A 57,671-nucleotide genomic window follows, 5' to 3' on the forward strand; every position below is an offset into this window, starting at 1 on the left:
TACATGGGTTTGTTGCAGCGGGCAAGCTGCGGGCGCAACGATGGGGGCTTTCGAGGCGGCGGCAGCGTCGAGAATGGCGGGATGGGTCATGGGCGTTGCCTTTGACTGGCCCAACGCTGCGCCACATCAACGGCCAGCGCGACACGCTCGCCCGGTGATTGCAGCGATGGCGTATGGAGCAAGTGGTGGATTTGCGGGTGTTGGGCGATATCGCGGCTGTCGAGCAACGCCAACAGGTTGGCGAAGTTGAACAGCTCGGATCGGCTGCTCAGGCCAAGCGCGCTGGCCTGGGTTTCCATTTGCTGCAGCGTTGGCCAGCGCTGGGTCAGGGTTTCGCCGACATGAAATCGGGAAAAGTGCTTCAACAGATGCGTATCCAGATCCAGCAACGCTCGGCGCCGATCAACCTGATCCAGCGCCGCGTTCTGTTCAGGGTTCAGGCAATAAGGAACAGGAAGCTCCGGACATTCAGCCTGCCGAGGCCGATGGATGTGCCAGGCATCGTTGACGCAGTCCGCCGTCACCACACAGGTCAAAGGCCCGAACAAACGCTGATCGCCACTGGCATACAGCGCATGCACCACCCCGGCATCGGCCAGCCGCAACAGCGCCGATTGCCCGGCCGGCAATTCGACACTCAGCAGTTTGCGCAAATGCTCGCCAACGCTGTGCATCGGCGCGCAGCTGAACAACAGCACGCCCCACTCTTGCGCCGCGTGTTGCAGGAAGAACCGTGCCAATGGCTCGTCAGCCCGCTCGATGGCCACGAGCAGAGGCGACAGATCGCGCAGTGCCGCGAAGGGTGGCTGGTCGTACAGAGCCAATGTGCTGACCGAAGGGCTGATCTGCCTCAACCGCGTTGGCAGATCACTGATCGTCGCCCCGTCCAGCAGCAAAAAAGCCTGTTGTCGGGTCCATGGCAAATCGTCAGGCAAATCAGTCAAAAGGCTCACGCGCTGGCAGCCTCGCAGATCAGGCAACGCGAGGCGCGCGCAGACACCAGGGCGTGGCGTTGCCGAATCGGATCAAATGCCACTTTCAACAACGGCAACGCCCCAGGCACCAACGGTTCCGCCGCCATTCCCGGCGCAGGTGCGCCGCCCTGCAGAATCGGCACGCTGCTGCAAATGCCTTCGGGCCCCAGCGTCAACCAATGCCCGCCGGCCTTGATCGTCACATGGGTGCCGCCGTCGATGACCACTTGCTGACCGGCCCCGAGGTGGATTTGCTGGCCGGCGCTGAGCCGTTGGCTGGCGACACGAACGTGGCGGTCGCCATGCACCCACAGGTGATCTTCCTGTTTGAGTTCAGTCAGGCGATTGCCATGGGTCAGATGGTGTTCGTCGCTGTGCAGCTCATGACTGGCAATGCCGCCAACGACCACGGTGCGTTGATTGTCGACCTGGACTCGCTGGTCATTGAGCACAAGCTGGACAAAGTCACGTTGCGCGCGGATGGCGATCTCTTCGGCGCCTTTTTTGTCCTCGATGCGCAGCTCGTTGTAACCGCCACCACCGGGGGTGCTCTGGCTGCGCCAGATACTGCGAGTCTGCTCTGCCGGCAGATCCAGCGGCACTGGCGTCACGGCGTTGGCTAAACAACCCAGCACGAACGGCTTGTCCGGGTCCCCCTCGGTGAACCCGACCAGCACTTCCATGCCGACGCGCGGAATCTGCACGCTGCCGTATTGGTCATGAGCCCAGCCTGTGGCTACGCGCAACCAGCAACTGGATTGTTCATTGAGTTGGCCTTCGCGGTCCCACAGCAGTTGGACTTTCACCCGGCCGTAGGCATCGCAGTAAATCTCTTCGCCGGGCGGCCCGGTCACCACGGCATGTTGGTTGCCGTTGATTCGGGGTTTACGGTGTTCGAGGGCGGGGCGAAAAATGACGTCCCAGGGCGTCGCGACGAAGTGGTTGCGATAGCCCTGAGTGAAGCCGTCTGCGGTAGCGAGGTCGGTCGTTGACTCTTCCAGCACTTGCGGTTGCCGGCCAAGATGATCGACGCTGGTCAGCAGCCATAATCCGTTGTAATCGTCGCGTGGGTGTTCCCTCATGTCGACGAAACTGCCACTGCGCAGCAGGCTCTGATCGCTGCGCCCCCGGGCTTGACGGTAATCGGCGCGATGCCGCTCAAGGGCACGCTGACTGAGATGTTTACCCCGGTCACGATGAATGAACTGACCCGGAAAGCGGTAATCCTCAAGCACTGGAAGCCGTGCCTCTTTGGCTTCGGCGTCCAGTTGCACGGTTGGCTTTTCGAAGTGGTAATCACGGCGGCTGACGTGTGTGGTGCGGGTTTCCAGGCGGACGTTGAAGCGGTCTATGACCGCCGCTTCGGCCACCATGCCGCTGCCTTGTGCATAGGCCGTCGGTGCAGCCGGCATAGGGAAGGCGCTCTGATCATCACCGAATACCAGCAGGTGCCCGTCGCGACTGTGCTGAAAATGAAAGTGCAGCCCCTCCTCCTCACACAAGCGCTGGATGAAGAACAAATCCGTCTCGTCAAATTGCACGCAATACAGGCGAGGCCGGTATTCGGCGCTGAGCTGGAAGCACCAGGCATCCGGCTGCATGCCATGGTCACTCAACACACGAGCGATGATTTGCGGCACGCTCTGATGCTGGAAAATGCGTTGGTTATGACGATGGGCGAGATAGGCCAGATGTGGCACCAGAACAATCTGGTAGCGGGTCAGGCGTGTGCCAGAGTCACCTTGGGCGACCCGATGGATCTGGCCGTGAATGCCAGAGCCGTCCGGGCAGAACGACAAAAAGGCTGGCTGGTGCAGCAGGGATTCGAGATCAAGGTCTCGGCGTTCGCTGACCAGCTCGAGTTCGACCTCGTAGGTCTGGTTGAGCGCTTCCCTGGCCCGGAATTCGAAGACCTGAAGGTCGTGGGGAAAACCCTCTATTTCGAGTGTGAATACAACGGGTGTGCTGGCGCCAAACATCCACATTTCCCTGTACCTTTTTCAGGCTCGGGACTTTGCGTGGGTCTACGGTTCGACGCAGTCAGGACAATCGTTTAATCGTGTAGGACATGTCCGTGATGCCATAAACAGGCCTGCAGTTTCAGCAACTTCCTACAGTAAGTTCCGAGTTCCGGTGAAGGCAACTGCCGCTGGCTGTGATCGGGCAAAAAAAGCCGCCCTTGCGGGCGGCTGAAGTGCTTCGCTCCTGAATCAGAACCCAAGGCTGAAGCTGATGGTCATCGCATGGTCGTTGCTCTCGTTCGACAGCTGCCCCGAATAGCCGATGCCAAGTTTGCCGGTCGGGCTGATCTGGAAGTCCACGCCTGCTTCGACCACTGCGCTGTCCTTGGCAATCGGCACGCCCTGGGTGTTGAACGAGGCGCCGCCGTCGATGAAGGTCAGGTCGGCGTCAGGCTTGGTGTCGCCGAAGGCATGCCGCCAGCCGAGCGCCGCACGCGGGGTGAATTGCCCGCCGTTGGCCAGGGTGATGACCTTGCCGGCGCGCACGCCCAGGGTCGAGAAGGTGATGTCCTGATCGGACTCGGCGCGCAGACGCCCTGCTCCGCCCTTCTCTTTGGCCTTGTCGCTGTCGTAGTTGACGTACGCCAGACCGGCGAACGGTTCCAGGGCAATTCCGGCCGCTTCGATGGCATAGCCGACTTCACCGAACACCTGAGCGCTGCGCGCGTCGTAATTGGCCTTCAACCGGTCGTTGTAGGCGCCGACGCTGACGTCGCGCTTGGTTTCGATGTCGTGCCAGCTGTACGCCGCGCCAAGACGCACTGCCAAAGCGTCGAATTGCGAGTTGAGGTACGCCGCCAGGTGGTAGCTTTCGACCGTGGCATCCGAGCGACGGTCATGGGCATCCAGATCGCTGCGGGTGTAACCGGCGGCCATGCCGACGCGCCACTGGTCGTCGAGCTGCTTGTCAGTGCCGAGCATGAAGCCGCTCAGGTTGCGATCCAGTTTCGCACTGTTGCTGTCGCCGTCCGACTCGCCCCAGGCGCCGAGGGCACGGGCCCAACCGACCATTTCGCCGTGGCAGCCGTTGCTGCTCAGCTGGTTGTCGCTTGGGGCCAGGGCGCGGCGTGGATCGTCCGGCGCGCTGCACGATGGCTGGCGCATACGGTCGTTGACCGCGTCGCGCACGTAGCGCGAATCCTCGAGCATGGCGCTGGCGGTGCTGGCATGAATTTCCCCCGACAGGCTGTCGAAGGCGTTGCGTGCCCCGGCCACGCTGAGGTTGACGATTTCGCCCTGCAACGCACTGCCCGCCGCGCCGTTGCGCATCAACGCCGAAGCGGTGTTGCGCTGGTTGCGGGTGGCGGCGACGTCGACGAACGAGTTGCCGTTGCGGCTGACCACCAGATTCACCGCGTTGGCGTCGTACACCAGCGCAGTATTCAGGAACGCGTATTGCGGCAGATCGGCGGCGCTGAAGGTGCCGGTCACCCCGCCACCGGCGGTGATCAGCGAGTACACGGTATTGCCGGTGAACGGTGCCAGACTGTTGACCTGCAGACCGCCGCCCAGGGTGGCACTACCACCGACCGCCAGCGGTGTGGCGGTCGGCGAGCTGACGGTCAGGGCCAGCACACCGTCGGCGGCGTTGCTCAGGTTGCCGGCGACACTCAAGGTGCCGTCCTCGCCACCGGAAGCCACCACGCCATGGTTGACCACCGAACCGACGCTGCCATTCCCGCTCAGGCCTGCGCCATTGGCCACGGTGACCTGCCCGGCGAGAGAGGCTCGCGCCGCGCGGCTGCCGACTTGCAGCACGCCTTGATCCACCGCCACGGTGCCGCTGAAGGGTTGATTACCGGTCAACAGCAAGCGTGCCGCACCGCGTTTGGCCATGGTTCCGACACCGCTCAGGCGTCCGTTGAACTGACCATTGGCGTTCTGCTGGAACACCAGCGAGGCGTTGTTGAGGATGTTGCCTTGCAGGCTGAGGGTATTACCGATCAGCGTACCGCCGCTGACGGTGGTGCCGCCGCTGTAGGTGTTGGCCCCGCTGAGAACCAGAGTGCCGGAATCGAGCTTCTCGATGCCGCCACTGCCCACCAGCGGTACGGAGATTTCCGTGCTGCCACCGGCATTCACTCGCACCGGCGCGAGGCTGCCGCCCGGACCGTTGACCGGGGTCAGCGTACCGCCAGCACCTGGAACCAGGTTGTAACCGCTGGCGAGGAACTGCAACCCGGTGAAGTTCTGATTGCCTTGCACGGTGACCGTCCCGCTCTGCCCGCCGAACACGGCGAACTGACCGTTCGACGCCAGCGCCTGAGTACCGCTCGGATCGGTCCAGTTGGTGCCCGGGCCCCACACGCCACTTCCGCCCCCGATGCTGCCATCCGGGTTGGTGGTGCCGCCGTTCCAGAACTGCACTTCACCCGGCGTGTTCTGCACCAGCAGGTTGACCTGATTGGCCAGCGCGGTCTGCAGGGTCAGGTTGGCCGCCGACACCGGCAGGCTGCCGTAGACCAGACCGTTGTCGGTCAGGCTGCCGCCGTAGCTGAACAGTTGATAGACCCCGGTGCCGAAACCGCCGGCGTTGCTGATATTCAGCGTGCCGTCGAGAGTCAGGTTGCCGGCGACGTTGACCACCGTGGTGGAACTCGCAGCCGAGCCCAGGGAGAAGTCCAGGTTGGTGCCCGACGACAACACCAGCGAACCGACCGACAACGGCGTTGCAGTGCCGCCGCCCGTCAGCGTCGCACCGTTGGCCAGTTGTACGGCGCCTGCGAATACGCCGCTGCCGCCGATTTTCGCCCCGCTGGCGACATTGACGTTGGCACTGTTGAGCACACCGTTGACGTTCAGCGAACCGGCCTGCACCGATGTGTTGCCGGTGAAGGTGTTGTTGCCGGTCAGCAGCAAGGCGCCGGTACCGGTTTTATTGAGTGTGCCGGCGCCCGTCAGATTGCCGGTGTAGCTGCCGTCACTGTTCTGCTCGAAGGTCAGCGTCGCGTTGTTGACGATGGCGCCTTGCAGGCTGCTGGTGTCGCCACGGGTGCTGCCGCCGTTCAGCGTCGTACCGCCGCTGTAGGTGTTGGCGCCGCTGAGGACGAGGTCGCCACTGCCGTTTTTCACCAGACTGCCGCTGCCGGTGATCGCGCCGATCAGCGTGGTGTCCTGGTTGCCGGCCAGGGTCAGTTGCGCCCCCAGGTTGATGGCGTTGGCCAGTTGCAGTGCAGAGGTGCTGTCCAGGGTGCCGTTGCCCAGCACGCTGAGGGCGCCGCTGCTGATCGCACTGTTGTTGCCCAGAATCAGCGAGCCGCCGGACAGTTGAGTACCGCCGCTGTAAGTGTTGCTGCCGTTGAGGGTCAGGCTCGATGCGCCGGTCTTGATCAGACTGCCGCTGCCGCTGACCACACCGCCGAGGGTCAATGCGTTGGAGCCGGCGACGGTGAGTCCGCCGTTGAGCACCACGGCGTTGGCCAGGCTGACCGCTGTGTTGCTGTCCAGCGCCGTGCCGTTGGCGGCGGTCAATACGCCGGTGCCAAGGGCCGAGTTATTGCCGACCACGATCTTGCCGCCGTTGAGCGCGGTGCCGCCGGTGTAACCGTTGGCCGCGTTGAGCACCAGGGTGCCGGTGTCGTACTTGCCCAGTGTGCCGGCGCCGTTGAGCGCCACGCCCACGGTGGCGGTGACGTTCGGGTCGACCCGCACGGTCGCGTTACCCAGCGATCCGTTGACCAGATTCAGCGAACCGGCCGCGCCGTTCTGCAGGCTGTAGCCATCGGTGACGAACTGCATGCCGGTGATGGTTTGCGCACCGTTCACCGTGACGGTGCCCGCCGTCCCCTGGAACACCGCGAAGCTGTTGCTCCAGGCCTGATTGGTGGTGCCGTTGACGTCGGTCCAGTTGGTGGTGCCGGTGCCCCAGGTGCCGCTGCCGCCATCCACCGAACCGTTGGCGACGAGTTGGTTGCCGTCCCAGAACTGCACGGTAACGCCCGGTGCGGTAACCAGCAGGTTGATCTGGTTGGCCAGCGCGGTTTGCAGGGTCAGGTCGCCCGGCGTGACGCTGCCCGGCACGGTGCCGATCAGCATGCCGTTGTCGGTCAGACCGCCGGTGTAGTTGATCAGGCGATACACGCCGCTGCCGAATCCGCCGATATCGCTGACGTTGAGGGTACCGTCGAGGGTCAGGTTGCCGCCGACGTTGACCAACGCGTTGCCGCCACCGGAAACCGGTGTGCCGAGGCCGACATCGAAGTTGGAGTTGGCGTTGAACACCAGCGAATTCACCGACAGCGTGCTGCCGGTAGCGCCGGCCAGATGGCCGCCGTCCGCCACGGTCACGGCCCCGCCGAGCGAGCCGCCGCCGGTCAGGGTGCCGCCGCTGTTGACCAGCACATTGGCGCTGTCCAGCGAACCGCTGACGTTCAAAGTACCGGCGTTGACCGTGGTGTTGCCGGTCAGGCTGTTGAGGCCGGTCAGGGTCAGCGTGCCGGTGCCGAGTTTGCTCAGTTCGCCGGTGCCGGTGAGCACGCCGTCGAAAATACTGCTGGCGTTGTTACCGCCGATGCTCAGTGTATTGCCGCCGCCGATCAGTGCGGTGCCGCTGCCGGTCAGGCTGGCGAGGCTGCCGGAGCCGCCGAGGTTGAGAGTCGCCGCAGCGCCGAGATTGACCCCGGCGTTGCTGCCCAGCGCCGAGTTGCCCAAGGTGGTGAGGCTGCCGGCCTGCACGTCGAAGGTACCGCTGAAGGTGTTGTTGCCGGTCAGCGTCAGGTCGGCCAGACCGTTCTTGGTCAGTGTGCCCGCGCCGGCGATCACGCCACCGAGCGTCAGGTTGTTGTTGCCGGCCACGCTCAGGTTGGCATTGACGTTAAGGTTGTTGGCCAGCACCAGCGGGGCCGTGCTGTCGAGAGTCGAGGCGCCCGCCACGGTCACCGCGCCGGAACCCAGGCCCGCCGAGGTGCCGAGGGTCACGGTGCCGGCGTTCAGCGTGGTGCCGCCGCTGTAGGTGTTGATGCCGTTGAGGGTCAGGTTGGAGGCCCCGTTTTTGATCAGTGCCCCGCTGCCGCTGACCACACCGCCGAGAGTCACGTCGCTGCTGCCGGTGTTGGTCAGATTGGCGTTGAGCACCACGTTGTTGCCCAGCGACACCGAGGTGTTGCTGTCCAGCGCCGAGGCACCGGCCACGGTCAGGTTGCCCAGACCGAGGGCGCCGTTGCTGCCGGCGGTCAGGGTGCCGGCATTGAGGGTGATGCCACCGAGGAAGTTGTTGGCACCGCTGAGGATCAGATTGGCTGCGCCGTTCTTGGTCAGGCTGCCGGCGCCATTGATGGCTCCGCTGAGTGTCAGATCGTTGCTGCCGACCACGCCAAGGTTGCCTGCCAGGTTGATCGCATTACCCGCCGTGACGGCGCCGCTGGCATCCAGGGTGGTACCGTTCGCCGCGTTCAGGGTGGCAGAGCCCAGCGCCGCGTTCGACGCCAGGATCAGACCGCCCGCATTCAGTGCCACCGGGCCGAGGAAAGCGTTGTTGCCGCCGAGCGTCAGACTGGCCGATCCGTTCTTGATCAAGCCACCGGTACCGGAAATGACACCGTTGAGGGTCAGCGCATTGCTGCCCAGCACGGTGAGGTTACCGTTCAGCGTGGTCGCATTAGTCAGGGTCACGGCGGTGTTGCTGTCGAGTTGCGTGCCGGCGTTGGCGATCAGCGCGCCGCTGCCCAGTGCGGTATTGCTGCCGACCACCAGGGTGCCGCCATCGAGTTGCGTGCCGCCGGTGTAGCTGTTGGCGCCGTTGAACACCAGGGTGCCGCTGTCGAGCTTGTTGAGAATCCCGCTGCCGTCAATGTTCACGCCGACCGTGGCAGTCACGCCCGGATCGACCCGCATCGCCGTGGTGCCACCGCTGCCGTTGACGGCGGTCAGCAGTCCCGACGTACCGTTGACCACGTTGTAGCCGTCCGTGAGGAACTGCATCCCGGTGAACAGCTGCGTGCCGTTGACCGACACCGTGCCCGCCGTGCCCTGGAACACCGCGAAGTCGCCGGCCCAGGTCTGGTTGAGCGTCCCGTTGACGTTGGTCCAGTTGGTGTTGACGGCATCCCATGCTCCGCTGCCGCCATCGACCGTACCGTTCGGGATCGTCTGGCTGCCGTCCCAGAAGCGAATATTGGCGTTCGGCGCGGACACCAACAGGTTGATCTGGTTACCGACCGAGGTCTGCACCACCAGATCGCCCAGGCCAAACCCCACAGGTACACCGGCCACGGTCAGGCCGTTGTCGGTCAGTGCCCCCGTGTAGTTGAACAAGCGATAGACCCCGACGCCGAATCCGCCGGCATCGGTAACGTTGAGATTGCCGTCGAGGGTCAGGTTGCCGCCGATGTTCATCAGCGAGGTGGTCGATGGCGTCGCGAGGTTCGCATCGATATTGCTGTTGGCAGCCAGAACCAGTGACGCGGCAGACAGGGTATTGCCCGAAGACAACGCCAGGTGGCCGCCATTGTTGACGTTGAGGGTTCCGAGGATCGAACCGCTGCCGGTGACGCTCGCGCCGGTATTGACGCTGACCTGGGCGCTGGCCAGCGAACCGCTGAGGTTCAGGGTGCCGCCGTTGACGGCAGTGTTGCCGACGAGGCCATTGATCCCGGTCAGGTTCAGTGTGCCGGTGCCGACTTTGGTCAAACCGCCATTGCCGCTGAGATCGCCGTCGAAGGTGCTGGTGCTGCTGACCCCGCCCACGGTCAAAGTGTTACCGCCACCGATCTGCACGCCGCCACTGCCGCTCAGGCCATTGAGGCTGGCGTTGCTGCCGAGGTTGAGGCTGGCGCCGGCGCTGACATTGGCGCCGGAGGTATTGCCGAGTGCGCCGCTGGTCAGGGTGCTGACGCTGCCGGAGAGGATGTTCAGCGCACCGGTGAAGGTGTTGGTGCCGCTGAGGGCGAGGTCATCCAGGCCGGTTTTGATCAGGTTGCCCGCACCGTCGATCACCCCGCTGAGGTTCAGACCGTTGTTGCCGGCCACGGTCAGGTCGGCATTGAGCGTGATGTTGTTGCCGACGCTGAGCGCACTGCTGTTATCCAGCGATGCTGCGCCACCGACGGTCAGGCCGCCACTGCCCAGGGCACCGGCCGAGCCCAGCGTCAGCGTGCCCGCATTGAGCGTGGTGCCGCCGCCGAAGGTGTTGCTGCCATTGAGCGTCAGGTTGGCCGCGCCGTTCTTGATCAACTGGCCGGCGCCGCTGACGACACCGCCGAGGGCCAGGTTCTGGGTACCGCCGACACTGAGCGCTGCGTTAAGGACAACCGCGTTGGCCAGGCTGGCCAGCGAGGAACTGCTGTCGAGCGTGGCGGCACCGCCGACGGTCAAGGCCCCCGTGCCCAGTGCCGAGCTGTTGCCGACGGTCACGCTACCGGCATTCAAGGTAGTGCCGCCGATGTAGGTATTGGTGCCGTTCAGATTCAGGTTGGCCGCACCGTTTTTCACCAGACTGCCGGCCCCGGCAACGGTGCCCGTGAGGGTCAGATCGGCGCTGCCACCGACATTCAGCGCGCCGGCAAGGTTGACCTGGTTGCCCAGGCTGACGGTGGCATTGGTATCCAGCGTAGTGCCGGCGGCCGCATTCAGCGCACCACTGCCCAGCGCGGTGTTGCTGCCGACGATCAGTTTGCCGACGTTCAACGCAGTGTTGCCGAAGTAGGTGTTGGCGCCGTTGAGGACCAGATCGGCCGGACCGTTTTTGATCAGGCCGCCGACACCGGCGACGACACCGTTGAGCGTCAGGGCATTGCTGCCGCCGAGGGTCACGTTGCCGCCGAGGTTGACGTTGTTCGCCAGGCTGGTCGCGGTGCTGGCGTCCAGCGTGGTGTTGTTGCCGGCGTTGAGGATGCCGGTGCCGAGGGCGGTGTTGGAGCCGACGATCAGTGTCCCGGCGTTCAGCGACGTAGAGCCGGTGTAGGTGTTGTTGCCGGTCAGGCTCAGCGTCGAGGCGCCGGTCTTGATCAGGTTGCTGCCGCCACTGATGACGCCGCCGAGGGTCAGCGGGTTGGCGCCACCGGCCGTGAGGCTGGCGTTGAGGGCAATCGCATTGTTCAGCGTGACGTTGGCGCTGCTGTTGAGCGAGCCGCCCGAGCCACCGACGGTGAGCGTGCCGGTGCCGAGAGCCGCCGCGTTGCCGACGGTCAGGCTGCCGGCGTTGAGCGCCGTGCCACCGGTGAAGGTGTTGACGCCGTTGAGGGTCAGGTTGGCGGTGCCGTTCTTGATCAGTTGACTGGCGCCGCTGATGACACCGCCCAAGGTCAGGCCATTGCTGCCGCCGATGCTCAGATTGCCGTTGAGCGCTACGTCGTTGCCCAGGCTGACGGCGGCGCTGCTGTCCAGGGTCGCCGCGCCGGCGACGGTCAGGCTGCCGCTGCCCAGTGCGCCGACATTGCCGACAGTCAGGGTGCCGGCATTCAACGTGGTGCCGCCGAGGAAGGTGTTGGCGCCGCTGAGAATCAGGTTGGCCGCGCCATTCTTGGTCAGCCCGCCGTTGCCGCTGACCACTCCACCCAGGGTCAGGTTGGCGTTGCCGGCAATGTTCAGATTGCCGCCGAGCGCGACGGCATTGCCCAGCGCCACGGTGGTGCTGGCATCGAGCGTAGTGCCCGCCGCCGTGGTCAGTGCGCCCGTGCCCAGCGCGGTATTGGAACCGACAATCAGCGTCCCGGCATTCAGCGTCGTACCGCCGGAAAACGTGTTATTGCCGCTGAGGGTCAGGTTCGCGGTGCCGTTCTTGATCAGGTTGCCGGCACCGCTGATGACCCCGCTCAGGCCCAGTGCCTGTGTTCCGCCGATGGTCAGGTCCGCCGCCAGCGCCACCGCGTTGGCCAGGGTCACCGCCGTGGTCGCATCCAGCGTGGTACCCGCCGCCGCATTCAGCGCGCCGGTGCCCAGGGCGGTGTTGCTGCCGACCAGCAAGGTACCGCCGTTGAGCGCGGTGGTGCCGCTGTTGGTGTTGTTGCCGGTCAGGGTCAGGCTGGCCGTGCCACTCTTGGTAATCGCGCCGGTGCCGGAGAGAATGCCGGACAGGGTCAGGGCATTGCTGCCGAGCACGTTCAACGCGCCAGTGATGCCGATGTTGTTGGCCAACGTCACGTTGGCGGTGCTGTCCAGGCTGGTGCCGGTGGCGGTGTTGAGCACCCCGGTGCCCAAGGCATTGTTGTTGCCGACGCGCAAGGTGCCGGCACTCAAGGTCGTGGTGCCGCTGTAACCGGTGTTGGCGCCGCTGAGCGTCAGGCTGCCGCTGCCGGTCTTGGTCAGGCCGCTGGCGCCGCTGATCAGCCCGCCCAGGGTCAGGGCCCCGGTGCCGGTCGCCGTCAGTGTGCTGTTGAGGGTGAGCGCGTTGTTCAACGAAATCGGGCCGGAGGCCGAAATGCTCGACGCGCCGCCAACGGTAATGCCGCCGGTACTGAAGGCCTGATTGTTCCCCACCTGCACCACGCCACCATTGAGCACGGTACTGCCGGTGTAGGTATTGACCCCGGTGAGGTTGAGCTGGCCGCTGCCGATCTTGGTCAGGCCGCCGCTGCCGGACAGCACGCCGCTGAGCGTTGTGGCGTTGGTCCCCTGCACCGTCAGGCCGCCGGCACCCAGCGAGATCAGGTTGCTGATGTTCAGTCCGGCATTGCTGGCCTGCAGGATGCCGCCATTGGACGTCAATACACCGCTGCCGAACGCGCCATTGTCATTGAACAGCGCGACACCGCCATTGAGGGTCGTCGCCCCGCTGACCAACGGTCCCTGCAGGGTCCAGGTGCCGCTGTTGAGGGTCAGGTTGTTGAAGTTGACATAGGTGGCACTGGACGCCGTGCCTGAACCGGTGGTGCCGCCGCCGACACCGATGGGGTTTTGCAGAATCAGGGTATTGGTGCCACCTGCACCGCCATCGATCGTACCGGTCGGGGCGAAGGTCAGGTTGATGCCGATCAGGCCGCCAAGGCCGACGGTAACTTGCACGCCGTCACCGACGTTTACGCTCGAACCGGTGATCGCGTAGAACGTGTTGGTGCTGCCCGCCCCCATCGACACGCTGCCGGTGATGTTACCGGCGTTGGTGAAGGTATTGCCCGCCGCCGATGTCTCGAAGGCCACCCGGCCGTTGATCGTGCCGGTGCTGCTGTTGGTCATGACGACCTGGGAACCGCCATACACACCCACCACCGGCGTATCGGCCAGGGTGATCCCGCCCACCGACAGACCGGTCGAGGTGATCGTCCCGTTGTTGGTGATGGTGGTGGTGCCGGCCGCCGCATTGTTGACCCCTATCCCCAGGCCATCGATGCTGGTCAGGTTGAGGCCGAGCAGCATGCCGGTGCCACGAATGAGGCCGCTGGCGTTGTTGAGCACGCTGACCGTGCTGGAGGCGCCCGTTCCGATGAACGCGCCGCCGCTGAGCACGGACACCAGGCCCAGCAATGCAGGGTCGATGGTGCCGGAGTTGTTCAGGCTGATGTTGACGCCCGTCAGGTTGAGCACCTTGCCGCCGAGCGTCGCGTTCATCTGCGCGCCCGAGTTGACGTTGACCGTCAGGCCGTTGCTGGCACTGCTGAAGTCATTGAGAAACAGCGGCAGACTCGGCACCCCGGTGCAGGTCACCGTGGATCCGGCAGTGGAACAGGTTGCAAGCGCCGGTGCACTGACACCGCCGAACAGAAATCCGGCAACGCTCAGGTGCACAGCAAGGGAAAGCGGGGAAAAACGCGAAACGAGGGCGACACCAAACCTTGCTTCCACGGGATACTCCTTTCGTGGTCAATTTCATCCTTGAAAGCGCGCAACGGCAGGCAAATCGAACACGCGCATCAAGAGCGCGACGGTCTTCCAACCGTCTCATTCCCCAAAGACGCTAGTTGATGCCCTGCAATGGAACATTGGTTAAATGGCATTAATACTTTTGTGATAGAGCCTTCAGGAATAAGGATCCATCAGGTGCGCGCGCAAAACTGGTATGACTTGTGCAAACGTTTGCGAAGCGTCAATCCCGACACTTTGCCTCCACAATCGCACCACCCCGCCGTTACGGGGCCGATCCACAAAAAGGACTTTGAATGCACATTTCTTCCAGCCACCGCCGTCGCGGTATGCGTACCTTTGCTGTTTCCCTCCTACTGGCCGGCGTTACCGGAGTTCTCAGCCAGACAGCACTGGCACAACCTGCCTTGCCCGAAGAATCCGCCCAGGGCGAAGCCCTCAGCCCCGAAGTCAGCCCACCGAAAAAAGGCGAATACCTGTCGGACTGGTACAACCAGGACCTGACCCTGATCGGCAGCAAGGACATCAGCTTCGGCCCGCAACCGGCCGACGACATCTACCTGGAATACGAGTATTTCGGGCGCAAGGGCCCGTTCGAGCTGTACGGCTACATCGACATCCCGAAAATCTTCAACATCGGCAACAGCCACGACAAAGGTGTGTGGGACCACGGTTCGCCGGTGTTCATGGAGCACGAACCGCGCATCTCCATTGACTACCTCGCCGGCCGCAGCCTGGCCATCGGCCCGTTCAAGGAATGGTACGTGGCGTTCGACTGGATCTACGATCACGGCAGCCGCAAAGAGAATCGCGCCAACACGCTGTACAGCGGTTTCGGCACCGACATCGACACCCATTCGCGGGTCAATCTGTCGGCCAACCTGTACGGGCGCTACCAGTGGGAAAACTACGGCGCCAGCAATGAATACTCGTGGGACGGCTACCGCGCACAGCTCAAGTACATCGTGCCGATCGACAAATTCAGCAACGGTGCGTCGCTGACCTACATCGGCTTTACCAACTTCGATTTCGGCTCGGACCTGCACAAGGACAACCCGGCGCGCACCGCCAATGCCACGGTGGCGACCAACGTGTTGCTGTACTCGTTCACCCACTTGCGCTTCACCCTGGTCGGCCGTTACTTCCACAACGGCGGCAACTGGGAGGACGGCAGCGAGCTGAACTTCGGCGACGGCAACTTCCGCGCACGTTCCAATGGCTGGGGTTATTACGCCGGCATCGGTTATCAGTTCTGAATCAAGGAGCAAACATGAAAGCAATGACGCGTGTATCACTGGCCGCTGCCACCCTGCTCTCGTCCCCCGCGTGGGCGACCGAGGCACCGATTCAACCGAAAGTGGTGCTGATCACCATGTTCGCCCCGGAGGCACAGCACTGGATCGATCGCCTCGAACTCAAGCAGGAAATCCGCGTACCGGGCCTGTCGGCCGAGTACCCGACCGTTCGCTGCAACACGCAGCAGGTGTGCCTGATGACGACCGGCATGGGCCAGACCAACGCCGCCGCCTCAACCCTGGCACTGGCGCTGTCGCCGAAATTCGACCTGCGCAAAAGCTACTTCCTGATTGCCGGGATTGCCGGCATCAGCCCGAAACACGGGACCATCGGTACCGCTGCGTGGGCGCATTATCTGGTCGAATTCGGCACCCAGTGGGAACTGGACTCGCGCGATGCACCCTCGAGCTGGCCGACCGGTTACCTCGGCATCAACACCAAAGGCCCGAACGAAAAACCACCGCTGGACTACAAGACCGAAGTCTTCGAACTCAACCCGAAACTGCAAGCCAAGGCCTTCGCCCTGAGCCACAAGGTCGAACTGAGCGAAAGCAAGGAGTCGGCCGAATGGCGCCTGAAATACCCGGCAGCACCGGCCAATCAGCCGCCGGTGGTCACCCGTTGCGACACGCTGGCGGGCAACACCTGGTTCTCCGGCACACGCCTGAGCGAACGCGCCGAGGTCTGGACCAAACTGCTGACCGACAACCAGGGCGAATACTGCACCACCCAACAGGAAGACAACTCCACCTACGAAGCCTTGCTGCGTGCCAGTCGCGAGGGCCTGGTGGACGTGCAGCGCCTCGCCGTGGTGCGCGCCGGCTCCGACTTCGACCGCCCGGCGCCGGGCGGCAGCGAAGTGGACAACCTGCTCAAGTACGCCGATCAGGGCGGATTTGTGCCGGCCCTGGAAAACCTCTATCGCACGGGTAATCCGCTGGTGCAGGACATCCTGAAAAACTGGTCGGCGTGGGAGAACGGCGTCCCGCAGTCCTGAAACCCACAAAGCCCTGTGGGTGCGAACGTGCTCCCACAGGGCTGTGTGATGACATGAACAACAGCGACGATCAGGGGATAAGAATCACTTTGTCACCGCTGCCCTGATTCACATCCGCATAGCGCGCGAGCCCTTCGACCAGAGGCGCTTCGACCAGCCCTTGCGGCAGTGGCAGCAGGTCTTCGTCGAAGAACCGGCCGAACTGCTCGAGCATCGCCGCGCAGGCTTCAACGCCGTACAGCAACGAGTTGATACCGACTACCGAACCGCCCTTGCGATACAGCGCCAGTGCCGGCAGTTGCACATGCCCGTCCACCGGCGCAGCGATGATCGCGATCCGCCCGAAGGGCGCCAATGCCGCGACAGAGGCCGGCAGCCAGAAACCGGTGGTGTCGAAGATCACATCGGCGCCACCGCGATACACCGCGTTGACCTGTGCACCCAGATCCTCGGGTTTATCCAGCTGAATCGTCTGATAACCCTGAGCCTGCAAGTCCTTGACCTGCTCCGGACGCCGCGCTGCCGCCAGCAACTGCGCGCCGCGCACCTTGGCCAACGCCAGCGCCGCCGTCGCCACCGCCCCGCCGCCAATCACCAGCAAACGGGTTTCGGCACTGACCAGACTGCGCTCCAGCGCATCCCACGCCGTGGTGTAAGGCACGCCGAGGCTGGCAGCCTGGGTGAAGCTCAAATGCGAAGGCTTGTGCGCCACGCCATTGGCCGGCAGTTTGACGAACTGCGCATGGGAGCCATCGGCAAAAAAGCCCAGCTCACGCCCGGTGCCCCAGACTTCCTGACCGATCAACGCCTGCGGCCCTTCGACCACCACACCGGCAAAGTCCCGACCGGGAATACGTGGCAGCGTGGTGTACGGGAAGCGCCCGAGCACGTTTTTCACGTCGCTGGGATTGAGGCCCGCCGCCTTGATCTGCACCAGCACATCGTCAGCCCCCGGCACCGGCGTCGGCACCTCGACGAAGCGCAGGGACGACAGCTCGCCGGTTTTATCGAATTGCAGTGCTTTCATGGAAATCTCCACCGAAGGAAAAAGACAGGATTCAGGACAGCCAGCCACTGACCAGTTGCCGGCCCATCGGCCACAACTGCTCGCCCGCCAGCATGCCCAGCAGGCCCACCAGCGCGATGGTCGGCGGCGCCGGAGAACGGACATCCAGCGCGCCATACAGCAGGCCGACACCCAGACCGACGCCCAGTGAAATCAGGTAATTCATGGGATCACTCCGCCACACAAAGGGAATGGGCAAAGTCTAGGGAAAGGCTGCGACCGGCATCGGCCAAGGACTTCTGAATTTCGGCCAAATCAGCCGGCGAGCGGCCCGCCATCGAACTGCGAAGGCGCGACACCCAGCTCCCGGCGGAACATGTCGCTGAAACTGCTCGGCGAATAACCCAGCTCACGGGCGATCGCGCTGACCGGCACGCCCTGGATCAACTCCGCCACCGCCGTCGCCAACTGCACCTGACGCCGCCACTCGGCGAAGCCCATGCCCAGCCCTTCCTTGAACAACCGCGCCAGGGTGCGCACGCTGGCCCCGGCGTTCTCGGCATGTTGCTCAAAAGGAATGTCCAGCGACGGCGCGGCCATCACCGCCTGACACAGACTCATCAACCGCCGGTCTGCATCGTCCGGCAACGGGATCTTCAGCTGTGAACGCCTTGCACGTTTCAGCTCCAGCAGCGCCAGCCCGACCAGCGCCTCGTAATACTCGGCATCTCCGCTGTCACCTTGCGCCACCAGCCCGACGATCAACTCGCGCAGCAAACCGCCGACCTCAATCACCTGCACCGTCTCATCCAGCGTCGCCGCCAGCGCCGGACGCAGATAGATATTGCGCATCTGCAAATCCGACACCACGCGAATCCCGTGCGGCACCCCCGGCGGCAACCACACCGCCCGCTGCGGCGGCACCACCAGCGCCTCGTGCGGCGTCTCGACCCACATCACCCCGCTCATCGCATACAGCAACTGGCCCCAGACATGCTCGTGCGGCTCGATGAACAACCCGCGCGGATAGGTGCGCGCCAGCGGCTGTACGGGCACATCGGTGTCAGTGAGGTCGGGAGGTGCGGCGAGGGCCATGTGGAACATTCATCGGGATTGGCGAAGGCGTCATGGTAACCAGTCAGCCCGGTCCCTCGCCATTGATAGATACCGTCGGACAATCCGAGTGAATTTTCCCGATGCCCAGCGATCCTTCTATTACCACAGGGAGGAAGACCGGCTTTATGAACAACGCAAAACTGTTTGTCATCGAATACACCCTTCACGGCGCGCCCAAGTCGTTCATTATCCGCTCGGACAGAATGGACAACACCGAGGCGTGGCACTGGGCAAGCTGCGACGCAGGGGTCGGCCGCATCCCGCGTTTCGGCCGGGAGAAAGTGCAAAAGACCAGCAAGCCGATGGCAGAAAAATTCGGCGTGGAAAACGTGACGTGGCGTCCGGCAAGCTAAGCTTGCGCGCAGCTGGGGATTATTTCGGGGGAACACACATGACAACCATCAACAGCCCGGCGCACCTGGACTATGGTCTGGACACGCTGTTTGGCCGCATGACCCGAAGCGTCGACTGTCCGGTGGGTCTGGAGCCCGTCGAAAATGATCCCTTCCGCTTCGCCCTGCGCGTGCCGGCGCCCTTGCCGCAAGACCTCGAAAAAGCCAAAACCGTCGTCGTCAGCGTTGAAGGCCGTCGGCTGCAAGGGACTGTCCGCCATATCGAACGGCTGGACGATGACAGCCTGAAACTGGAAGTGGAGCCTGACTAGGCTCCACGTTTTCATGGCTTGCGTTATTTAGGATGCGCGCAGTGGCATCCCTTGCCGGTACATGCTTCGCCGTCCTTATGGTGATGCGCGCAGGCTTCACAGCAATAGTGTTTACCGTGCGCCACATAAGCGTGGTCGCCTTCCTTGATCTTGCAATTACAGCCCGGGCAATCGCATTTTCTATCTGGCATGGGACAGACTCCTTCGGTGGTGGTTGTCTGAGACCTGAAGAACAGGTCGTACCACCAGTGTAGAAGCTGTCAGTCCGCCTGCCGCACACTGCTGCGATACATGAACACCAGCGCCAGCCCCAGGCAGACCATCGCCAGAATCCGCGCGCCCGACAGCTCCATGGCGGGGTTGCCCAGCCAACCGAAATTGTCGATCAACATCCCCATTCCCAACTGCCCGACAATCACCGCCACCGTCGCCACCGCAGTACCGATGCGCGGCACCGCACCCACCATGACCATCATGTACACCACGCCGAACAGTGCACCGCTGAGCTGCCATTTCGGTACGTCCAGCAGGCTGATCGCCTGGGCCGGTTCGAAAAACAGGATGAGCAGCCCCGTACTCACGGCGCCGACCGCAAACGTCAACAGGCTACTGCGCAGCACCCCAACGGTCTCCCCCAGCCGCCCGTTGATCGCCGCCTGCACACTCAACACCGCACCGGCCAACACCACCACCGCCAACAAAATAACCAGACTCATCACTCACCCCCGCGCAATCAAAACCAAAGCCGCCACAATCAACCCCAACGCCAGCCACCGTTCACCGTTGACCTTCTTGCGCGTAGCGCCAAACCAGCCGAAATGGTCGATCAGCACACTCTTGCCGACCTGCCCGGACAGAATCGCGATCATGGTCATGGCGATGCCGATATGCGGCGTGGCCAGCGTCAACACCACCACGTACATCGGCCCCAGAAACCCGCCGATCAACTGCCAGCGCGGCAGGTCGGTCAACGCCGGCCCCTTCTGTGGCCCCGCAAACAGCAACAGCAAAAACAGAATCGCCGACCCGACCCCGAAGATGCTCAAGGTCGCCCACAAATGCCCGACCTGCTCACCCAAGGGCCCGAGCAATCCGGCCTCCACCGACAAACCCATGCCGGCCATGATCACCAGCGGCAACAGCAACAAACGCAAACCAGGCCGGGCAACCGGGGCCGGCGCGGCACTCACTTCATCAAACGACTGCATCGGAAAACCTCTGAGGAAAACGATGGCGCGGATTATCGGCTGGCGCAGCTGTGCGATAAATGGGAGCATCCGGACAACACTTTTGCGCAACTCGCACAGCAGGACAGACGATGCACGGGCTCAACGAACTGGGATTCAAGGCGCTAAGGCTGTTTGTGGCGGTGCTCGACCACGGCAGTTTTTCCGAAGTCGCCCGCCGCGAGGGTGTGGCGCCCTCGTCGATTTCCCGGCAGATCCAGTTGATGGAACAGGCGCTGAACCAGCAATTGCTCTACCGTCACACCCGCGCGGTCACGCCGACCGAAGCCGGGCGCATGCTCGGCCATCACGCGCGGCTGGTGCTGGTGCAACTGGAGGAGGCCGAACAGGCCTTGCAGGAACAGCAAAGCGAACCGACCGGCCTGGTACGGATCAACGCCCCGGTGGTGTTCGGCCAGCGTCACCTCACGCCATGGCTCGGGCGATTGTGCGAGCGCTATCCGAAGCTGCAACTGGACATCCAGCAGACCGACCACTACATCGATCCGCTGCAGGAAGGCGCCGACCTGCTGTTCCGCATCGGCCCGCTGCACGACTCGAGCATGCAGGCGCGGATTTTGGCGCCGCACCGTTTTCAGGTCGCGGCCAGCCCGGCGTATCTCAAGCGTTTCGGCGCGCCCCGACATCCCGAAGACCTCGCCCGCCACCAGTGTCTGGCCTACAAGGGCGCGACCGGCCAGCAACGCTGGTTCTTCCGTCAGGATCAGGGCGAGTGGACGCCGTATGCAGTCAAGGGCCCGATCACCGGTAACCACGCGGACACGCTGACCCAGGCCGCTGTGCAAGGACTGGGGCTGGTGATGTTTCCGTCATGGCTGATCGGTGAAGCGGTGCGTGAGGGCACGCTGGTGCCGTTGCTGGGGGAGTATCAGGTGTCGAACAGCGTGGAGCCGCAGCAGATTGCGGTGCTGTGGCCGGGGAGCCGGCGGTTGTCGGTGAAGGTGCGGACGGTGATTGATTTCTTTGTTGAGTGTTTTGGCGAGGTGCCGTATTGGGACAGACCCTGATGATCTGTCCCGACAACGCCATCAGATACGGAACTGCCCCACCAACTTCCCAAGCCGCTGCCCCAACTCCGCCAGACTGCGCGAAGTCTGCGCCCCCAACTGTGTCTCATCCGCCACGTTATCCACCGCCACCGCAATCTGATGCACGCTGCGGTTGATCTCTTCCGCCACCGCCGTCTGCTCTTCAGCGGCGCTGGCAATCTGAGCATTCATCGAGTTGATCGTCGCAATCAGATCCGCCATCGCATCCAGCGACGCCCCCGCCTGATTGGCCTGGGCCGACGTACCGTCACCCGCCTCGCTGGAACGGCGCATCGCTTCAACCGCCGACTGCGTCCCCGCTTGCAAGCGATCGATCATCCCCTGGATTTCCTGAGTGCTGATCTGTGTGCGCGACGCCAGCGCCCGCACCTCGTCCGCCACCACCGCAAACCCGCGTCCGGCCTCACCGGCCCGGGCCGCTTCGATCGCGGCGTTGAGCGCCAGCAGGTTGGTCTGTTCGGCAATCGAGCGGATCACCCCGAGTACGCCGACAATCGACGACACGTCCTGTTGCAGGCTGTCGAGGGACACGCCGCTGCTGCGGATGTCGTCCACCAGCGCATGAATCTGTTTGATGCTGCCGGCCACCACGCGTTTGGCGGTCTGACCTTCTTCGTCGGTCTGCTGCGCGGCGACGGCAGCGTTCTGCGCGCTCTTGGCGACTTCCTGGGCGGCGGCGGACATTTCGTTGATCGCCGTGGCCACCTGATCGGTTTCGTGGCGTTGACGCTCCATGGCCTGATCGGAGCGCTGGGCCTGATCCGAGACTTGCGTCACCAGTCCGGTCAGTTGCGAGGTCATCTCGGTGATTTGACGCACCAGGCCGTGGATTTTGTCGACAAAGCGGTTGAACGAGCCGGCCAGTTCGCCGAGTTCGTCCTGGCTGGTGATGGTCAGGCGCCGCGTCAGGTCGCCCTCGCCCGCCGCGATGTCATCGAGGTTGGCTTTCATCAGGGTCAGCGGTCGCAGGATGGTATTGGCCAGCAGCATTCCCGCCGCCGCGATCACCAGCAGCACCACCACCGCCACGCCGACGATGCTCAGCACCACGCCCTGCATGCGTTCCTGCACCTTGGCCTCGACCACCGCCACTTGCGCTTCGATGCCATCGAGGTTGACCGACGTACCGACCGCCATGTCCCACTTCGCCAGGTATTCGGTGTAGCCGAGTTTCGGCACCAGTACTTGCGCGTTGCCCGGCAGCGGCGAGCTGTATTGCAGGTAGTGGGTGCCGTCCTTCGCGACTTTCACCAGGTCGCGATTGACGTAGACGCCGTTCGGGTCGCGGTTGTCCTTGAAGCTTTTGCCCACGCCTTCAGGATCGTTGGCCTTGAACAGGCGCACGGTCTCGGAGTCGTAGCCGAAAAAGTAGCCGTCCTTGCCGTACTTGATGCTCGACAGCAGTTTGATCGCTTGCGCCCGCGCCTCGGCGTCACCGGGAGCGGCAGCGTCGTACAACGGTTTGATGGTGGTCATGGCCACCGCGACATAGCTGGCCAGGGTGGCCTTGGCGTCGCCAAGCAGGCGTTCGCGAGTCTGTTCGACTTCCTTGCGCGCCTGTTCCTGGAGGATGAACAGCGTGGTCAGACTGATCACCAGCGCAAAGAGCAAGACCGGAAGGACGGCGAGGGACAGGACTTTAGCCTTGAGACTCAGGCGCATAGGGAACTCACTTTTTTGGTTTTGTTGGCGTGGTTACAGGCTATAACGGCACGCGAAACCAAAAGTTGAGCTGCAGCTTGAGATCGTTCCCACGCGGACGGCTCGACGCAGATCGTTCCCACGCTCTGCGTGGGAATGCCTCTTGTGACGCTCTGCGTCACGCTTTGGAACGCGGAGCGTCCCGGGCTGCATTCCCACGCGGACGGCTCGACGCCTCGACGTGGGAACGATCAACAATCAAGTCAGAGGACCATTGCGGCCACCCAGCCGAACGCCAGCAGCGGCAAGTTGTAGTGCAGGAAGGTCGGGACCACGGTGTCCCAGATGTGATGGTGCTGGCCGTCGATGTTCAGACCGGAGGTCGGGCCGAGGGTCGAGTCGGACGCGGGCGAACCGGCATCGCCCAAGGCACCGGCCGTGCCGACGATGCAAACGATGGCGATCGGACTGAAGCCCAGTTGCACGCACAGCGGCACGAAAATCGCCGCCAGGATCGGCACCGTCGAAAACGACGAGCCGATGCCCATGGTCACCAGCAGCCCGACCAGCAGCATCAGCAAGGCACCGATGCCCTTGCTGTGATTGATCCACGACGCCGAAGACTCGACCAGCGTCTGCACCTCGCCAGTGGCCTTCATCACTTCGGCGAATCCGGATGCGGCGATCATGATGAAGCCGATCATCGCCATCATCTTCATGCCTTCGGTGAACAGATCATCCGTCTCGCGCCATTTGACGATGCCCGACGCCGAAAAGATCAGGAAACCGGACAGCGCCCCGATAATCATCGAGTCCAGCAGCAGCTGAATAATGAAGGCCGCCGCAATGGCGACACCGGCGATCAACAGGCTTCGCGGGTTGTATTGCACCGCCACCTGCTCGACCTGCTCGATTTTTCCCAGGTCGTAGACGCGCTTCTTGCGATAGCTGATGAATGCCATGCCCAGGCCGGCCAGCATGCCCAGTGCCGGAATGCCCATGGCATGCGTGACGTTGATGCCGCTGATGTCCACGCCGCTGCGGGCAACGTTGGCCAACAGGATCTCGTTGAGAAAAATGTTGCCGAAGCCCACTGGCAAGAACATGTACGGCGTGATCAGGCCGAAAGTCATGACGCAGGCGATCAGCCGGCGATCCAGTTGCAACTTGGTCAGGACATAGAGAAGCGGCGGCACCAGCAGCGGAATGAACGCGATGTGAATCGGCAGGATGTTCTGCGAAGCGATCGCCACCACCCACAGCAGGCCGATCAGCAGCCATTTGACGCTGCCACCACCGCTCGCATGCTGGCGGTCGACCATCGCCAGGGCCTTGTCGGCCAGCGCATGGGCCAGGCCGGACTTGGCAATCGCCACGGCGAAAGCGCCGAGCAACGCGTAGGACAACGCCACCGTCGCCCCGCCACCCAGGCCACTGTTGAACGCCTTGAGCGTGGCGTCGATGCCCAGACCACCGGTCAGGCCACCGACCAGCGCACCGACGATCAACGCGATCACTACATGCACCCGGGACAGGCTGAGGATCAGCATGACGCCGACCGCAGCAATCACTGCATTCATTTCACTACCTCAAAAACACGACGGTGAAGCCATCCACCGCCAGACAGGATGAGTCCGGCCGGCAAGCCACGCGGCTCGCCAGCGGATTTGCATAGAGGGTCTTATTAGAAGGGCGCGCACTGTGCCGCAGAGCGGGCGCAGTGTCAAAGCGAGCGGTCGCGGCACTGTGTAACTTTCCATGATCAGACTGCTGAAGGTGGCATATCGGCCACAACATGCGTCAATTCGCCGTATTGCATTTACGCCATAAAGAAACTCGAAACGCGGCCGTTACAGTGCAAAGTCTCAGATATTTATCGAATAAGGACGTCTCCATGTCGCTCAGACAACTTTCCATCCAATGGAAAATCACCCTGCTCGCCGGGCTCTGCCTGGCCGGTATCGTGACCCTGTTGGTGGGTCTTTCGCTGTATCGCATGGAGCACAGTTCCGAACTGGTAAAGGCTTCGAGCATGGAAATGCTCACCGAGTCGGCCCAGGCCCGCATCGAATCCCAGGGCGAAGTCCAGGCGGCGGGCATTCGCCAGCAATTCATGGACGCCTATCAATATGGTCATGGTTTTTCGCGTCAGGTGCTGTTCCTGCGCGAACAGGCCGAGAAGCGCTTTCTGGACGCTTTCGACCTGCGTGAGGACATGACCCGTCAGGTGAAATCGGCGCTGCAGGCCAACCCGGATCTGCTCGGCCTGTCGCTGGTGTTCGAAGCCAACGCGCTGGACGGCAAAGACGAGCTATTTGCCGGGCAAGCTGAATTGGGCAGCAACGACAAGGGCCGCTTCGCCCTGTACTGGTCGCAACCGACACCGGGCAAAGTGACCTCCATGGCCCTGCCGGAAAGCGACATAGCCGACACCAGCACCGGCCCCAGCGGCCAGGCGGCCAACGCCTGGTTCACCTGCCCGCGCACCACGCTCAAGCCGTGCGTGATCGAACCCTACTTTTATGTGATCGACGGGCAAAAGGTGCTGATGACCAGCATCGTGTTCCCGCTGATGGTCAACGGCAAAGTCATCGCCTCGCTGTCGGTGGACATCAACCTCAACAGCCTGCAAGCAATCAGCCAGAGCGCGAGCAAAAAGCTCTACGACGGCCAGACTGCCGTGAGCATCATCAGCCCCGCCGGCCTGCTTGCCGGTTACAGCCCGGACGCCAACAAACTCAGCCAGCGTCTCGATGCCGTGGACACCGCCAGCGGCGCCGAACTGCTGCGTCTGCTTGCGTCGAGCCAAACCGTCAGCAGCCTGCACAGCAACGCGCAGTTGAAAGTGCTGTCGCCGTTCCAGCCGATTCCTGGCGGCCCGTCGTGGGGCGTGCTGCTCGATGTGCCGGAAAAAGTCTTGGTAGAACGCGCCGAAGCGCTCAAGCAACAACTGGATGCCAGCAACACCTCGGGCACCCTGATCGAACTGAGCCTGGGCGTACTCGCCGCGCTGATCGGCCTGTTGCTGGTGTGGCTGATGGCACGCAGCGTGACCAGGCCGATCCTTGGCGTAGCGCACATGCTGGAAGACATCGCCAGCGGTGAAGGCGACCTGACCCGGCGTCTGGCCTACGACAAGAAAGACGAACTCGGCCAGTTGGCCGGTTGGTTCAACCGCTTCCTCGACAAGCTGCAACCGATCATCGCCGAGGTGAAACGCTCGGTGCAGGATGCGCGCAACACCGCCGACCAGTCTTCGGCGATTGCGACCCAGACCAGCGCCGGCATGGAGCAGCAATACCGTCAGGTCGATCAGGTCGCCACCGCGTCCCACGAAATGAGCGCCACCGCCCAGGACGTGGCCCGCAGTGCGGCACAAGCCGCCGAAGCCGCCAAGGATGCCGACCGCGCCACGCGTCAGGGCCTGACCGTGATCGACCGCACCACCGCCAGCATCGACACCCTCGCCGCCGACATGAGCGCCGCCATGGTGCAGGTCGAAGGCCTGGCCGCCAACAGCGAGAAGATCGGCACGGTACTGGAAACCATCCGCGCCATTGCCGAGCAGACCAACCTGCTGGCCCTGAACGCCGCCATCGAAGCCGCCCGCGCCGGTGAAGCCGGCCGCGGTTTTGCGGTGGTCGCCGACGAAGTGCGCAACCTCGCCCGCCGCACCCAGGAATCGGTGGAAGAAACCCGCCAGGTCATCGAGCAATTGCAGAACGGTACCCAGGACGTGGTCGGTTCGATGGGCAACAGCCATCGTCAGGCCCAGGGCAGCGTCGAACAGGTCGGCCAGGCCGTCACCGCACTGCGCCAGATCGGCGATGCGGTGACAGTAATCAGCGACATGAACCTGCAGATCGCCAGCGCTGCCGAAGAGCAGAGCGCGGTGGCCGAAGAGATCAACAACAACGTGGCGACGATTCGTGATGTGACGGAGTCGCTGTCGGGGCAGGCGAATGAATCGGCTCGGGTGAGTCAGTCGCTCAATAGTCTGGCGAATCAGCAGCAGAGTTTGATGGATCAGTTTCGCGTGTGACGCTCAGGCCCGCTCACCACAAACCTTGTGGGGGCGGGCTCACCGCCGAGGCAACTGAATCTGCACCTTCAACCCGCCCCACTCGCTTTCGCCCAGCACCAGCACCCCGCCCCACGTTTCGACAATATCCCGCACAATCCCCAGCCCCAAGCCATGCCCATGGGTCTGCTCATCCAGCCGCGTCCCCCGGCTGAACACCTGGGCCCGCTGCGCCTCGGGAATCCCCGGCCCGTCATCTTCCACGCTCAACACAAAACCTTCAGCCGTCTCGACCACACTCAACCGCACCTCGGCATCCGCCCATTTGCAGGCGTTGTCCAGCAGGTTGCCCAGCAGTTCCAGCAAATCTTCACGATCCCACGGCAATTGCAGGCCCGAAGGAGCCACGTAACTCAAATCCAGATGTTCGCCATGAATCATGTTCAACGTCGACAGCAGCCCCGGCAGCTCGGCGTCGCAATCGAACAACGCCCCCGGCAGCGCATCGCCGGCCAGGCGCGCGCGGTTGAGCTCGCGATTCAGCCGTTGCTGAACCTGTTCCAGTTGTTCCTTGAGGATCTTGCGCAATTGCGGATGTGCATCGAGCTGTTCACTCGACGCCAGGCTGAGCAGCACCGCCAGCGGAGTTTTCAGCGCATGCCCAAGATTGCCCAAGGCATTGCGCGAACGCTTGAGGCTGTCTTCAGTGTGCGCCAGCAAATGGTTGATCTGCGCCACCAGGGGCTCCAGTTCCGCCGGCACTTGCTCATCGAGTTGTGAACGTTGGCCCTGCTGCAACTGGGCGATCTGTTCACGAGCCTTCTCCAGCGGCCGCAATGCGCGGCGCACGGTCAGGCGTTGCAACAGCAGAATCAGTAACAACCCGGCCAGCCCGAGGCCGAGACCGATCTGCCGCATGCGCTGGAAGCTCTCGCGCACCGGCGTGTAATCCTGGGCCACGCTGATGGAAATCGACTGACCGAGCCGTCGATAGTCCGAACGCAGCACCAATAATTGCTGACCGTCCGGCCCCAATTGCAGGTTGCTGTGCAGACCAGGGTGTTCAAGCATCGGCAGTTCCTGATCCCACAGCGAGCGGGAACGCCAGTGGCTGTCGGCGAAATCGATACGGAAGTAGTGCCCGGAAAACGGCCGCTGATACGCCGGCGACAAGTGCCGCTCATCCAGTTGCAGCCCCTGCGGGCCACGCACCAGCGCCACCAGCAGGTTTTCACTGTCGTTGCGCAGACCCGCTTCGAGGTAACGCTGCAAGCCCACTTCGAACAGCCACAGGCTGGTTTGCACCAGCACCAGGCCGACGATCACCATCACGCTGATCAGCCCCAGGCTCAAACGGCGCTGGATCGATCTCACGAAGCCTGTCCGCCAAACAGATAACCCTGACCACGACGGGTTTCGATCACGCTTTTGCCGAGTTTGCGCCGCAGGTGATTGACGTGGACTTCAAGCACGTTGGAATCGCGCTCGGTCTCACCGTCGTAGAGGTGTTCGGCGAGGTGGCTTTTGGAAAGAATCTGCTCGGGATGCAGCATGAAGTAGCGCAGCAGACGGAATTCGGCAGCGGTCAGCTGAATGTCGGCACCGTCGCGCACGACACACTGGCGGCCCTCGTCCAGGTGCAGACCGGCGGCCTTGAGCGTCGGCTGGTTGGCCTGCCCCTTGGAGCGACGCAGCAGCGACTGGATGCGCAGATACAGTTCTTCGGGGTGGAAGGGTTTGGTCAGGTAATCGTCGGCACCGGCCTTCAGGCCTTCAATACGCTCGGCCCAGGAATCGCGGGCGGTGAGAATAAGCACCGGAATCGTCAGACCGCCGGCGCGCCATTGCGTCAGCACCTCCAGCCCCGGCACGCCGGGCAGACCGAGGTCGAGGACGATCAGGTCGTAGGGCTCGCTGCTGCCCTGGTAGACCGCATCGCGCCCGTCCGCCAGCCAGTCCACCGCATAGCCTTGACGTTGCAGGCCGGCGAGCAGTTCGTCGGCCAGCGGTACGTGGTCTTCCACCAGAAGCAAGCGCATCGGTCAATCTTCCTTGTCTTTGATCAGGTTGCCGGTGGCGGCCTCGAAATGCAGCTCGCGAGCCACACCTTCGACGGTCAGCAGCTCGACTTCATAAATGTAGACGTCGTGCTTCTCTTCAAGCTCGGCTTCCAGCAGTTTCGCCTCGGGGTAGCGCTCCATTGCCTTATGCAGCACTTGCTCCAGCGGCAAAATCACGCCCTGCTGACGCAGGCGCAGGGCTTCGTCCTGATTGAGGTCGCGCGCCAGCGTCACCGAGCAGAATGCAACGAGCGCCAGGGCCAGAAGGCCCGTGGCGCGCGTCGATGAATCAGGTAAAAACGATTTCATTAAGTGTCCTGATGGTCCTTGCGCAGCAGCCCGTCGCTTGCGTCCAGTTCCAGCTCCCATTCCACACCTTGCGAGTCTTTCAGCTCGATCTGGTACAGGTAAATGCCATAGCGCTTTTCCAGTTCGATATCGATCAGGGTCGAACCCGGATGGCGCGCCCTGGCCGTGGCCATGACGGTTTCAATCGGCACAATGGTACCAGCGTCGATCAGTTTCCGGGCTTCATCTGCGAGCAGGTCGCGGGTATGAGCACGGTTGGCGGTTAGACCAAACAGCAGGAACGCGATGAACAGGCCCGCGAGGATTTTCATGGGGATCTCCGTCTGTGAGGTGGTGCTTCCTTTGTGGCCACCTTAGCGCCGGGAACTTAACTGAAACTGAATGGCCATCATCGGGCCTGCTCCTGCAGATCTGGCAACATGTGCTTATAATCTTTCGCTTGCTAACGATCGAGATCGGTATGACCGCCATTCACATCAAGTTCCCGTCCCTCACCCTCAAGGCCGGCCCCCGGGCCATGGCGCGCATTCGTGCCCAAGGCCTGAACGCCGCCGACGTCGGCACCCTGCCCGGCGCTGCCGGCGGGCCCAAGGCGCTGGGAATTCAGGGGCTGGATCTGGCGCTGTTCGGCGAGTGGTTGCCGGCCGCGCCGCGTGAGCGTTCGCTGATCGGTGCATCGGTCGGTTCCTGGCGTTTCGCCAGCGCCTGTCTGCCGGACGCCGCCGAAGGCATCCGTCGCCTCGGTCAGTTGTACACCGAGCAGAACTTCAACAAAGGCGTGACCATCAGCGACGTCAGCCGCAGTTCGCAGCGCATGCTCGATGACCTGCTCGACGGGCGCGACGCCAGCCTTCTGACCAACGCCCATTACCGCTTGAACATCATGGTGGTCAAAAGCCACGGCGGGCTGGCGGACGACCATCGCGGCCGGCTCGGGCTGGCGCTGGGCTCGGTGATCGCCGACAACCTGCGGGGCCGCGCGCGATTGTCGCGGCACTTCGAACGGCTGATCATCCACGACCCGCGCCTGGCGCCGCCGGTACATGCGCTGAATGACTTCCCGTCGCGATTCGTCGCCCTCGATGCCACAAACCTGCGTCAGGCGCTGCTGGCGTCGGGTTCGATCCCGATGGTCATGGAGGGCGTGCGCGACCTGCCGGGCGCCGGTGCCGGCACCTTCCGCGACGGCGGCTTGCTAGACTATCACCTCGACCTGCCCTACAGCGGCGACGGCATCGTGCTCTATCCGCACTTCACCGACCGGGTGATTCCGGGCTGGTTCGACAAGACCCTGCCGTGGCGCAAAGCTTCGGTGGAGCGTCTGCAGGACGTGCTGTTGCTCGCGCCCTCCAAGGAATACCTGGCGCGCCTGCCCTACGGCAAACTTCCCGACCGTAACGACTTCAAGCGCTTCATGGGCGACGCGCCGAGCCGGCAGAAATACTGGCGCGCGGCGATGGACGAGAGCCGCCGACTGGGCGACGAATTCCTTGAACTGACTGCCAATGGTCGCCTCGCCGAGCGCTTGCTGACCCTTTAGTCAGCACAGCCCTGGACAAGCTGGTAAACTCGCCGCCTGCCCGAATTCGCTGCGGCGAACGCCATCTGAACAGAGCTGAAATCACTGTGGAAATTTTCAAAGAGTTCACTTTCGAATCCGCCCACCGCCTGCCCCACGTACCGGACGGCCACAAGTGCGGACGCCTGCATGGTCACTCGTTCAAAGTGGCGATTCACCTGAGCGGCGACATCGACCCGCACACCGGCTGGATCCGTGATTTCTCCGAGATCAAGGCGATTTTCAAGCCGCTGTACGAGCGACTGGATCACAACTACCTGAACGACATTCCGGGTCTCGAGAACCCGACCAGCGAAGTGCTGGCCAAATTCATCTGGAATGAATTGAAGCCCCTGCTGCCGGAACTCAGTGCGATCCGCATCCACGAGACCTGCACCAGCGGCTGCATCTATCGCGGCGAGTAACCGATCCTGAAGTCGCCGAAAAGCCCTGTGGGAGCGAGCTTGCTCGCGATAGCGGTTTGCCAGTGAAGCAAGTGTTGCCTGACACGGCGCCTTCGCGAGCAAGCTCGCTCCCACAGGGATAGAAGGCGCCTCAGTGTTTGAATAACAGCCCCCGAGGCTGTTTTTTTACGCCTATGCTTTTTGGCTCGAAACCGCCAAGAGGACAGGCCCATGACGGACTGGCTGCTGGATCAGGTCTTTGACTTCAACGGGCGACAGATTCGCCACGGGGTGCGCGGCGACGGCCCGCCGCTGGTGTTCGTACACGGCACGCCATTCTCTTCTTACGTGTGGCACCGCATCGCGCCGCACTTTTTCGCCACGCACCGCGTGCACTACTTCGACCTGCTGGGCTACGGGCAATCCGAGCAACCGGACGCCGATGTCTCCCTCGGCGTGCAGAACGAATTGCTCGTGCGGTTACTGGACCACTGGAATCTGCAACGCCCGGACGTGGTCGCCCACGACTTCGGCGGCGCCACCGTGTTGCGCGCGCATCTGCTCAACGGCAAGGATTACCGCAGCCTGACCCTGATCGACCCGGTGGCGCTGACGCCGTGGGGTTCGCCGTTCGTGCAGCACGTGCGCCAGCATGAAGCGGCGTTCAGCGGCCTGCCGGATTACATCCAGCGCGCCATTGTCCCGACCTATATTCGCGGGGCGATTCACCGGGACATTCCGGATGATGAACAGGCGCCCTACGTACAGCCGTGGCTGGGTGATCCGGGGCAAGCGGCGTTCTACCGGCAGATCGCGCAGATGGATCAGCGCTACACGCTGGAAGCGCAGCCGCTGTACCCGACGATCCGCTGCCCGGTGCAGATTCTCTGGGGTGAAGAGGATCAGTGGATTCCCATCGAACGCGGGCGCGAGTTGCACAAGCTGATTCCCGGATCGCAGTTTCACCCGATCCCGAATGCCGGGCACCTGGTGCAGGAGGATGCGCCTGAAGCCATTGTTGCCGCCCTGCTGCGGTTCCTCTGACCCCATTGCGCGCGCCGGTGGGAACAGCCCTGCTCCCACATGGTTCGGCAGGACGCCCCATGCACTGCTTTCGCGCCGATCACCCGTGTCTCGTCTATAAATACCCGCAACATCGCGTTTGGCACGACCGCTGCAACCTCTTCGCGTCCTCCCCTTTCCAGCAAGGAACGCCCCATGACGCAAAACGATCCCGGCAACGATTACCCCCTCAGCGAAGTGCCGATGCACGCGCGCAAAGGCCTGGCCTCCACGGCGATGGTGCTGCTCGGCTTCACCTTTTTCACCGCGACCATGTTTGCCGGCGGCAAGCTCGGCGTGGCGTTCAACTTCGGCGAGATGCTCGCCGTCATCGTCATCGGCAACCTGCTGCTCGGCGTGTACGCCGCAGGCCTCGGATACATCGCCTTCAAGAGCGGCCTGAATTCGGTGCTGATGGGACGCTTCTGCTTTGGCGAAGTCGGCAGCAAGCTCAGCGACCTGATCCTCGGGTTCACCCAGATCGGCTGGTACGCCTGGGGCACCGCGACAGCCGCCGTGGTGCTCGGCAAATATTTCGATCTGAACGAAGGCACGGTGCTGGGGCTGATGGTGCTGTTCGGTCTGGTGTTCTGCGCCACGGCGTATGTCGGTTATCGCGGGCTGGAGATCCTGTCGTACATCGCGGTGCCGGCGATGATGTTGCTGCTGATGCTGTCGATGTGGGTCGCCACGGTGAAAGTCGGCGGCCTCGACGGATTGCTCAGCGTCGTACCCAGCGGTTCGCTGGACTGGTCGACCGCCATCACGCTGGTGTTCGGCACCTTCGTCAGCGGTGCGACCCAGGCCACCAACTGGACGCGTTTTTCCCGTTCGGCGCGGGTCGCGGTGCTGGCCAGCCTGATCGGTTTTTTCATCGGTAACGGCCTGATGGTGCTGATCGGTGCCTATGGCGCAATCGTCTACCAACAACCCGACGTGGTCGAAGTGCTGCTGTTGCAGGGCTTCGCCATGGCGGCGATGGCAATGCTGTTGCTGAACATCTGGAGCACCCAGGACAACACCATCTACAACTTCGCCGTCGCCGGTTGCAACCTGCTGCGCACCGGTCGCCGCAAGACCGTGACCCTGGCCGGCGCGGTGATTGGCACGGTGCTCGCGCTGCTGGGCATGTACGACATGCTGGTGCCTTATCTGATCCTGCTCGGCACGGTGATCCCGCCGATTGGCGGCGTGATCATGGCCGACTTTTTCTTCCGCTGGCGCGGACGTTATCCGCGTCTGGCCGACGCACGGTTACCGGCGTTCAACTGGCCGGGGCTCGCGGCTTACGCGGCCGGAACCGTCGCGGCGTTCGGCTCGCCGTGGGTCGCGCCGCTGGTCGGGATCGCCGTTGCCGCGTTAACGTATATCGCAGTGACCGGCCTGCTCGGCGCCCGCAACGCGGCCGCCCCTCTACAAGATCTATAAAAGGATTCGCCCGATGCACATCATCAACGCCCGACTGCGCAACCAGGAAGGTCTGCACGAATTGCACCTCGAAGACGGCCTGATCCGCAGCATCGCGCGCCAGACCGAAGCGCCGACCCTGGGCCCCGACGACCTCGACGCCGGCGGCAATCTGGTGGTGCCGCCCTTCGTCGAGCCGCACATCCACCTCGACGCCACCCTGACCGCCGGCGAGCCGCGCTGGAACATGAGCGGCACGCTGTTCGAAGGCATCGAATGCTGGGGCGAACGCAAGGTCACCATCACCCAGGAAGACACCAAAACCCGGGCCAGGAAAACCATTCAGACGTTGGCCGCCCACGGCATCCAGCACGTGCGCACCCACGTCGACGTCACCGACCCGCAACTCACCGCGCTCAAGGCGATGCTCGAAGTGCGCGAGGAAAGCCGTCATCTGATCGACCTGCAAATCGTCGCGTTCCCACAGGAAGGCATCGAGTCGTTCAGCAATGGCCGCGAACTGATGGAAGAAGCGATCCGCATGGGCGCGGACGTGGTCGGCGGGATTCCGCATTTCGAGTACACCCGCGATCAGGGCGTCAGCTCGGTGAAATTCCTGATGGACCTGGCCGAGCGCACCGGCTGTCTGGTGGACGTGCACTGCGACGAAACCGACGACCCTCATTCGCGCTTCCTCGAGGTGCTGGCCGAAGAGGCTCGCAGCCGCGACATGGGCGCGCTCGTGACCGCCAGCCACACCACCGCGATGGGCTCCTACGACAACGCCTACTGCGCCAAACTGTTCCGTCTGCTCGGGCATTCGGGGATCAGTTTTGTCTCCTGCCCGACCGAAAGCATTCACCTGCAAGGGCGCTTCGACAACTTCCCGAAACGCCGGGGCGTGACTCGCGTCAACGAACTGCTCGAAGCCGGGATGAACGTCTGCTTCGGTCAGGACTCGATCGTCGATCCGTGGTATCCGCTGGGCAACGGCAACATCCTGCGGGTGCTCGAAGCCGGCCTGCACATCTGCCACATGCTCGGCTACCGCAACCTGCAAAGCGCGCTGGATCTGGTCACCGACAACAGCGCCAAAGCCATGCACCTCGGTGAACGCTACGGTCTGGAACAGGGCCGCCCGGCCAACCTGCTGATCCTCTCGGCGGACAGTGACTACGAAGTGATCCGCAGTCAGGGCCTGCCGCTGTATTCGATCCGCAACGGCAAGGTGCTGATGAAACGGCAGATGCCGGTGGTGGAGTTCATGGAGGGTTGAGCAGCGGTTATGGTTCGCAGCGGTTTTATCGCGAAAGGTTAGCGCCAGCCTGTCAGATCTGACAGGCGACAACTGCTGCGAGCCGGCTCACAGTAAGCCCCAAGGGATCCATCGTTCCCGGGGGGACGACCATGAAAGGGACTTCACCATTTCGCCTGAGCTTCGCTGTCTGCCTGATGATCGCCACAACGGCAGCGGCGATGGCTGGCGTTCGCAACGGCAGCGGTGAAGAAATCCTGTTGCAGGGCTTTCACTGGAACTCAAGCCGCAATCAAACACCTTGGTATTCGGTACTTGCGCAACAGGCGACGACCATTGGCAAAGATGGATTCACCCTTGTCTGGTTCCCGCCACCCTGGATGGATAAATCAAGCTGGTCCAACAGCCAGGCTCAGACTTCCGGTGGTGGCGAAGGCTATTTCTGGAGCAACTTCGACAAGAACAGCGAATATGGCAGCGATCAGCAACTCAAGGCGGCGGCGTCAGCTCTGAAGAATGCCGGAGTAAAAGTCGTCTACGACGTGGTGCCCAATCACATGAGCGACCAAGCGGTCTATTCCATGTTCCCCCGTGGGAGCAATGAGTGGCGGCATGACTGCGCGCAATGTGACGAAGGCGACGCGTTCATGGATGGCGCCGCGGATCTGAACACCGCTCACCCAACAGTCTTCGACGCCTTCAAAAAAGAATTCAGCAACTTGCGCGATAACTATGGTGCTGAAGGCCTGCGCTTTGACTTCGTCCGTGGTTATGCACCGGAAACGGTGGATCGCTGGATGAACGCCTTCGGCAACCAGCAGTTCTGCGTCGGCGAAAACTGGAAGGGCCCCGACGAATACCTGCAGGGCGATTGGCGACGCAGTGCAAGCTGGCAGGATGTGCTCAAGGACTGGTCGGATCGCTCGCATTGCACAGTGTTCGATTTTGCCCTGAAGGAGCGCATGCAGAACGGCTCACTCGCCGATTGGCGCCACGGTTTGAATGGCAATCCGGATCCCGCCTGGCGCGCAATCGCAGTAACCTTCGTCGACAACCACGATACCGGTTACTCACCTGGCGCCTACGGCGGCCAGCATCATTGGGCGTTGCCCGATCCTCAGGTCAATCTTGCTTACGCCTACATCCTCAGCAGTCCCGGCACACCGACCGTGTACTGGCCGCACATGTACGACTGGCAGCGCGATCAACTGATCCGGGAATTGATCAAACTGCGCAAGGCCGCCGGTGTCCGCGCGGATTCGCCGGTTCGCTTCAACACCGCCTATAAGGGGCTGGTCGCCACCACACAGGGCGTGCGCGGCACATTGGTGATCGCCCTGAAATCCGATCTGCAGCAGCTGCCACAGGGCCTGGGCACGCCGACATTGAGCTGGGATAACGGCGATATCCGGATCTGGACCGGCCCTGTCGAACCTGCGACGGTGGCAGTCAACGTGCATTGCGACAACGCCAATCCGCAACCGGGCGAAAGCGTCTATGCAGCGGGTTCATCGCTGGAGTTCGGGGCATGGGACCCGCAGCATGCGCTAGCACTGACATTGGCCAATAACCGCTGGAGCGCCAGGGTTGAGGTGCCGGGTCAGCAAAAACTCGAGTGGAAGTGCATCGTGCGTGGCCAGACTCAGGCGGCGGTGTATTGGCAGGCCGGCGCGAATAACGCATTCACCAGCGGTGCCGTGAACGACACCGTCGGGCGCTTCTGATCTTGAGGTTGCAGCTATTTTTCGTCGCGCACTGCGGTGCCGAACAGACGCACGCCGGTCAGTTCTCCGTCGCGCTCCTCCAGCAGGATTGGCGCCGTACCGCCCGGCATCACCACCTGAACTTCTCCCGCCGACACCCAGCCCACCCGCCACGCCGCGCTCGCCACCGCACTGGCGCTGGTGCCTGAGGAAGCGGTCGGGCCTTCGCCCCGTTCGAACACCCGCGCCACAATGCGTTGATCCCCGGCGCGCATCGCCCATTGCAGGTTGACCCCGGCCGGGCACGGCTGGCCGGCGCCGGTGGGCATGGCGTAGGCGATGGCGGTCAGGCTGTCCGTCAGCGGCGATTCAAGCATCTGTGCGTTGCTCGGCAATGCGGCTTCGTCCTGCACCAGCGTCACGCAATGCGGATTGCCGATGCGTACGAACTGGCTGTGTGCCCAGGCAGGATCGAGTTGCGCCAACGGTCGAACACGGCTGACCTGCGCACCGTTGAACGGAACCGGTTCAACGCCGAGCGCACCAACCGCCGCCGGGCCGAAATCGGGCTGCCCGAGATCAAGCCAGAAGCCTTGCACGCCCGCCACTTGCGCCGGTTTCACCGAGGTCGACACGGGCGACTGCGCATCCTGTTTGTCGTGATGCACCCGCATCGTCGCGCCCTCCTGCGGCATCTGCCCCTGCTCAAGCAGTGCCTGAGAAAAAATCGTCAGGCCGTTGCCGCTGCGCTCGGCCAGCGTGCCGTCGGTGTTGACGATCAGCAGATCAAAGGGTGGCGAGGACTGGAACGGACCGATCAGTAAACCATCGCTGCGGTGGGACTTGCTGCCGGCAGGTTGCTGACCGTCGGGCCAGTCACAACACAGAGCGATCGCGGCGCGGCTCCACGCCTGTCGAGACAAGGCACATTGCGTGGCACTGGCGGGCAGATCGATTCCCGAGTCTCTCAGCGCCTTCGGTGAAATCACTCCGTAGATATTGCCCCGCGCATCGTAGAACTGCGTCATGAACCGCCCCTCGGTTTCAAGTTGTCAAAGGCGTCACTGTAAAACGCAATTCCCTGTGGGAGCGAGCTTGCTCGCGATGGCGGTGTATCCGTCAATGAGCGTCGACTGACACGACACTATCGCGAGCAAGCTCGCTCCCACAGAAGAGCTGTGCAAGGATGTCCGCTGCTGAAACGTTTTTTGCCAAGGATCGTTATGACCAGCCTCACCCCTCAAGACACGTTCGTTCCCGGACGCCTCGAACAGATGTCCACGCGCATCGCCTTCTTCATTGCCGGACTCGGCATCGCCGCGTGGGCGCCGCTGGTGCCGTATGCCAAGGCGCGGGCCGGGCTCGATGAAGGCACGCTGGGGTTGTTGCTGCTGTGCCTGGGCGTCGGTTCGATTCTGGCGATGCCGCTGGCGGGGATTCTGGCCACACGGTTTGGCTGCAAAAAAGTGGCCACCGGCGGCACGCTGCTGATCTGCGCCGCATTGCCGTTGCTGGCGACGGTGTCGTCGATTCCGGCGCTGATCGCCACGTTGTTCATGTTCGGTGCCGGGCTCGGCACGGTGGATTCGACGGTAAACCTGCAAGCAGTGATCGTTGAGCGGGCCAGCGGCAAGAACATGATGTCGGGGTTCCACGGCCTGTTCAGCCTCGGCGGGATCGTCGGTGCAGCGGGCGTGAGCGCCCTGCTCGGCATGGGGCTGTCGCCACTGGCGGCGATGCTGGTGGTGGTCCTGGTGCTGATCGCGGCGCTGTTCAAAGCCGTCCCGCACATGTTGCCTTACGGCAGTGAAAGCTCGGGGCCGGCGTTCGCGGTGCCCCACGGAATCGTGCTGTTCATCGGCGGCATGTGTTTCATCGTGTTCCTCACCGAAGGCGCGGCGCTGGACTGGAGCGCAGTGTTTCTGGCCCAGGAACGCGGGATCGATACTGCCTATGCAGGGCTGGGTTATGCAGCGTTTGCGCTGACCATGACGGCCGGCCGCTTGACCGGTGACCGGATCGTCCGGGCATTGGGTGCGACGCGGATCATTCTGTTTGGCGGTCTGCTGGCGGCGGCGGGATTGTTTCTGGCGACGTTCGCCCCGGGCTGGCAAGCCGCGCTGCTCGGTTATGCGCTGGTCGGTGCCGGCTGTTCGAACATCGTGCCGGTGCTGTACACGGCGGTGGGCAAACAGACGGTGATGCCGGAAAGCATCGCCGTGCCGGCAATCACCACACTGGGTTATGCAGGGATTCTGGCAGGGCCGGCGGTGATCGGGTTTGTCGCCCACGCCAGCAGCCTGAGTTTTGCCTTCGGGTTGATGGCGACGTTGCTGGTGGCGGTGGCGATTGGCGGGAAAGCGCTGAAGGTCTGAGCCTGATCTGATCTGTTCAGATCGTTCCCACGCAGACGGTTCGACGTGGGAACAATCGATGCAGATCAGAAGCCTACGCTGGCCTGCACGAAGAACGTCCGCGGCGTGCCCACGTAGATCCCCGAGTTGTTGTCGCTGGAGCGGGTGAAGTACTGCTTGTCGAAGATGTTCTTCACACCGGCGCCGAGCTTGAGGTTCGACAGCTGCGAACCGAAGTCATAGCCGCCGCGCACGTTCCAGGTCACGTAGCCCGGAATATCGCCGTACTGTCCATCCGCCGTGCCTTCGGTGATGTAGTTGCCATTGAAGCTGCCATCAGCATTCACGCCGGTGCCGGGCGAGCGCTGTTTGGACTGGGCAAAACCGTCGATGTTGTAGGTCCAGCGGTTGATGTCGTAACGCAGGCCGACGGTGGCGACCTGACGCGAGTAGAACGGCAGATCGCGGCCCTTGAAGCCTGGAATCTCGCCTTCGTACGTGGCGCGGGTGTAGGTGAAGCCGGCGTTGGCGGTCAGGCCGTCGAGGCGCGGATCGAGCGCCGCCATGTCGTAGTGCACCGAAGCTTCGATACCCTGGTGCTTGGTCGCGCCGAGGTTAGTCCAGCCCACGTCATTGCTGATGTATTGCAGTTCGTCATCGAAGTCGATGTAGAACAGCGTCACTTCCCCGCCCCACACGTCATCGTTGTAGCGCGTACCGATTTCGTAGGTCTTGGCTTTTTCCGGTTCCAGACCATTGGCGGTCTGGTCACCCGAACCGCCCTGGCCGAGCTGGAAGTATTGCAGGCTGCCGAACGACGTCTCGTAGTTGGCGAACAGCTTCCACGCATCGGACAGGTGATACATCACGCTCAGCGCCGGCAGAGGCTCGTTGCTTTCGATGCTGCGGTTTTTCTCCGGCACGCGTTTGCCGGCGGTGTCGAGCACGGCGCGGTCATGCCAGTCGGTGCTGATGTGTTCGAAGCGAATGCCCGGGGTCACGGTCCAGTTGCCGACGTCGATCTTGTTGTCGATGTAGACCGAGTTGGCCTCGGTGCCGCCGGTGCGGTCCTGGAATACGTGACCATCGGAAGTTTTGGTGACCACCGGCACATTGTTGACCAGCGCCAGACGGCTCGATTGCTCGTGCATCGCCTCTTTCAAATAACGGTAACCGACGCTGACTTCCTGGGTGGTCGGGCCGACATCAAACACACGGGACACACGCGGCTCGATCCCCAGCGTGTAGTAGGAACGCGGGAACGAGCTGAGGGTTTTCTGATCGCGGGCGGCGATGGTGCTGCCGCGAAAACTGTCGGAATAGTAAGTCAGCACCTCCGCCTGGGTGCGCTCGTCGACCTGCCGGATCCACTTGAACGACACGTCCTTGCGGCGGCCGCTGAAGCCGTCATAGTCGCGGTCGGACTGGAACGGTTTGTCGTCGTACTGCTTCTGCGTCAGGCCGCCGGGCATGTCGGCGCTGGCGTCGTAGTAGTGGAAGTTGAGGCTGAAATCGTCCTGCTCGGTCGGTGCCCAGTGGGTCTTGAGGATCACGTCGTCGATGTCGTTGCCGTTGTTGCGCTCGCGGTAACCGTTGCCGTTGACGCCCGAGTACAACAGCGCCATGCCGATGCCGTTGTCGGCGGTGCCGCCAAGGAACGCGGTGTCGATGTGTTTCCAGCCACCGTGCTGCGAGGTTTCCAGGGTGGTGCCGATTTCACCGGTGGTTTTTTCCGGGATCGCGCGGGTCACGAAGTTGATCACGCCGCCGACGTTCTGCGGCCCGTAACGCACCGAGCCGGCACCTCGGACCACGTCGATGCTGTCGAGGTTGCCGGAAGAAATCGGCGCCATCGAGAGTTGTGGCTGGCCATACGGCGCAAATGCAGCCGGCACGCCGTCGATCAATACGGTGGAGCGTGGCGACAGACGCGACGTCAAACCCCGCACGCCGACGTTCAGCGAAATATCGCTGCCGCCAGTGCCGTTGGCTTCCTGCACCTGCACGCCCGGTACGCGGCGCAGCACGTCGCCGACGTTCATCGCGCCCTGCTCGACCATCGCTTCACGACGGATCACCGTACGCGCGCCGGGGTGGTTCTGCACCACGGCGGCGTCGGCGTCGCCGAGCCAGTCGCCGACCACTTTGATGTCGGTCACGCCCAGCTCCAGCGGGCCGCTGTCGGCGGAAGTCGGGGCCGGCGACAAGGTCACCGAGCCTTCATTGATCTGGTAATCCAGACCGCTGCCTTGCAGCAATTGGCGCAGGGCCTGCTCCGGAGAAAGATTGCCGTCCACCGCCGGCGCCTGTTTGCCGGCAACCAGGTCCGGGCTGAAAAACACCTGCAACGACGTTTGCTGACCGAGTTCGCTCAAGGCCTGCCCCAGCGGCTGTGCACGGATGTGAATGGCTTCGGCGGCGAAAGCCATCGGCACGGCGGCGTTGACCGCCAGCGCGAGCGCCAGCGGCAACCAGGAGGATTTTTTGTTTTTGGTGGTGGAGTTTTTCACGTCGAACGGAGTCCTGTGGATCGCAAAAGTGTGCGGCTGTTAATGCAAACCAGTTGCAGTTAAACAGGAAGACGACGAACTCGAAAAAAACCTGAATTTTATTTTGAAATTATTTCCTGGCTGCCGTCGGCAAGGGTGCGCACGGCCACCGGAAGGATGCTCGGCAAGGCCTTGAGCAAGGCATCGGTGTTGTCGGATTTGAACACGCTGGTCAGGCGCAGACTGGCCACGGCGGGGTTGGAGACTTTCAGCGGCTTGTCACGATAACGCGACACTTCCTCGGCGACTTCGCTGAGGCTGGCGTTGTTGAACACCAGTTTGCCGCTGCGCCAGGCCGTCAGTTCCGCCGGGTTGACCGCGTAAGCTGGCGCCACTTTGCCCCGGGCATCGATCCGCGTGCCGAGGCCGGCGGTCAGGCTGATGAAATCGGCATCCGCCGCATCACGACCCTGCACCTTGACCGTGCCCTGTTCCACCGCGACTCGGGTCTGGGTCACGTCACGCCGCACGTCGAAGCGGGTGCCGGTGACCGTGACCTTGCCGCTGCCGGCCTCGACCACGAACGGGCGGGAAATGTCGTGCTCGACGCTGAACATCGCTTCGCCTTCGGTCAGCTCGATGAGCCGGCGATCCTTCTCGAAACGCACCTGCAGACGGCTGCGGCTGTTGAGGTCGATCACTGAACCGTCCGGCAACGCCACATGCTTGCGCTCGCCGAGCCCGGTGGCGAATTCAGCGCTGTAACCCGACGGATGATTCAAACCGCTGAACAGACCGAGCCCGAGCCCCACCGCCACCACGCTGGCCGCCACGGCATAACGCAACAACGGACGGCGTTCGCGCCGCGCTGGCGGGGTTTCGCACAAAGCTTTAAGCCGTGGCGCCGGCAGCAGATCCGCCGCCGTCCACAAGCCTTGCAGCAACTGGAATTCGTCACGGTGCTGCGGATGCTGGTTCAGCCACGCGTCGAAGCGCTGCTGTTCGTCGACACTGATGGCCGGCTCCTGCAAACGCACAAACCAGCGTGCCGCGTCATCACGCACCGTTGTTTGCCCGCACGCGCAATCACGAGTATCCGTCATGGAATGTCCTGTTTGGCTGGGGATGAAAAGACGCCACGGCTCATGATTGCGCCCCGTCCAGGCGATCACGCAGATGCCGCAGGGTGCGGATCATATACTTTTCCACCATGTTCCTGGACAGGCCCAGGCGTTCGGCGATTTCCGCCTGGGTCAGGCCCTCGATCTTCTGCCAGACGAAAATCCGTCGGCAGTTGACCGGAAGCTCCGTGAGCGCGCGTTCGATGGAATCGGCCAGCTGGATCGCATGCATGTAATGCTCCGGATCGCCGGTCGGCGACTCACTGAGATCGATCGCCTCCGACTCCATGGCACCCCGCCGGTCCTCCCGCCGATAGCCGTCCACCGCGATGTTGCGCGCGGTCTGATGCAAATATGCCCGGGGTTGCTGCACCGCCGACGAATCGGATTCGAGCACCCGCACAAAGGTGTCGTGCGCCAGGTCCTCGGCCTGCGAGCGATTGCGCAGGCGACGGGTCCAGGTGCCGATCAACTCTTCGTAATGCTCGAGAAAGCCGGGTCTGCGGGGCAGCATGGGGATCATTGCGGCGCGCTGAGGAAAGGGGCGTGAATAGTAATGCTTCCTATTAAGCCGAAGCAACGTATTCCTCGGGAATGCCGACGAAGCTGTTTTCCCCACCCCTCCAGCGCTCTAACCCGCGTTAATCTCTGCCTTGCGCGAGCAGAACCACCCGTGCATCAAACCCGCCTGAAAGAACTGGACCGGCGCCTCGAACCCGGCCGACTCGATCAGACCGGCGACTTGCGGCGCCGGCAGAATCGCCACATCCCGGGCATAGGCCAGACGCGCTCGCTCGAGCATTTGCGCCGGCACCTGGGCCGATGCCATCAGCGTCATCCAGTGACGCAGCAATGCTTCATAGGCCGGCGATGCGGTGTCAGAGGCAAGATCAGCATTCGCCAGAACCCCGCCCGGCAGCAGTCGACGGGCAATCTCATGGAAAAAGTCAATACGGGCCTGGGGATCGAGCAAAAACTGCGATACCAGAAAACAGGTCGCACCGTCGTAACCGGATTCATCCGTCAGCGTATCGAGATAGCCTTCATGAAACCGGCAACGGGCGAGAAAACCGCCCTCTTTCGCTCGCTGACGGCACACGTCGAGCATGGCGCCCGAAGGGTCGACTGCGGTGAATTCCCAGCCGGGAAACTGCTGCGCCAGATGCGCCATTTCCACACCGGTGCCCACGCCGACGCAGAGTATCCGGGCATTCGCCGGCAAGCCCGCGAACACGGAATCCAGCAGTAAATACAGGGCATCACGCAAGGGCGCCATGCCGCTCCACTGTTTGTCGTATACAGCTGACAGCTGGTCGAACAAGGCCTTGAGTGCTTGATTGTCCATGGAAACCTTCCTCTGCATCGTGATCAAGTGCACCGCGCAGATCGCGGTGCACATTCCATTATTGCAGGGCTGTCAAGCCCCCCGGCTGAGCAGCCCTGAACGCAGGGTGGCTCAGCCTTTTTCGTCAATACCTGCCTGGAGTGACTGACTGTCCAGATGACCGCTAAGCGTCACCGGGCCGACTTTCAGGTTGCCGTTTTCAAGGGAAACCTTCGGTGCGTTTTCTTCGGTTTTGTGTGGCAGGTCCAGGCCGGCTTTCACCCCGTAGTCGAGATTGCTCAAGTCGGTGCTGCTGACCTTCGAATCGCCCAGATCGACCTTGCCTTCGGTGGCAGAAATCCGCGCGCCGGTCAGCTGCGTAGCGCCAGCGACAGTGAGGTTCACACCCTGGCTACCGCTAATACCGGAAGCCTGTTTGATGCTGTCCTTGTGCGCGTATTCGCCTTCGACTTTCAGCGTTGGCTTGTAGTCGGTGCCCGCGAGTTTTCCCTTGTCGTCGGCTGGAGTCTTTTTGACGCTCAGGCCCAGATCCACATCAACCTCGGCGTGATTGCTGGAGTCCTGACGGCTTTCGACCGACAGATCACCGGCCACTTTGCCACTGACGTTGCGCGCATCGATCCGCGCACCGCTCAGGCTCGTGTCGCCCGCGCTGTTCAACACCACCGTGTCAGCCTTGATCTGACTGTTCTGCTGGGTGGTGCCTTGCAGGTAATCCACGCCAACTTTGGCTCCGGCATTGAAGCCGTGGTCGCTGCTGACTTTTTCATCGGCGGCGGTTGGTGTGCTTTGGCTCAGATTGCCGCCGGCGCTCAACGCCACATTCCAGTTGTTGCGGTGGTCGGTGGACTGCGCGGATTCCTGAACGAAGCCACCCTTCTGCGCGTCGATGCTGACGTTTGGCGAAGTGACCTGAGTGCCTTGCAAGTGCACCGAATCACCGCTCAGCGCGATGCCGTTCTGGCTGTTGAGCTGACCACCATTGAGAGTCTGGGTGTTCTCGTTGACCCGGCCGATGTTGAAGTTGCCGCTGAGGTTGCCGCCCTGATCACGGCTTTTCTCGCTGCTGGTCTTGCTGGCGCCGACCTTCAGGCCGCCGCCAAGGTTGCTGCCGGTAGCGACATGCGAATCGGTGGCTGCTTGCAGGTCGAGCTTGCCGCCGGCCTTCAGGTCGATAGCGCCAGCGCTGTCGATCCTGGTGCCTTGTTGCACCTGATTGCCACCGCTGCTCAGTTGCACCGGGCCGTTGCCGCTGAGGCTGGCGACGTGCGCCTGGCTGTCGGTGGTCTGGTTGCCTTGGTGATCGAGCTGGAACCCGGCGCCAAAATCGACGTTGGTGCCGTCGGTGCCCGGCAAGGTGCCGACGGTCAGCGAGCCATTGCCACGCAGGCTGGCGCTGTCGCTGCTCTGACGGTCGTTGGCCTGATTCAGGGCCAGATCACCGCCGGTCTTGACGCTGACACCACCCTGCCCGCCATCGAAACGACTGCCTTCGAACTGTGCATCGCCGCCGACATTGATGTGCACACCCTGATTGCCAGCGTAACCGCCGACTACTGCGGTGGTGCTGTTCTTGCTCGACTGACTGCTGCCACCCGCACCGCTGCCGGCCACGTTCACGTCTTCACCGGTCTTGGTGTAGACGCGCACATCGACCTTGGCATCCACCGCGTTGTCGGTGCTGCTGCGGGTGTTGCTGGCCGCGTCGGCCACCAGTTTATCGGCACTGATGTTCACTTTGCCGGCGCTGGCGTTGTACTGCGAGCCCTGGTCGTGCAGCGTGCCGCCGACCTTCACATCCACGGTCTGGCCGTCGAACCGGCTGACCACGGCGTTGCTGCTCTGCTCGGTTTTATCGGCGCTGGCGTGACCGATTGCCAGGTCGACACCGACGTTCGGCTGACCGAGATTGGCCAGTGCGTCCTTGTCCGGCACCTTGCCGTCGAGCACTTCTTTCACGGCGCCGGCAATCGGCCGGGCGATGTCTTTGTACTCGACGTTGGCGCCGATGTCCGCCGACCAGTTGCTCTCGCTGTGGGTGCTGCTCTCGGTGTTGTGGGCGGCGCGGTTGTCGACTTCGTTGGCGGCGACGTTCAGACCGTTGCCGGCCTTCAGTTGCGCACCTTCGGTGAAGAGTTTGTCAGCGATGATGTTCAGGCTGCCGCTGCCCTGCACGCCGGTGGTTTGCGCGGTGGTTTTGCCGGTGGTGTCTTGCGAGGTGCTGTGCGAGAAATCCACACCGCTGCCCGCGCGGTCGAGGCCGCCGGTGTAATAGAAACCGCCGCCGATGCTGCGGGTTTCGGTCGAGGTGCCGTGGCTGTCCTGCTCGGCCAGCAACGAGACGTTCTTGCCGCTCAGGGTAGTGTCGCCGCCGGTGGATTTGACCTCGGCGCCCTTGAGCGTCACGTCACCACCCGCCGTCACTTGCACGCTGCCGCCGCTGAGGCTGGAACCTTGCTGGGTGACGTCGTTGGTGGTGACGGTTTGCGCCTTGTCTTCGTAATGCACGCCGGCGCGATATTGCTCCGCCGTCTGCTCCCTGGCGTAGGCGTCAAAGCCACGGGTTTGCGTGCTGTTGCTGCTGTCACGGGTGTTCTGCGTCGAATGCACATTCACGTCACCGGCCGCATCCGCTGTCAGCGAACCGCCGGCCTTCACCGTGGAACCGGCGACTTCGATGTCCCTGGCGCTTTTCAGCTTGAGATTGCTGTCAGACGCCAGCTCGCTGCGCACCGTGGTGCTGTCCTTGCTGTTCTGACGGGACTCGTTCTTGGTGATGCCGAAGAACTTGCTGTCCTTGTCGTGGTTGTTGATGTGCGAGGTGTCCTGCACGCCGTCGATGGTCAGCGAACCGTTGTCGCTGATCACGCTGGCGTCCCTGGCGCCACGCACCTGGCTGCCGCTGATGCGCACGTCGTCCGCCTTGACCAGCAGTTTGCCGGCCGCGTTGATCTTGCTGCCCTGATGCTGGGTCTGGCCCTTGTCGGCGTCGCCGGTCTTGCCGAAGAAACCACCGCCGACCAGGTCACCGGAATAGCGATTGTCGCTGCTGCGATGGGTGCGGGTCGCGGTGGTGATTTCCACCTGTTTGCCGGCCAGTTGCAGATCACCGGCGCTGTCGACTTCGGCGCCTTCGGAGCGCAACAGTGCGGCGGTTTGCAGGGCGATGTTGCCGGCCTTCAATTGGCTGGTGACGCTGCGCTGCTCTTCGCTGCTGCTGTCCCAATCGGCTTTCCACAGGTGTTTGCGGTGCGTGCCCTGATCAGTCCGGGTGTGGCTTTCAGTGGCGGCGGTCAGGCGCAGGTCACCGCCGCTTTGCACGCTGAGGTTGTTCTTCGCGTCGACCTTGGCGGCTTTCAGTTCGGTGTCTTTGCCGGACGACAGTTGCGCATCGCGGCTGGCGATGATCTGGCTGCCGTGCTGGCGCGAATCGCTGTCGGTTTTGCTGCGCTCGTAGGTTTCCCAGGTGATGCCGATGGTGCTGTTGTTCCAGTTTTCGCGCTGTTCCTGGAGCTTGCGGCTTTCGACAGTGGTCAAGGTCAGGTTGCGTTTGGCCTCGACCTTCACGTCGCGACCGCTGACATCAGTGGCGGCCAGGCTCAGGTCCTTGCCGCTGTGCAGGCCGACGTCGCCCTGGCCGCTGCGAATGCCGGCACGGGTCACGTCGAGGCTGTCCGGGATCGCCTGACCGCTGACGCTCAAGTCGCCCGCCGAACGAATCTGCACACCGTCACGCCCGGCGACTTGCACAGCGCCGACCTTCACGCCCGCGCCTTCGGCGGTGCTGACGATGTTGATGCGCCCGGCCTGCATCGCGCCGAACAGGCTGGCGTCGATGCGTTGATCGGTGGTGTTGCCCGCCGGGTCCACGGCTTTCACCTGGCCGCTGGCGTAGTCGATCTGATTGCGCCCGACCGTGAGGTTCAGTTGGTCACGCGCAGCAATCGCACCCTGGCTGTCGATGCGCGGTGCGATCAGGTTGATCGAGCCTTCGCCGTTGCGCAGGCCGCCGCTCTGAATCTGCAACTGGCCGGTGGCGTCGCGGGTGCTCAGCGCTTGCAGTTTGCCGTCGTTCAGCTCGGGACGGCCGACCACCAGATTGGCGTTCGGCGTGTTGATGAAGCTGCCGCCGTTCACCGAAATGCCGTTCGGGTTGGCGAGCACGTAGTCGGCAGCGCGACCGAAGATTTCCTGGGCGCCGTTGATGGCCGACGGGTTGCGGCTGATCACTTCGTTGAGGATCACGCTCGCGGCCTGACCCTGCAATTGCGGGTTGGCCGCCAGTTGCCCGGCGAGCTGCGATTGCCCGGCCTGCAAGGCGTTGTTCAGGACGAGGCCCTGACGGTCGACGTTGTAGTCGAGGAACTGGTTGTGCGACAGGCCCGATCCGTTCGGTGCGACGATGTTGACGATCGGCACGCCGCCCTGGGTCTGCAATTGCGCGGTGCCGCCGGGGCCGGGTGCGACCACCACACCGCCGGCCATGGCGCCCGGCAGATGAGCGACCAGGAACAGGCTGGCGATGGCCCAGCGCAGTTTGCCCCGTGGGGAAAGATGAAACGCAAAGGTGTTCATTGGCATAAAAAACTCTCCATGTAGTGCGGCATCACGTTGCGCGTTGAGTTAAAGGCCTCGGCTGTCGCGCTCAGGTCCGATGGCTGTTGTTCACTGACGTTCATATCTGTAATCCGACCCGCATCAGCCAGGTTTCGGGCTCGTGGTGCAGGCCGGTCGGGGTTTGAAGGCTGCGTTGGTAATCGACATCCACTTGCAGGTTTTTCCAGCCCAGGTTGAGGCCGACGCTGGCACCGCTCAGGCGTTGGCCCGAAGCGCCGTGATCGGCCTTGATCCAGCCGTGGTCGAGGCCGACGCGCGGGGTGAGCTGCACCGGCAAATCGGTGCGTAGCGGCAGCCGCAGAGTGTTGCGCCAGATCGCGCCACTGGCGCCGGACGCGCTGCTGACCCGGTAACCGCGCACGGCGGAATCATCGGTGCCGAGCAGTTGTTCGATCGCCGGCAACGGATCCGGGCTGTACTGCAAATTGAGCTGGCTCTGCCATTGCCAGGCTTGCGCACCGAGCTGGCCGTTGCGCCACTGGCTGAGGCCGGCGCGGTACTTGCGAAACTGTGCCTTGGGCAGGTTTTTGACCTGGCGATCGGCATCGTCGTCGGCACCGAACCCGCTTAAACCCTGGGCGTAATTGACGTCGAGGTTCCACACCGCGCGATCGAGCCAGAACAGATTGAGCCTGGCCTCGGCCACGGTCAGGGTCGGGCTCTGAATGCCGAGGCGGACCTTTTCCAGATAACTGTCGACGTCCTTGTGCGCCAGTTGCAGGTTGGCGCTGAGCTGATGGCTCTGGTCGCGCCACAACACGCGGTCGGCGCGCAGGCTGAGCTGATCGGTGATGCCAGTGCTGTGGAAAGTCAGCGTGCTGAGCTTGAACGGCGCGCGATATTCGGCGTGGCTGGCGAAGGTGCTGAACGTCCAGTAGCCGTAGGGGATCGCGTAATAGAGGCTGGCGTTGCGGCTGTAGCGGTCGCCCTGATTGAGGGTGTCGCTGGCACTAAGACTCAACAGGTCGTTGAGTTCGAGCGGACTATCGAGGGTCAGGCTCAGCGTGTCGCGATCACGGCCGGTGCTGGCGCTGCCGAGGTTGTCGAAACCGGCACCAAGGGCCCAGCGTGACTGCCCGGAAGTACGTGAACGCAGGATGATTTTTGACGCACCGGGCTGGCTGCCGGGAGCGATGTCGGCGGTCAGATCAAGCGAGCGCAGACGGTTCAATTGATCCAGCCCCTGCTCGAGATCCCGCAGGTTCAGCGGCTTGCCGAGCATGCCGGGGAATGCACCGCCGAGGGACACCGGCAGGCTCTGGTCGGCCAGCTCGATGGACTCGATGTAGCCTTCGTCGACCAGAATATCCAGCGACTGCCCCGCCGCCGGCGCGCTGCTCAGGTACGGCCGGCTGGCGATATAGCCCTTCTCCACGTACAGCGCGGTGATGGTCGCCAGCAAATGGTTGATCTGGCCGACGCCCATGCACGGCGCCAGCAGCGGTTTGACGCGAGCGTTGAGCTTGTCTTTATCGATCAGCGTGACGCCGCCGATGCGCGTACCGCTCAGGGGCCAGCAGCGTTCGTCGGGGTTGATCGATTCAGGAATGGCCGGGGTGGCAGGCGTCGGACCGAACGCGCCGCGCTCCAGTTGCCGCTTGCGCTGTTCGAGTTGCAGTTGTTGCAAGTCGCGCTGTTGCTGTTGCTGCTGGCGCAGCACCTCCTGGCCAAGGACTGGAGCTTCGGCGGCGAGAACGCTGGGCGCACACACGCTCAACAACAAGGCCGAAAACAGCGGGCGAGGCATGGAACGACTACGAGAAACAGCGCAAAGCAAATACGTCACTCAACATCCTTGCAATCAACTGGCTTAATGCCACCCCATCAATAGCGGTGATAGTCAGAGCCTTCCTACGCAAATGCAAGACGCTTCCTACAGCGCTTACATTTCTTAAACAAATGATCAGCTTTTTTAAACGCCTCCATCTGACGACCGGCGATAAAAATCAATTGCCACAAAATATTACTCGCGTCATATTACGGACGTAATAACCACTCCGCTTTCCCAGGTATTACGCCATGACCAGCATGCCCACCGTAGAACCCGACCTCGCCGTTCCGGTCAGCACTCCCAAACCGCCCCTGCTCAAACGCTTGCTGCTGCCTACTGCCGGCATGGCCGCGCTGGTATTCGCCGGGTTGTACGCCGTGCATTGGTGGGGCGCCGGGCGATTTCTCGAAGAGACCGACGATGCCTACATTGGCGGCGACGTCACGGTGATCGGGCCGAAAGTCGCCGGTTACATCGAGGAAGTGCTGGTCAGCGACAACCAGAAAGTAAAGGCCGGCGACGTGCTGATCCGCCTCGACGCCCGCGACTACCGCGCCAATCTGGCCAAGGCCGAAGGCGCGGTCGCCGCCGAGGAAGCGCTGCTGGCCAACCTCGACGCCACCGAACAATTGCAACAAGCGGTGATCGGTCAGGCCCGTGCCGGCATTGATGCCGCCAGCGCTGAAACCGCCCGTTCGCGGGACGACAACGCACGCTACAAACGCCTGGTGACCACCAATGCAGTGTCGGTGGAAAGCGCACAACGGGCCGACGCCACCTTCAAGACCGCGCAAGCCTTGAGCGCCAAAGCCCAGGCCGAACTGCTGGCCGCGCAACGCCAGCTCACCGTGATCGAAACCCGGAAACAACAGGCCCGCGCCGCCCTCCAGCAAGCCCGGGCCGAGCGTGATCTGGCGCAACTCAACCTCGGCTACACCGAACTGCGCGCCCCGGTCGACGGCGTGATCGGCAACCGTCGCGCACGGGTCGGCGCTTATGCCCAGGCCGGTTCGCAACAGTTGTCGGTGGTGCCGGCCAGCGGTCTTTGGGTCGATGCCAATTTCAAGGAAGACCAATTGGCGCGGATGAAGCCCGGCCAGCGCGTGAGCATCCGCGCCGACGTGTTGTCCGGCCAGCAATTCCACGGCCGCCTCGACAGCCTCGCCCCGGCCACCGGTTCGCAGTTCAGCGTGCTGCCGCCGGAAAACGCCACCGGCAACTTCACCAAAATCGTCCAGCGAGTACCGGTGCGGATCCTGCTCGACCCGGCGGACGGCGTGCTCGGCCATCTGCGTCCGGGTCTGTCGGTGACGGCTGAAGTCGACACCCGCCCCCAACCTGAAACCACCGCCGTGGCCAGCGCGCCATGAGCACCGCCCTCACCGCCTCCGCGCAGCCATTCAATGCCGCCGAGATGGCGACGGCGACCAAGGTGTTCGCCTTCGCCACGATGTGCATCGGCATGTTCATCGCGCTGCTGGACATCCAGATCGTCTCGGCCTCGTTGCGCGACATCGGCGGCGGGTTGTCCGCCGGCACCGATGAAACGGCGTGGGTGCAGACCAGTTACCTGATCGCCGAAATCATCGTGATTCCGCTGTCGGGCTGGCTGTCGCGTGTGTTCTCCACACGTTGGCTGTTCTGCGCATCAGCGGTCGGTTTCACCCTGGCCAGCCTGCTCTGCGGCATCGCCTGGAACATCCAGAGCATGATCGCCTTCCGCGCGTTACAAGGGTTTCTCGGCGGATCGATGATTCCGCTGGTGTTCACCACAGCGTTCTTTTTCTTTACCGGCAAACAGCGAGTGATTGCCGCCGCAACCATCGGCGCCGTGGCTTCGCTGGCACCGACGCTGGGCCCGGTGATCGGTGGCTGGATCACCGACGTTTCGTCCTGGCACTGGCTGTTCTACATCAATCTGGTGCCGGGGATTTTCGTCGCCGTGGCCGTGCCGATGCTGGTGAAGATCGACCGGCCGGAACTCTCGTTGCTCAAGGGCGCGGACTATTTGAGCATGGCGTTTCTGGCGCTGTTTCTCGGCTGCCTGGAATACACCCTCGAAGAAGGCCCGCGCTGGAACTGGTTCAGCGACCAGACGATTCTGACCACCGCGTGGATCAGTGGCCTGGCCGGGCTGGCCTTCATCGGCCGCACGTTGCATGTGGCCAATCCGATCGTCGATCTGCGCGCGCTCAAGGATCGCAATTTCGCCCTCGGCTGCTTCTTTTCCTTCGTCACCGGGATTGGCCTGTTCGCGACGATTTACCTGACGCCGCTGTTTCTCGGCCGGGTGCGCGGCTACGGCGCGCTGGACATTGGTCTGGCGGTTTTCTCCACCGGGGTGTTCCAGATCATGGCGATTCCGCTGTACGCCTTTCTGGCCAATCGCGTCGATCTGCGCTGGATCATGATGGCGGGCCTGGCGTTGTTCGCTTTGTCGATGTGGGAATTCAGTCCGATCACCCACGACTGGGGCGCCGCAGAATTGATGCTGCCGCAAGCCTTGCGCGGAATCGCCCAGCAACTGGCGGTGCCGCCGGCGGTGACGTTGACGTTGGGTGGTCTGGCACCGGCGCGGCTGAAGCATGCGTCGGGCCTGTTCAACCTGATGCGCAACCTGGGCGGTGCAATCGGGATTGCCGCGTGCGCGACCATTCTCAACGACCGCACCAACCTGCACTTCACGCGGTTGGCGGAGCATCTGAACAGCAGCAACGAAGCGGTGAATCAGTGGCTGGCCCAGGTCGGCGGCAACTTTGCCGCGCTGGGTCAGAGCGGCGACGTCGGCCTCACCGCCAGCCTGCGTCAGTTATGGCTGCTGACTTACCGTGAAGCGCAGACGCAAACCTACGGCGACACGTTCCTGATGATCATGGTGTGCTTCGGCATCGCCACGGCGATGGTGCCCTTGATGCGCAAGGTGCAACCACCGGCCGCGCCGAGTGCCGATGCACATTGATCGATCAGGCTTGCGGGGTCTTACGGAAGCCCACGGCCAGACGGTTCCAGCTGTTGATGGTGCTGATCGCGACGCTCAGATCGACCATTTCTTTGGACGAGAACTGGGCGGCGACCACTTCGTAGTCTTCGTCCGGGGCGTGGGTCAGGCTCAACTGGGTCAGGGTTTCGGTCCACAGCAGCGCGGCGCGTTCACGTTCGCTGAAGAACGGCGCTTCACGCCATGCGGTCACGGCGAACAACCGGCGCGGGGTTTCGCCACCCTTGATCGCGTCGGCGGTGTGCATGTCGATGCAGAACGCGCAGCCGTTGATCTGCGAAGCACGCAGCTTGACCAGTTCGATCAGGGTCTTTTCCAACGGTAGTTTGGAGACAGCGGTTTCCAGGGCGATCATCGCTTTCAGGGCATCTGGGGACGCGGTGTAGAAATCGATACGAGGTTTCATGGCGACTCTCCGGGGCAAATGAATGTGTGGCTACGGTAGTCCCGGGGTTGGGCCAGGCAAATAGCCAATCTCCCGGAAGTCGGGTAGGCCACTCGTTTGGCGTCGGAAAAGAAAGTGTGAAAGGGCAATTGCCAGCACTCGTTCTGCGCCACTAGAATGCGATCAATTCTTAATTGCACCCCAATCGCACTCTCGATTGCATCTCTGGCAACGGACGCCCGAAACGAGTATCTGCCCTTCATGTCGTCACTCGATCAGCCGTTGAATCAGCAAGTCCAGACGCTCTACAGCGAACACCACGGGTGGCTGCAGGGCTGGCTGCAGCGCAAGTTGGGCAGTCGCTGCGATGCGGCCGACCTGGCGCACGACACGTTTTTGCGCCTGCTCACTCGCCAGGTGATCAAGCCGCTGGGCAGCGAGCCACGGGCGCTGCTGACGCACATCGCCAAAGGGCTGGTGATCGATCGCTGGCGGCGTCAGGACCTGGAGCGCGCGTACCTGGAAACCATTGCGCACCTGCCCGCCGCCGAAGTGCCGTCGCCGGAAACCCGCTACCTGATTCTCGAAACCCTGTGGCGCATCGAAGCACTGCTGCGCGAACTGCCCGAGCAGACTCGCGAGACCTTCCTGCTGTCGCAGATCGAAGGCCTGACCTACGCGCAGATCGCCACGCGCCTGGGTGTTTCGCTGATCACCGTCAAACGCCACATGCGTGCCGCGTTCATTGCCTGCCTGAGTGTCGCCTGATGAATTCGTCGATGATCAATCCGCAGATTCTCGGCGAAGCCGCCGACTGGCTGGTGCAACTGCATTCCGGCACCGCGACCCCGTCCGACCATCAGGCCATCGCCCAATGGCGCACCCGCAGCGCCGAGCACGCCATTGCCTGGCAGCGGGCCGAAGCGTTGTTGGGGGATTTGCGCAGCGTGCCGGCCAACGTCGCGATCCAGACCTTGAAACGCGCGTCCCGCAAGGAGGGTCTGAGCCGTCGCCAGACCCTCACCCGCCTCGGCTTGCTGTTGATGGCCGGGCCGCTGGGCATTGCCTCGCAGCATGTGCCGTGGGAGCAATGGACCGCCGACCAGCGCACCGCCGTCGGCGAGCAGAAGAACCTGCAATTGCCGGACGGCACACAATTGCTGCTCAACACCGACAGCGCCGTGAACATCGCTTACAGCCCGGCCGAGCGCCGGGTGCTGCTGCTCAATGGCGAAGTGCTGATCAACACCGCCAGCGATGCTGCCGCCCGCCCGTTCATCGTCGAAACCCCACAAGGCCTCGCCCGTGCACTCGGCACGCGGTTCTGCGTGCGTACCGAAGGTTCGCGCAGCCAGGTGTCGGTGCTCGAAGGCCAGGTTCAGATCACCCCGCAATTGCTCAAGCAGAATGCGATTCTCAAGGCCGGCGAGCGCCAGCGCTTCAAGCTCAACAGTTTCGACAGCGCCGAAACCTTCGACACCGCCAGCCTGGCCTGGGACAAGGGCATGCTGCTGGCCAGCAACATGCGGCTGGACGAATTGCTCGGCGAACTGAGCCGCTATCGCCGAGGCGTGCTGCGCTGCCATCCGGACGTCGCGGCGATGCGCGTGTCCGGGGCGTTTTCCCTGCGCGACACCGACGCCAGCCTGCGCCTGCTCAGCGACACGTTGCCGCTGAACATCAACAGCCTGACCCGCTATTGGCTGTCGGTGGAGCCCCGTGTCTGAACCCTCGGAAAATATTTTCAATATTCGCTGATACCTTTTCGCGTCTCGTCCGGTGAGTGGATAGACCTTTCAATTCCACGCCCCCGACAGGAACACCGAATGACCGCAATGCCATTGCCCCGCCCCGCCACGTTTGCGCTCAAAGCCCTGAACCTGAGCCTGGCTCTGGCCTTCAGCGCACTGTTGCCGACTGCCGCCAACGCCGCCGACAGCGTCAGCGAAAGCGCCAGCCGTACCGTCAACATCGGCCCCGGCCCGCTCAGCCATGTGCTGGCGCAGTTTGCGGTCAGCGTCGGCGTGCCGCTGTCGTTCGATCCGGCGCAACTGGGCAATCGCCAGAGCCCCGGCCTGCAAGGCAGCTACACCGCGCAGAGCGGTTTTGCCCGGTTGCTGGAAGGCAGCGGTTTCGAGCTGATCAGCACCGGCCACAACGGCTACACCGTGGCCCCGAAAGTCGCGGCGGACGGCGCGCTGGAACTGGGCGCCACCAATGTCAGCGCCCTGCGCGACGACAGCGGCGCCACCTACGGCGGCGAACAGGTCGCCCGCCGCGCGCAGATCGGCATGCTCGGCAACCAGGAGGTCAACGACCTGCCCTTCAGCGTCACCAGTTACACCGCCAAGACCATGGCCGATCAGCAGGCGCAAACCGTCGGCGACGTGTTGCTCAACGATGCCTCGGTGCGCCAGTCCAACGGCTTCGGCAACTTCTCGCAGATGTTCATGATCCGCGGCCTGCCGCTGGCCTCCGATGACATTTCCTATAACGGTCTCTATGGCGTCCTGCCCCGGCAGATCATCGCCGTCGAAGCGCTGGATCGAGTGGAGCTTTTCAAGGGCCCGAACGCCTTCGTCAACGGCGTGACCCCGAGCGGCAGCGGCATCGGTGGCGGGATCAACCTGCAACCCAAACGCGCGATGGACACGCCAACGCGCAGCGTCACCCTCGACTACAGCGCCGACGGCCGGGTCGGCGGGCATCTGGATCTGGGCCAGCGCTTCGGCGAAGACAACCGCTTTGGCGCGCGGGTCAACCTGATGCAGCGCGAAGGTGACACCGCCGTCGATGAAGAAGACCAGCGCTCGTCGCTGTTCAGCGTCGGCCTGGACTATCGCGGCGATCGCCTGCGGGTCTCGACCGATTTCGGTTATCAGAAGCAGGTGATCAATCAGGGGCGCTCGGTGATCTATGTCGATTCGAGCCTGGCAAAAGCCCCCAAGGTGCCGCACGCCAACGCCAGCTACGCCCAGAGTTGGAGCTACTCGCAACTCGAAGACACCTTCGGCATGGCCCGCGCCGAATACGACCTCAACGACAACTGGACCGCCTACGTGTCCGGCGGCGCCAAGCACACCCGCGAAAACGGCGTGTACTCGTCGCTGACCGTCACCGACCTCAACGGCAACGCCCGTGGCGGCATGCTCTATTCGCCACACGATGAAGACAATAAAAGCGCAATGGCCGGGCTCAACGGCCGCTTCGACACCGGCCCCGTCACGCACCAGTTGAACCTCGGCTGGGCGGGCATCTGGGGCGAGCAACGCTCGGCGTTCGAAACCATCGGCGCGGCCGGGCGCTACAGCACCAACCTGTACAACGTCACCGACAAACCGCGCCCGACGCCAACCTCGTTTGCCAGCGACATCAACGACCCGCGCATCACCGGCAAGAACATCCTGCGCAGCGAGGCGATTTCCGACACCCTCGGTTTCGTCGATGACCGCATCCTTCTGACCCTCGGCGTGCGCCGCCAGGCACTGAAAGTCGACGGCTGGAGCACCGCCACCGGCGCCCGCACCTCCAGCTATGAAGAATCGATCACCACTCCGGTCTACGGCCTGGTGATCAAGCCCTGGGAACTCGTGTCGTTCTACGCCAACCGCATCGAAGGCCTGGCCAAGGGCCCGACGCCGCCGACCACGGCAATCAACCGCGACGAAACCTTCGCCCCGGTGCGCAGCAAACAGATCGAAGCCGGCGTGCGCGTGGACATGGGCAGCTACGGCGCCAACCTCGGCGTCTATCGCATCGAGCAACCGTCGAGCTACACCCAGGACGGGATCTTCCGGGTCGACGGCCAGCAGACCAACAAAGGCGTGGAACTCAACATCTACGGCGAACCGCTCGACGGCCTGCGCCTGCTCAGCGGCGCGACCGTGATGAAGACTGAACTGGAAGGCAGCAGCAACGGCGTGAATGACGGCAACCGCGCCGTCGGGGTGCCGCGCTTCCAGTTCAACCTCGGTGCCGACTGGGACATTCCGGGGCTCGAAGGCGCGGCCCTCAGCGCGCGGATGTTGCGCACCGGCGGCCAGTACCTGAACGCGGCCAACACCCAG

Annotated in this window: 41 protein-coding genes and 2 pseudogenes (1 of these 43 running past the window's edge); 19 read left to right on the forward strand and 24 right to left on the reverse strand. The window is 63.1% G+C overall.

Going from position 1 to position 57,671, the window contains the following annotated elements:
* Positions 1-86 precede the first annotated feature (86 nt).
* The 3 genes from AC1MDC_RS25965 to AC1MDC_RS25975 all read right to left on the reverse strand — a co-directional run bounded on the left by AC1MDC_RS25965 (position 87) and on the right by AC1MDC_RS25975 (position 13,711).
* On the reverse strand, positions 87-953 hold the full coding sequence (locus AC1MDC_RS25965) for a DUF4123 domain-containing protein (RefSeq protein WP_480393984.1): 867 nt from the start codon (positions 951-953) through the stop codon (positions 87-89).
* Entirely contained in the window at positions 950-2,953 is a 2,004-nt protein-coding gene (locus tag AC1MDC_RS25970) for a type VI secretion system Vgr family protein (protein ID WP_480393985.1), read from the reverse strand. The genes AC1MDC_RS25965 and AC1MDC_RS25970 overlap by 4 nt, the downstream gene beginning before the upstream one ends.
* Before the next feature lie 231 nt (positions 2,954-3,184).
* Positions 3,185-13,711, reverse strand: coding sequence for an autotransporter-associated beta strand repeat-containing protein (locus tag AC1MDC_RS25975; RefSeq protein WP_480393986.1), 10,527 nt, complete (start codon positions 13,709-13,711; stop codon positions 3,185-3,187).
* A 314-nt stretch (positions 13,712-14,025) separates the two neighbouring features.
* Between AC1MDC_RS25975 and AC1MDC_RS25980 the strand changes: the two genes are divergently transcribed.
* Both AC1MDC_RS25980 and AC1MDC_RS25985 read left to right on the forward strand, forming a co-directional pair.
* Positions 14,026-14,985, forward strand: coding sequence for a nucleoside-specific channel-forming protein Tsx (locus AC1MDC_RS25980; protein WP_227232974.1), 960 nt, complete (start codon positions 14,026-14,028; stop codon positions 14,983-14,985).
* 14 nt (positions 14,986-14,999) lie between these two features.
* Positions 15,000-16,022 carry a purine-nucleoside phosphorylase gene (locus AC1MDC_RS25985; protein ID WP_480393987.1) on the forward strand — a complete coding sequence of 341 codons (1,023 nt, stop codon included), beginning with the start codon at positions 15,000-15,002 and terminating at the stop codon, positions 16,020-16,022.
* Between the two features lie 70 nt (positions 16,023-16,092).
* Here AC1MDC_RS25985 and AC1MDC_RS25990 read toward each other — a convergent pair whose 3' ends face one another.
* The 3 genes from AC1MDC_RS25990 to AC1MDC_RS26000 form a co-directional block, all read right to left on the reverse strand.
* Positions 16,093-17,049: a quinone oxidoreductase family protein gene (locus tag AC1MDC_RS25990; protein ID WP_227232976.1), complete on the reverse strand. Its 957-nt coding sequence runs from the start codon at positions 17,047-17,049 to the stop codon at positions 16,093-16,095.
* Positions 17,050-17,080: 31 nt separating this feature from the next.
* Positions 17,081-17,254, reverse strand: coding sequence for a DUF1427 family protein (locus AC1MDC_RS25995; protein ID WP_007958996.1), 174 nt, complete (start codon positions 17,252-17,254; stop codon positions 17,081-17,083).
* Between the two features lie 89 nt (positions 17,255-17,343).
* Entirely contained in the window at positions 17,344-18,123 is a 780-nt protein-coding gene (locus AC1MDC_RS26000; protein WP_170929772.1) for an AraC family transcriptional regulator, read from the reverse strand.
* Positions 18,124-18,269: 146 nt separating this feature from the next.
* On the opposite strand from AC1MDC_RS26000, the gene AC1MDC_RS26005 reads away from it, so the two are divergent.
* Positions 18,270-18,497: a DUF6555 family protein gene (locus AC1MDC_RS26005; RefSeq protein ID WP_065259393.1), complete on the forward strand. Its 228-nt coding sequence runs from the start codon at positions 18,270-18,272 to the stop codon at positions 18,495-18,497.
* 38 nt (positions 18,498-18,535) lie between these two features.
* Positions 18,536-18,808: a hypothetical protein gene (locus AC1MDC_RS26010; RefSeq protein WP_480393988.1), complete on the forward strand. Its 273-nt coding sequence runs from the start codon at positions 18,536-18,538 to the stop codon at positions 18,806-18,808.
* Between the two features lie 23 nt (positions 18,809-18,831).
* Here AC1MDC_RS26010 and AC1MDC_RS26015 read toward each other — a convergent pair whose 3' ends face one another.
* From AC1MDC_RS26015 to AC1MDC_RS26025, 3 genes are all read right to left on the reverse strand, one after another.
* Entirely contained in the window at positions 18,832-18,999 is a 168-nt protein-coding gene (locus tag AC1MDC_RS26015; protein ID WP_085705213.1) for a metallothionein, read from the reverse strand.
* A gap of 69 nt (positions 19,000-19,068) precedes the next feature.
* Entirely contained in the window at positions 19,069-19,524 is a 456-nt protein-coding gene (locus tag AC1MDC_RS26020) for a DMT family transporter (protein ID WP_480393989.1), read from the reverse strand.
* 3 nt (positions 19,525-19,527) lie between these two features.
* Entirely contained in the window at positions 19,528-20,016 is a 489-nt protein-coding gene (locus AC1MDC_RS26025; protein WP_480393990.1) for a DMT family transporter, read from the reverse strand.
* Between the two features lie 110 nt (positions 20,017-20,126).
* Between AC1MDC_RS26025 and AC1MDC_RS26030 the strand changes: the two genes are divergently transcribed.
* Positions 20,127-21,062 (forward strand): LysR family transcriptional regulator, encoded by a 936-nt coding sequence (locus AC1MDC_RS26030; protein WP_480393991.1) that lies wholly within the window; start codon positions 20,127-20,129, stop codon positions 21,060-21,062.
* 21 nt (positions 21,063-21,083) lie between these two features.
* Here the strand turns inward: AC1MDC_RS26030 and AC1MDC_RS26035 are convergent, their stop codons facing one another.
* From AC1MDC_RS26035 to AC1MDC_RS26045, 3 genes and pseudogenes are all read right to left on the reverse strand, one after another.
* Complete coding sequence (locus tag AC1MDC_RS26035) at positions 21,084-21,905, reverse strand: methyl-accepting chemotaxis protein (protein WP_371807413.1); 822 nt, start codon at positions 21,903-21,905, stop codon at positions 21,084-21,086.
* Between the two features lie 84 nt (positions 21,906-21,989).
* Positions 21,990-22,766, reverse strand: a pseudogene (locus AC1MDC_RS26040) (cache domain-containing protein); the annotation flags it as partial.
* 242 nt (positions 22,767-23,008) lie between these two features.
* The gene (locus AC1MDC_RS26045; protein WP_085700431.1) at positions 23,009-24,325 is read right to left on the reverse strand and encodes a Na+/H+ antiporter family protein; all 1,317 of its coding nucleotides are present in this window, start codon (positions 24,323-24,325) and stop codon (positions 23,009-23,011) included.
* Positions 24,326-25,782: 1,457 nt separating this feature from the next.
* Between AC1MDC_RS26045 and AC1MDC_RS26050 the strand changes: the two are divergent.
* Positions 25,783-25,929: pseudogene (locus AC1MDC_RS26050) on the forward strand (HAMP domain-containing protein); the annotation flags it as partial.
* Positions 25,930-26,031: 102 nt separating this feature from the next.
* Positions 26,032-26,787 (forward strand): methyl-accepting chemotaxis protein, encoded by a 756-nt coding sequence (locus AC1MDC_RS26055; RefSeq protein ID WP_371807414.1) that lies wholly within the window; start codon positions 26,032-26,034, stop codon positions 26,785-26,787.
* Between the two features lie 39 nt (positions 26,788-26,826).
* Here AC1MDC_RS26055 and AC1MDC_RS26060 read toward each other — a convergent pair whose 3' ends face one another.
* From AC1MDC_RS26060 to AC1MDC_RS26075, 4 genes are read right to left on the reverse strand one after another with little or no spacing between them, the layout of a single operon-like run.
* Entirely contained in the window at positions 26,827-28,140 is a 1,314-nt protein-coding gene (locus AC1MDC_RS26060) for an ATP-binding protein (protein ID WP_085700433.1), read from the reverse strand.
* Positions 28,137-28,805 (reverse strand): response regulator transcription factor, encoded by a 669-nt coding sequence (locus AC1MDC_RS26065; protein WP_085700434.1) that lies wholly within the window; start codon positions 28,803-28,805, stop codon positions 28,137-28,139. Before AC1MDC_RS26065 ends, AC1MDC_RS26060 begins: the two co-directional genes overlap by 4 nt.
* 3 nt (positions 28,806-28,808) lie before the next feature.
* Complete coding sequence (locus tag AC1MDC_RS26070; RefSeq protein ID WP_085700435.1) at positions 28,809-29,135, reverse strand: PepSY domain-containing protein; 327 nt, start codon at positions 29,133-29,135, stop codon at positions 28,809-28,811.
* The gene (locus AC1MDC_RS26075; RefSeq protein WP_234205649.1) at positions 29,135-29,446 is read right to left on the reverse strand and encodes a PepSY domain-containing protein; all 312 of its coding nucleotides are present in this window, start codon (positions 29,444-29,446) and stop codon (positions 29,135-29,137) included. Before AC1MDC_RS26075 ends, AC1MDC_RS26070 begins: the two co-directional genes overlap by 1 nt.
* 149 nt (positions 29,447-29,595) lie before the next feature.
* On the opposite strand from AC1MDC_RS26075, the gene AC1MDC_RS26080 reads away from it, so the two are divergent.
* From AC1MDC_RS26080 to AC1MDC_RS26105, 6 genes are all read left to right on the forward strand, one after another.
* Positions 29,596-30,675: a hypothetical protein gene (locus tag AC1MDC_RS26080; protein WP_085705205.1), complete on the forward strand. Its 1,080-nt coding sequence runs from the start codon at positions 29,596-29,598 to the stop codon at positions 30,673-30,675.
* 86 nt (positions 30,676-30,761) lie between these two features.
* On the forward strand, positions 30,762-31,118 hold the full coding sequence (gene queD / locus AC1MDC_RS26085) for a 6-carboxytetrahydropterin synthase QueD (protein ID WP_085577504.1): 357 nt from the start codon (positions 30,762-30,764) through the stop codon (positions 31,116-31,118).
* 210 nt (positions 31,119-31,328) lie between these two features.
* On the forward strand, positions 31,329-32,141 hold the full coding sequence (locus AC1MDC_RS26090; RefSeq protein WP_480393992.1) for an alpha/beta fold hydrolase: 813 nt from the start codon (positions 31,329-31,331) through the stop codon (positions 32,139-32,141).
* A 174-nt stretch (positions 32,142-32,315) separates the two neighbouring features.
* Positions 32,316-33,587 (forward strand): cytosine permease, encoded by a 1,272-nt coding sequence (codB, locus tag AC1MDC_RS26095; protein WP_085700439.1) that lies wholly within the window; start codon positions 32,316-32,318, stop codon positions 33,585-33,587.
* A 13-nt stretch (positions 33,588-33,600) separates the two neighbouring features.
* Positions 33,601-34,842 carry a cytosine deaminase gene (gene codA, locus AC1MDC_RS26100; protein WP_085705199.1) on the forward strand — a complete coding sequence of 414 codons (1,242 nt, stop codon included), beginning with the start codon at positions 33,601-33,603 and terminating at the stop codon, positions 34,840-34,842.
* 131 nt (positions 34,843-34,973) lie between these two features.
* Positions 34,974-36,545 carry a glucan 1,4-alpha-maltotetraohydrolase domain-containing protein gene (locus AC1MDC_RS26105; protein ID WP_085700441.1) on the forward strand — a complete coding sequence of 524 codons (1,572 nt, stop codon included), beginning with the start codon at positions 34,974-34,976 and terminating at the stop codon, positions 36,543-36,545.
* Between the two features lie 14 nt (positions 36,546-36,559).
* Here the strand turns inward: AC1MDC_RS26105 and AC1MDC_RS26110 are convergent, their stop codons facing one another.
* Entirely contained in the window at positions 36,560-37,552 is a 993-nt protein-coding gene (locus AC1MDC_RS26110) for a diaminopimelate epimerase (protein ID WP_227232983.1), read from the reverse strand.
* A 195-nt stretch (positions 37,553-37,747) separates the two neighbouring features.
* On the opposite strand from AC1MDC_RS26110, the gene AC1MDC_RS26115 reads away from it, so the two are divergent.
* Positions 37,748-38,899, forward strand: a complete 1,152-nt coding sequence (locus AC1MDC_RS26115; RefSeq protein WP_227232984.1) for an MFS transporter — start codon at positions 37,748-37,750, stop codon at positions 38,897-38,899.
* Between the two features lie 65 nt (positions 38,900-38,964).
* Here AC1MDC_RS26115 and AC1MDC_RS26120 read toward each other — a convergent pair whose 3' ends face one another.
* From AC1MDC_RS26120 to AC1MDC_RS26145, 6 genes are all read right to left on the reverse strand, one after another.
* On the reverse strand, positions 38,965-41,388 hold the full coding sequence (locus tag AC1MDC_RS26120) for a TonB-dependent siderophore receptor (protein ID WP_266201986.1): 2,424 nt from the start codon (positions 41,386-41,388) through the stop codon (positions 38,965-38,967).
* 98 nt (positions 41,389-41,486) lie between these two features.
* Positions 41,487-42,470, reverse strand: a complete 984-nt coding sequence (locus AC1MDC_RS26125; RefSeq protein ID WP_480393993.1) for a FecR family protein — start codon at positions 42,468-42,470, stop codon at positions 41,487-41,489.
* A 40-nt stretch (positions 42,471-42,510) separates the two neighbouring features.
* Positions 42,511-43,011, reverse strand: coding sequence for a sigma-70 family RNA polymerase sigma factor (locus AC1MDC_RS26130; protein WP_011335117.1), 501 nt, complete (start codon positions 43,009-43,011; stop codon positions 42,511-42,513).
* Between the two features lie 108 nt (positions 43,012-43,119).
* Positions 43,120-43,833, reverse strand: a complete 714-nt coding sequence (locus AC1MDC_RS26135) for a class I SAM-dependent methyltransferase (RefSeq protein ID WP_480393994.1) — start codon at positions 43,831-43,833, stop codon at positions 43,120-43,122.
* 111 nt (positions 43,834-43,944) lie between these two features.
* Positions 43,945-48,414, reverse strand: a complete 4,470-nt coding sequence (locus AC1MDC_RS26140; RefSeq protein ID WP_480393995.1) for a hemagglutinin repeat-containing protein — start codon at positions 48,412-48,414, stop codon at positions 43,945-43,947.
* Between the two features lie 94 nt (positions 48,415-48,508).
* Positions 48,509-50,197: a ShlB/FhaC/HecB family hemolysin secretion/activation protein gene (locus AC1MDC_RS26145; RefSeq protein WP_480393996.1), complete on the reverse strand. Its 1,689-nt coding sequence runs from the start codon at positions 50,195-50,197 to the stop codon at positions 48,509-48,511.
* A gap of 272 nt (positions 50,198-50,469) precedes the next feature.
* Here AC1MDC_RS26145 and AC1MDC_RS26150 point away from each other — a divergent pair, with 272 nt between their 5' ends.
* Positions 50,470-51,591, forward strand: a complete 1,122-nt coding sequence (locus tag AC1MDC_RS26150; RefSeq protein WP_085705183.1) for an HlyD family secretion protein — start codon at positions 50,470-50,472, stop codon at positions 51,589-51,591.
* Positions 51,588-53,180, forward strand: a complete 1,593-nt coding sequence (locus tag AC1MDC_RS26155) for a DHA2 family efflux MFS transporter permease subunit (RefSeq protein WP_085700449.1) — start codon at positions 51,588-51,590, stop codon at positions 53,178-53,180. The genes AC1MDC_RS26150 and AC1MDC_RS26155 overlap by 4 nt, the downstream gene beginning before the upstream one ends.
* Before the next feature lie 4 nt (positions 53,181-53,184).
* Here the strand turns inward: AC1MDC_RS26155 and AC1MDC_RS26160 are convergent, their stop codons facing one another.
* Positions 53,185-53,625 carry a carboxymuconolactone decarboxylase family protein gene (locus AC1MDC_RS26160; RefSeq protein WP_480393997.1) on the reverse strand — a complete coding sequence of 147 codons (441 nt, stop codon included), beginning with the start codon at positions 53,623-53,625 and terminating at the stop codon, positions 53,185-53,187.
* Positions 53,626-53,865: 240 nt separating this feature from the next.
* On the opposite strand from AC1MDC_RS26160, the gene AC1MDC_RS26165 reads away from it, so the two are divergent.
* The 3 genes from AC1MDC_RS26165 to AC1MDC_RS26175 form a co-directional block, all read left to right on the forward strand.
* On the forward strand, positions 53,866-54,372 hold the full coding sequence (locus AC1MDC_RS26165) for a sigma-70 family RNA polymerase sigma factor (protein WP_480393998.1): 507 nt from the start codon (positions 53,866-53,868) through the stop codon (positions 54,370-54,372).
* Positions 54,372-55,331: a FecR domain-containing protein gene (locus tag AC1MDC_RS26170; protein ID WP_085705176.1), complete on the forward strand. Its 960-nt coding sequence runs from the start codon at positions 54,372-54,374 to the stop codon at positions 55,329-55,331. Before AC1MDC_RS26165 ends, AC1MDC_RS26170 begins: the two co-directional genes overlap by 1 nt.
* Before the next feature lie 99 nt (positions 55,332-55,430).
* A protein-coding gene (locus AC1MDC_RS26175) for a TonB-dependent siderophore receptor (protein WP_480393999.1) crosses the window boundary here: on the forward strand, positions 55,431-57,671 show its 5' portion. The gene runs 189 nt beyond the window's last position; 2,241 of the gene's 2,430 nt are visible here — the first part of the coding sequence; its start codon is at positions 55,431-55,433; its stop codon lies off the right edge, out of view.

Source organism: Pseudomonas sp. 1, assembly GCF_056626735.1.

What these genes read in the sequence shown, in the direction of transcription:
- AC1MDC_RS25995 (WP_007958996.1), bottom strand. Translation starts at nt 17,254, where the DNA reads ATGAATTACCTGATTTCACTGGGCGTCGGTCTGGGTGTCGGCCTGCTG.
- AC1MDC_RS25970 (WP_480393985.1), bottom strand. Translation starts at nt 2,953, where the DNA reads ATGTTTGGCGCCAGCACACCCGTTGTATTCACACTCGAAATAGAGGGT.
- AC1MDC_RS26055 (WP_371807414.1), top strand. Translation starts at nt 26,032, where the DNA reads ATGGAGCAGCAATACCGTCAGGTCGATCAGGTCGCCACCGCGTCCCAC.
- AC1MDC_RS26140 (WP_480393995.1), bottom strand. Translation starts at nt 48,414, where the DNA reads ATGCCAATGAACACCTTTGCGTTTCATCTTTCCCCACGGGGCAAACTG.
- AC1MDC_RS26155 (WP_085700449.1), top strand. Translation starts at nt 51,588, where the DNA reads ATGAGCACCGCCCTCACCGCCTCCGCGCAGCCATTCAATGCCGCCGAG.
- AC1MDC_RS26000 (WP_170929772.1), bottom strand. Translation starts at nt 18,123, where the DNA reads ATGGCCCTCGCCGCACCTCCCGACCTCACTGACACCGATGTGCCCGTA.
- AC1MDC_RS26025 (WP_480393990.1), bottom strand. Translation starts at nt 20,016, where the DNA reads ATGCAGTCGTTTGATGAAGTGAGTGCCGCGCCGGCCCCGGTTGCCCGG.
- AC1MDC_RS26125 (WP_480393993.1), bottom strand. Translation starts at nt 42,470, where the DNA reads ATGACGGATACTCGTGATTGCGCGTGCGGGCAAACAACGGTGCGTGAT.
- AC1MDC_RS26090 (WP_480393992.1), top strand. Translation starts at nt 31,329, where the DNA reads ATGACGGACTGGCTGCTGGATCAGGTCTTTGACTTCAACGGGCGACAG.
- AC1MDC_RS26035 (WP_371807413.1), bottom strand. Translation starts at nt 21,905, where the DNA reads ATGACCTCGCAACTGACCGGACTGGTGACGCAAGTCTCGGATCAGGCC.
- AC1MDC_RS26130 (WP_011335117.1), bottom strand. Translation starts at nt 43,011, where the DNA reads ATGATCCCCATGCTGCCCCGCAGACCCGGCTTTCTCGAGCATTACGAA.
- AC1MDC_RS26135 (WP_480393994.1), bottom strand. Translation starts at nt 43,833, where the DNA reads ATGGACAATCAAGCACTCAAGGCCTTGTTCGACCAGCTGTCAGCTGTA.
- AC1MDC_RS26030 (WP_480393991.1), top strand. Translation starts at nt 20,127, where the DNA reads ATGCACGGGCTCAACGAACTGGGATTCAAGGCGCTAAGGCTGTTTGTG.
- AC1MDC_RS26080 (WP_085705205.1), top strand. Translation starts at nt 29,596, where the DNA reads ATGACCGCCATTCACATCAAGTTCCCGTCCCTCACCCTCAAGGCCGGC.
- AC1MDC_RS26105 (WP_085700441.1), top strand. Translation starts at nt 34,974, where the DNA reads ATGAAAGGGACTTCACCATTTCGCCTGAGCTTCGCTGTCTGCCTGATG.
- AC1MDC_RS26165 (WP_480393998.1), top strand. Translation starts at nt 53,866, where the DNA reads ATGTCGTCACTCGATCAGCCGTTGAATCAGCAAGTCCAGACGCTCTAC.
- AC1MDC_RS25980 (WP_227232974.1), top strand. Translation starts at nt 14,026, where the DNA reads ATGCACATTTCTTCCAGCCACCGCCGTCGCGGTATGCGTACCTTTGCT.
- AC1MDC_RS26065 (WP_085700434.1), bottom strand. Translation starts at nt 28,805, where the DNA reads ATGCGCTTGCTTCTGGTGGAAGACCACGTACCGCTGGCCGACGAACTG.
- AC1MDC_RS26145 (WP_480393996.1), bottom strand. Translation starts at nt 50,197, where the DNA reads ATGCCTCGCCCGCTGTTTTCGGCCTTGTTGTTGAGCGTGTGTGCGCCC.
- AC1MDC_RS26045 (WP_085700431.1), bottom strand. Translation starts at nt 24,325, where the DNA reads ATGAATGCAGTGATTGCTGCGGTCGGCGTCATGCTGATCCTCAGCCTG.
- AC1MDC_RS25985 (WP_480393987.1), top strand. Translation starts at nt 15,000, where the DNA reads ATGAAAGCAATGACGCGTGTATCACTGGCCGCTGCCACCCTGCTCTCG.
- AC1MDC_RS26010 (WP_480393988.1), top strand. Translation starts at nt 18,536, where the DNA reads ATGACAACCATCAACAGCCCGGCGCACCTGGACTATGGTCTGGACACG.
- AC1MDC_RS26170 (WP_085705176.1), top strand. Translation starts at nt 54,372, where the DNA reads ATGAATTCGTCGATGATCAATCCGCAGATTCTCGGCGAAGCCGCCGAC.
- AC1MDC_RS26005 (WP_065259393.1), top strand. Translation starts at nt 18,270, where the DNA reads ATGAACAACGCAAAACTGTTTGTCATCGAATACACCCTTCACGGCGCG.
- AC1MDC_RS26115 (WP_227232984.1), top strand. Translation starts at nt 37,748, where the DNA reads ATGACCAGCCTCACCCCTCAAGACACGTTCGTTCCCGGACGCCTCGAA.
- AC1MDC_RS26020 (WP_480393989.1), bottom strand. Translation starts at nt 19,524, where the DNA reads ATGAGTCTGGTTATTTTGTTGGCGGTGGTGGTGTTGGCCGGTGCGGTG.
- codB (WP_085700439.1), top strand. Translation starts at nt 32,316, where the DNA reads ATGACGCAAAACGATCCCGGCAACGATTACCCCCTCAGCGAAGTGCCG.
- AC1MDC_RS26015 (WP_085705213.1), bottom strand. Translation starts at nt 18,999, where the DNA reads ATGCCAGATAGAAAATGCGATTGCCCGGGCTGTAATTGCAAGATCAAG.
- codA (WP_085705199.1), top strand. Translation starts at nt 33,601, where the DNA reads ATGCACATCATCAACGCCCGACTGCGCAACCAGGAAGGTCTGCACGAA.
- AC1MDC_RS26150 (WP_085705183.1), top strand. Translation starts at nt 50,470, where the DNA reads ATGACCAGCATGCCCACCGTAGAACCCGACCTCGCCGTTCCGGTCAGC.
- AC1MDC_RS26075 (WP_234205649.1), bottom strand. Translation starts at nt 29,446, where the DNA reads ATGAAAATCCTCGCGGGCCTGTTCATCGCGTTCCTGCTGTTTGGTCTA.
- AC1MDC_RS26110 (WP_227232983.1), bottom strand. Translation starts at nt 37,552, where the DNA reads ATGACGCAGTTCTACGATGCGCGGGGCAATATCTACGGAGTGATTTCA.
- AC1MDC_RS26070 (WP_085700435.1), bottom strand. Translation starts at nt 29,135, where the DNA reads ATGAAATCGTTTTTACCTGATTCATCGACGCGCGCCACGGGCCTTCTG.
- AC1MDC_RS25990 (WP_227232976.1), bottom strand. Translation starts at nt 17,049, where the DNA reads ATGAAAGCACTGCAATTCGATAAAACCGGCGAGCTGTCGTCCCTGCGC.
- AC1MDC_RS26160 (WP_480393997.1), bottom strand. Translation starts at nt 53,625, where the DNA reads ATGAAACCTCGTATCGATTTCTACACCGCGTCCCCAGATGCCCTGAAA.